We start from the raw sequence: 57,671 nt of genomic DNA on the forward strand, positions 1-57,671 counted from the left end.
TCAGCACCCAAGACTCGCTAACGGTGGCTCGCTACACCTTGCCGTATGGGATTTCCACCCACTAAACCAACCGCCCTTTTCTGGACGCGCCTACCCTTTAACTGCGCCGGACATGACGCCGCTCTGGATTTGATTATGGAATAATACATATATAATAATGACTGGAATAACCGATAAAATAATAAAAGCGTACTGCGGTCCCATCTGCGCCGAGAATTCTCCCCAAAAGGACAGCATCGCCCTTGGAACTGTATACTTGGCCGGATCAGAAATCAGCGTAAGTGAGAAAACAAGTTCGCCGTATGCATAGATAAAAGAGAAAATCGCTTCTGTAGCAATGATCGGCTTACATATTGGCAGTAAAACAGAGCGTAATAACCGAAAATCACTGCACCCATCTATGATAGCTGCCTCATCAATCTCTCTGCTGACAGAGTCCAGAAATCCGGTGAACAGAAAAATTCCCTGTGCAAGGTTAAAGCATACATAAACTAAAACAAGGTAAGCAAAATTATTTTTCAGCCCCCAGCTTGCCGCCATAGATGATATCGGAATCAATGTTGAATGGATCGGTACCATGACTCCTACCACAAATAGCATGTAAGCATGTCTCGCAAAGAAAATATGTCTTTTCCTTGAAATCGCATAGGCCGCCATCATTGCTACGATTACTTCTATTACTGTTGTTGACAATGCCACAAGCAGTGAATTCCCAATGGAACGGAAGGAATGTCCCAACTCATTCGCCACCACATAATTTTCTATTTTCCAGTGTGTCGGCAGATTCAATGCGCTTCGGTACATCTCATCATTTGTCTTAAATGACGAAATAAATACATACAGTAATGGAATAATTGTCGCAAGAAGCCAGACTCCGGCTATTGCATATAATATCAGTTTTTTCCAACTTCTTCTTTTCACCCTTATACCCCCTTTCAATATTCTTCCTGCTTAAATATCTTGTTGCAGCAGATACTTAAAACGACTCCCAGTATCAAGAGTATCATTGCGATCGCTGCACTGCGCCCCATCAGCTTAAAGGAATAGGCATTTAAATACAGCAGGATTCCAGGGGTGGAACTGGCCGCATTCGGACCTCCGCCTGTCATAGCCCAAATCATATCAAATTGCTTGATACAGCCTGTAATACATAAGATTGAATAGACCTTAAAAGAATTTTTACATAAAGGAAGCGTTATATAGCGGATTCTCTGCCATGCCGAGCAGCCGTCTATAACTGCCGCCTCATTCAATGCTTCCGGAATTGTCACCAGGCCGGAACAGAAAATCAGCATATTATAGGCAGCCGACTTCCAGCAGTTTACTAACGCGACAATCCATACATTTAGCCCCGGGGTGTTCAGCCAGTCAAAATCCATAGACTGCAGGCCCAGGTTACGAATAATCTCCATAATAGCCCCATAGTTTGGGTTAATAAGATTCTTCCACATAACAGCAACGATCGTAGTCCCCAGAATTACCGGAAGATAATAGACGGTTCTGAAAAGGTTTTTTCCCCTGATCTTGGATGTTACCAGAAGAGCCAGGCCATATGATAGCGGCATCTGTATAAAGAAGCCCACTATAAGAAATATCCCTGCGTTTCCCAGTGAACGCCAAAACGTTTTATCCGAAAATATGAATCTGTAGTTTTCTATACCAACATAAGACTTTTTAACACTAAATATCCCATTCCAGGACTGAAATGATAATATGGCATTACTGATAATAGGATATATTACAAATATAACAAGAAGCGAAATTGCCGGAAGTAAAAACACAGCAGCAATCCAGTAGTCCTTTCTTTTCATACTTTTCCTCCTCATATGAATACATTCAGCCAATGAAGCCGGAATGGATATCACAATTCAAATTCTTTATAAAGAGGACCTCCATTTCTGCCATGCAGCCACACTTTTCATGGAGGCCCTTTCTCTTCTTATTCGTAATTTGCCAGGTTATCCATAATCTCTTTGCTTACCTCTTCGGCTGATGAACCGCTTCCCAATAGCTGGAGGGCATTTCTTACAACTGTGAGTTCCGCCGTATTCGTACTCGCCTGCGCCAGTTCCGCAACATAGGCCTCTGTTTGGGACATCAGCTCATTACACTCCTCAAACATGTAATTATCAATAATGCCTTCTGATGGAATTACGGAATATGTATTCGCATACTCTTTTACCAAACCATCAACAAACTCCTGGCTTGTCAGCCATTTCACCACTTTTAAGGAAGCTTTAATCTGGTTTACTGATTTATTCATTGTACAGATAAAATAGTTCTGAGAAGCGCCTCCCATATTGGCCGTTTCATATTGAGCATCAAAGTATGGTATCTTAGTCGCATGGATTGTCTGCTTTTTAAAGCACTCGGAATCAGACAGCAATGCCCCGCCCCTGGATAAGTCGATCATGAATGCACAGTCACCTGCGCCAAAATAAGAACGTTCTGCATTTACGTCAACACTTAAAACATTTTCTCCAAAGTATCCTTTGTCCTGCATATTTTTAATCTCCTGAATCAGACTGACGATTTCAGGACTTTCATATGTAAACTTTCTTTCTGCCAGCTCATTTTCAAAATCTGGTCCATATGACTTTACCGCCATCGCACTCAAGAGATGCCCATACCGGTAATTATCAGATTCTCCTACCATAAAAGGCTGATAACCATTGTTCTTCAGCACTTCACAGCAGTTTACAAGTTCCTCCCAGCTCTTGGGGACTTCCAGATTACATTTCTCTAAATATTCCTCGTTATAGTATAAAAGAAGTTCAAATGCTGACCATGGCGCACCGTAAAGACCTTCATGCCCATATCTTCCATAATCGACCATATTCCAATTTGCTTTTACAATCCCATTGTACCAATCCGGATCAGCTTCAAAATATGGTTCAAGGTTTAATACAATGTCAGATTCTACATAGTCCAGGCAGTTGGTTCCACCATACTGCATAAAGATGTCTGGTGCGTCTCCTGATGCAAGATCTGTTGAAAGCCTGTCGAGGTAGTCATTTTCTTTCATAATAAAAATCGGTTCGATTGTAATGCCATTATCGGATTCATTCCACTCATTCACCTTATCAATAAAATACTCACTCTCCGCATCTCCGCCGTCAGCATTGATACGATGATATAATTTTACAGTTGTTTCTTCTACTTCCATTGCATCAATGTCATATCCTGCATCCGCAATATCTCCCTGCGCTTTTTCCTCTTTTTTTCCGCTTCCGCATGCGCACAGCCCGACTAATACGGAGACTGACAGAAGACAAGCTACAATACGTCTCATTCTTTTTTTCATTATATTCTCCTCCTTTTCCTTTAAAAAGTGCCCTAACTCGCAACAGTTCCGGCTATCCCGAACTGTTACCTTTACTCAGATCATCTGCATGTCTCTGTAAACATCTCTCCCTTCTCTAAAAGTATCTCCTCCCTTCCGTGAAACTCTCACCAATAAGTCTGCCAAACGTTTGAACCGATAGCTCCAGAACACCAATCTGTTATTTGATTGTTGTTAGCTGATACTTGTATTACAGGTATGAGTAAAATATAACATACACTATCATTTTTTTCAATATATTTATTTTATCAAATCTATTTTTTGGCATATTGCACAATCCATTTTTGTTAGTATTCGGTTTCTCTTTCAATTGAAATATTCATAATTCTTTTCAATGTGTGCATTCATCATTTTTACAGCCTCTTCCTCATTACGGTTTTCAAATGCTCTAATAATCTGCTGATGATAATAAATACCATTCTCAAATCCCATTTTATCAATTACAGTATCCATTGACTGCTCCAAAACATCCTGCAAAATACTATTTGTTTTTATGAAAAGAGCATTTCTGGTAATTTGGGCGATCTTAAAATGAAATTTTAAATCTGCCTTGCTAAAACCTTTGATATCAGAATTATCTTTGCAGCTCACCATTTCTGCTAAAATAATCTTTAGTTCTTCAATATCTTTTTTCGTTGCACGGTTCACAGCCAGCTTTGTGCAGCCTGTTTCAATGATCTGCCTGAATTCAAACACCTGCGCATCTGACTGGTCTCCTAAATACATAACAGGTATCAAAGCATTCATGCTATCTCCGATATCAAGATTCCTGACATATGAACCATCCCCAAGCCTTGTTTCGATCAATCCCAGTGCATTCAGCTTCTGCAAAGCTTGCCGTACAGTAATCCTGCTTACTTCAAACAGCTCCGCCAATTCATTTTCTGATGGAATTTTGCTTCCAGGCGCCCACTCTCCATCAATCAGCATCTTCTTTAGCTGTAATAATACTTGTTCACCTACATTAACCCTTTTTATCGGCTTAATCCCCATCCTGCTACCTCCCATGTTCCATAATTTTTTATTCGTCATGCATATAATAAATCCAGATTGGGTCGGGATTTTAATTGAATGCATTTGATTCTTGTATGCTGTAATACAGCTAACACTATTATTGATGATTTCACTTCAATTGTCAATCATTGAATTCAATTACTTAAAGAATACCACATCCCCGCTGTAGTCAAATGCCCCAGCAGCTTATGCAGAAGGTTCTCCTGGTAGGCCGCCATCACCGCGGCTGGGATTTCTCCGTGATACGACTCCTGCGTCCAGGCAAAGGCTTCGCACAAGGATCAGCCTTGTCGACGGACGGGGAGGCTTTCGGCTATCCCTTCATGGAGCGTCCCCATCCGTACCGCGACTAAAGCGCGTCACTAACTCCCGAATTCTTTTATTCCTCCGATAACACGAATTTCTTTTCCTCTGTCTGCACGATTTCGCCTGTCTTCCGGCCGAATTTAAGACCTCTGTCTACCGCCTCTATTAGTGCCGCCCCGCTTCGTGCATATCCCATCGTCCTGATTGTATCACGGATCAGGTCGTCTTTCGCCAGTGCCCCCTTCTCCTGTAATGTCTTACAAACAGCATTCTTCAATTCCTGTTGGCAGATGTCGGCCGGCGTGCGTTTATCATCCGCATTCACATCTATACGATAGAGATTATATGACTCCGGATTCTGTCCCTCTTTCCAATAGAATTTCATGCCGTTTTGTCTGTTTGCCTTTAAGGACATTTTTTTTATTACTTTATCGGTGGCTTCGATTGTCTGTGCACTCGCTCTGCCAATCTCAAATCCCCGAAGCGTCTTTTTGAACAGACGCTCATAAGAAATTGGCGCCTCTTTGTCCAGAATATCGTTCATTTTCTCCTCAATAAGTTTCATAGAATCCTTCGCAGCATATGCCGCTGTGGTAATTGGTGTGATCGCTACATTCGCGGACTCATATTCTATGCATTCATATCTTTCTGAATGTATACTGTCGAAAGATTCCGTCTTTTCTTCTGCTTTTACTGCAATCATCTGTGAAGGTTCGTCGGCCATTAAATCATTTTGAACAAACTTTACTTCCGCTGAAAATACAGGAGGTTCGATCTCACTCTCTTTCACATTGTCACCAGGAACAGTGTTCACCTCAGACAGAACACTTCCTGCATGTTCTTTATCTTCCTGTTTGACAGTCTCTCCCTGCAGAACCTCCTCTGTTGACTCCGCTTTGGCGTCTGCCACGTTTGCATCATTTCCCCCTTCCAGAGCATTCAGCATTTCTGCCTGGACAGCCCTTTTCTTAATGGCTGCCTCAGATTCCTCCTGCTTTCTCTTCTCGAGAAAATTCAAAAGTCTTGAAATTTCTTTTTCTCGATTCTCCCACCAGTCCATCGTCCAGATACGATAAAGTTCCCAGCCCAGCCCCTTTAAAACATTTATCTGGGCCACTTCGCGATCCTTCGTGTTGGCTGATTGCCGATAGGAGTCCCCGTCTAGCATGATGCCGATTAAGTATTCCTCATTATTATAAGGATTTACAACTGCAATATCCACCTTAAAATCGGAACGGCCAACATCTGTCTGGCACTGGTATCCCGCCTCGTTAAGCTTCTGGCAAATACGCTCCCTGATCCCCTGTTTTTTCCGTGTCTGGCTGCCCGTATTCTTTATCTGCATCCTGCCCTTTTCCGCAAACTCCAAAAAATTCTTTAAGGCCTCTACCCCTTTTGATTTTGTACGCTTTAAGTCTATCATGTCAGAGGTCAGTGTAGTGAATACAACCATTTCACATCTTGCCCTCGATACAGCAACATTCAGGCGCTTCCAGCCGCCTTCTTTGTTCAGCGGTCCGAAATTCATCGTTAGCTTTCCTTCTGCATCCGGGCCAAAGGATACAGAAAACAAAATAATGTCCCTTTCATCCCCCTGAACATTTTCCAGGTTCTTAACAAAAAGCGGTTCATCCCCCTGGCTTGCCCATATGTCGAATTTATCATCTTTGCGAAATTCCTCCTGCAAAAGATCCTCGATCAGTGTCTGTTGATTTATATTAAAGGTAACAACCCCTATCGTCAATTCACGTAAAGCAGAGTTCTCATAACGGCGTTTGATTTCCTTTACGATTGCGCGGGCCTCTGCTTCATTTACACGGCTCTTTCCCCGATCAAAGAAGCCATCCACCTTCTTCATACTTACTCTTTGCTCCCGATCATTTACGGACGGGAAAGTCAGCATATGGTTTTCATAAAACTCCTGATTGCTAAATGTAATCAAGCTCTCATGTTTGCTGCGATAATGCCATTTCAGATAGGCCTGCGGCATTCCGAGGGCAAGGCAGTCATCCAGAATACTGTCAAGATCCTCGATATCCAAATTGTCTTCGTCCACCGTGCTTCCTGCAAAGAAGCTGGTTGGCGGCATTTGATTCGGATCCCCTACGACTACAACATTTTCTCCACGCGCCATAACGCCAACTGCTTTACAAGTGGGCAGCTGGGAAGCTTCATCAAATACAACAATATCAAACAACTTCCCGTCTGCTGCTAAATACTGGGCAACAGAAATCGGACTCATAAGCATACACGGACAAAGCCGGCTTAACGCTTGGGGTATTTGTTCAAATAATGCGCGTATGGAAAGCCCTCTGCCATTACTGCTGATTGCACGTCTGAGTATATTCAGCTCCCTGCTCATCTCCACTGACTCATAGCCATCCGGCAGCTGATGGATCAGCCTATAAAACATTTCTTCCTTTGTCAATTCCATGAATTCCTGATCCAGCTTTTTAAACTGTAGAATTCTTTCATTGAATCCGGTTCCTGTAAAACCGTTTAGAACCGGTTCCTTCTGGATTAGCAACAGGGCAATCGCCTTATAGATGGATCGTAAGTATACATCCAGCACTGCCTCATGAGCAAGGCCCTCCTCATAGGCGTCACAAATAGAAGACAGCCCGGCCTGTCTGCATTCTTCTGATGATTGAAGGTAAATAATCCAGTCTTTAATAGATAAGGCATTATCCAGCAGTTTATTACAAAGTTCGATTCTGCTGTCCGGCCAATCCTCTTCCGTTTCATCAAATGTCAGCAAGAGCAGTTCTCTTGCTGCTGTCTCTGTCCTGAAAAGTATATCGAAATTTGCAATTACCTCTCCGGCCTTTTTTAGACAGTTATTTAACTGGTCACAATCTTTAAGCTGCCGAATTTGTTCCATAAACGGTGATATTGCTGCAATCTGCGCTGTTATCTCTTCCTTATACTTCCTGAATTCTGCAGGTGTACCGAATTCTTGTGCAACCCCGCCCCAATCTGAAGGCAGATTTTTTTCTAACTCTGCCACTTCCTTTACTTCCTGTTGATAGAATGAGACATCCGTAAGCAGTGCCGGTATCTTATCAGTCTCTACCCGGAAGTCTGCATATGCCTGGAGCTCCGCTGTCAAAGCTGCAAGTGCTTTCCCTTTGCCAAAGAATTTTTTATTGGCCTCTTCAAATCGTCTGCGAAAACTTTCCATATCCATCCTCAGGAAGTTTTCATTCCATTTCCCCATGAAAACTGCTGTCTTTTGACTCAAAGCATATTTTCTCTGCAGAAATTCATCCGGCGCTTCAAATACTCGTTCAATTAAGTCAGCATTTAACAGAAATGACGGGATATTTTCCACATACCGGACGCTCTTTGCACAACTTCTTATTTGTTCCATCCCGGATCGGCTGACAGGGATTGCCTGTCCCATTACTCCCGCAAAGGCTGAAGCAGCATTTTTATAATTTATCAATGCATCTTTATATGCCGACACAATTCTGGTTAGTTCTATTTTTAAACTCTGACTGTATTCGATTTGCTGCACTGCCATTAAAGGGTGTCCGTGAGGATGCCCGACAGCCCGCCCTGCGGCAACCAATCGTTCCAAAATATGTCTATGATTATCCAAGCTGCTCTGGGCTAATCCTGACACAAAAGCATCCTCAAAGTAAACTTCCTTTCCATGATCCGGAATGTATTCATAAATATCGATTAGTTCGCGCAAACTGTTTCCAAATCCCCTGCGCTTATGAAGCGCCTGCACATAAGCATCCAGATCCATTCTCATTCTGCGTATATCTTCAATTTTTTTATCATAATCAGTCCGCACGCCCTGCGCATGCAGTTCGAGTCCGCGCTTTAACTGACCCAGCACACTTTTTTTAGCCGCCTTCTGGGAATGTAATTCAAGGCAGAAATCCCCTATACCTAAGGCTGCCAGGCGTTTCTGCACCACTTCCAGTGCTGCCATTTTTTCTGCAACGAATAGAACGGTCTTTCCCTTTGTAAGCGCATTGGCTATCATGGCGGTAATCGTCTGGGATTTTCCCGTCCCCGGAGGCCCATGGAGTACAAAACTGACGCCGCCGGCAGCCATGTTGATCGCACGAAGCTGCGAAGAATCGGCTGTAACCGGCAGATAAGCTTCATCTGTATCTACGCTTTCCGGTATTGTGCAGTCCCAGTCGACAGCGCCGTTTATCAGGCTGCGCACTACTTTATTTCTTTCCAGGAACTCTGTTTTGTTATGAATATCATTCCACATTACAAACTGTGAAAAAGAAAAATTACCAATAAAACCGGACTCAATCACATCCCACATCGTTTCATCCATGATCCCATGCCGTACAGCTGCAAATATCTTATCAATGTCCAGGCCGTGTTCATCCACAGGGACAGGACTGAGGCCATTAATTACAAGGTCAAAGTTCTGCTTTAAAAATTCCAGCAGTGTAATATTTATCTGGGCATCTTCGTCTCTCATACGGAGTACATACCCTTTGCTTGCTGATTTTCTGGTGATTTCTATCGGAATTAAAATAATGGGTGCATATCGGGGAGTTGTACTCTTTTTTCCCTCAAACCAGCGCAAAAGACCTAGTGCCAGATACAGCGTACTGGCTCCATTTTCTTCCATTGACGTCTTTGCAGAACGGTACATCCTGGTTAGGCAGCCATTTAATTCCTTTTCCGAATAAATAGAATGCAGCCTTCGGTGCCGGCTTTCCAATGCGATTAAATCTGCATAAGGCCCTAATACATTGGTTGTCTCCGCGCTAAAGGTGTCCACATTGTTCAGGTCCCATTCCAATGGACGGGGAAGTACTTGAAACTCTTCGCCGTCAGCCAAGGCATCCTCCAGAACCCCCACCGATGCAGATAATAAGGGCACTACTGCTTTGGTAAGACGCATATTGATAAGCATGTTGCGCAGGCTCATGTCCAAAAGCTTCCGCTCCCACTGTTTTTGTTTTGTAACCCGCTCAATTGTCCTTGCATTGCTATATTCAAATGTATCCCCCAGGCTGCTTGGCGCACTGGTCACACCCGATTCTTCCCTTTCCGTATGTTCTACTACGTACCCCTTATCCGTTTTTATGCGGATAGGCAGTGGTCTGACTCCGCTCCTTCTGGCACGCATTATATCAATCGCAAAAACAAAATCCGGATAACTGCCAACTGCATATACAGCCATCTGAATTGCCGTATCAAAATGATTGCTCTTCCCTGCGCACATGGCTGTACACTCAACAACAAGCAGCTCATGTATCCCATTTGCCATCCGCTTCTCCAATTGGGACGGATCATCTACAATTGGATCCGCAAAGGATTCCTCTACAAGCCAGACGCCGGCAAAGATATGCCCCTTCATCAGAACCATGATTGGGTGCAGGCCCATTGCCTCCAGACAAGAGACGTAAAGCAGTGTCATATCCAGGCAAGTGCCCAGATGCTGCTCCATAACGGCTTCACAGAGACGAACACGCTGACCTACTTCTTCAAAACTGGACGGCGGTACCGCATAAGTTATATTTTTCTCCTGAATAGCAGCATACGCTGCCGCCGCCATCATTTTCACACGGTTCGGATCATGACTTTGGTACCCTTCCAAAGATGGACGGCCCGTCCACTTATCAAGCCACTTAGATGCCGACTGCAAAAGTCCTGTCACAACGGGATGGTTCGGGGTAACGAATGTGGCCAGTAAATCCGGGAAATATCTGAGCCCCGGCCATTCATCATAAGCCAATGCAATGATATCCCGGTTCTCTGATACCAGTTCATCTTCGCCCTGAAAAATACCGATATAAAGGATCCCGGAAACGCGTTCAGTCAATGATGCCAGGTATTCTCCCTTGATCAGAATTTTCAGATTGCGAATCTCCAGTTCCTCCCCTGCCTGCAAAATCTCTACTGCCTGCTGATAGGGTTCTGTCAGTTCTATATCTGTGTGTATCCTGATAACCAGGTTACCTATCTCTGCGTCCGTTGTATTTTTAATACGGATACTCCTGATAAGTTCCAGCCCATTCTGCTGTAAGGCATATGTAAAAACATCATTGATCTGAGCGGATATCTTTAAACTTTTGTTCTCTTCCATAATATATTCTCCTCAAAAGTATAATTTTTTATCAGCCTTAAAACGACCTATCGGCGGGCAGAGGTAATTCCGCCAGCTATTAGGCGCCTGCTGTCGAATGGTTCACTTCTCCCCGGTTGATTTTTTCCCTTCTATATTCTTTTGCATATACTGCAGAAGATGGGCAGACTTTTACAAAATAAAAAATCTGCCCATTAAAATTTAATTTAAACTTTTAATGTGAATATCACAATACTTTGTATATCTGCCCGCGACTCCCAGCATCAATTACTGTGATAATCAGCTTTCTATTGTCAATGGTATAGATAATCCCCCATTCCTTTTTTACAATCGGCAAGTGTATAATCTTTTCTTACTCGGACATATTCACACCTCTATTTCAAGTTGCTCCTATATTTGCAAATAGGTTTACCTATATTATATCCGACTAATAGCTGGAATTCAACCAAAAGCCAAGACAGGTCTGAACATTTATTGCACAGACCGAACGAAAGAGGCATCCTGTTCCCGCTCTGCTTCAGTCCGTTCTAAACTTGCGCTGCTAGCGCACATCACCATTCCCCGCAGGCGAATTTCAATGTGCTCGATGCGTATTAGTTCAGATCTGCCTGAACTGTTACACCCGTTTACAGAATTTCTTCCAAAATTTAATGAGGGTACTTGAAAAATTCAAGTACCCTATGTATAATTTACTTAGAAGTAATCAAAAGACTTACGCTTGTCTAATGATTTCGCTTCGGATATCTGTAGTAATTTATAGTTACCAGCTATCCTCTATTGCAGTAGAGGATAGCTATTTTTTATCATGATGATTATCTATGTAGGTTAATGCTGCAAAAATTACCAGCACTAATGTCAACACTTCGAGTGTATTCATGCTACATGTCCTCCTTCGTTTATTTCCGAAGGAAACCACCAGACTATCCTCTGACCTCTTTTCAATTATACAAAGCTATTTTACCATGCAGCCATCACTAATTCAATTGTTCTGCAGTTAACTATCAAACACTTTTTTCCTTCGAAACATCATCTCCGGTATAACCAGGCAGATCCCCGCCAATCCGGCAACCAGTACAATCCCCCATCCCACCGGATATCTGAACACATAATAGGAAAGCCTCTGCTCCATATAAATACAAATCAGCTTCAAGATCCCGCTTCCCACCGTCAACATCAGAACTGCCACAATCAGGCAATAATACAGCCCCTCCGCCGCCAGCATCCTTCGCTCCTGCCGCCGGGTCATGCCTACACTTTCCATAATCTCCAGTTCTCTTTTCCTGGACAATATTCCTGTGATCATAACATTAAAATAGTTCGTCAGCCCTGCAAATAATAACACTGCGCTGATGCTTCCAAGAATCAGCCGGTTCCCTCTGATATAATTGGCCGCCTCTGCCAGCAGGTCCGATTTGCTGATGCAGAAGATTCCTGCCTCCCCGTTCTCCTCGTCTGCTCCTGTTCCTGTCATCTTTTCCCGCCTCCGGTTCTCCCGGGATATCATATTTTGAATCGCTGTCTTTATTTTTGGCTCCTTTTTTTCATCCACATTCAATTCCATATAAAGCGTTTTTTTCTCCGTAGGCAGCTTCTCAAAGCCCTCCCTGCTGATCAGATAATAAACCATTCCCTCTGCCCCATGCCAGGTCTGCCGTATATCAGGAAATCCTTCTGCACGGTTATCCAGGTAGCCGCTTAAAGTAAACATATCCGACTGTTTTCCTCCAAGCGCCTCTTCCTCTATTACGCTGTCTCTCTCCTTTGGACTCAGCTGATTCCAAATCATCCAATCTTTTTTAGACCGCATTGTCGTAAAATACAGCGGTTCTCCCACGCTATCCTTTGCCAGCCTCTCCTGTTTCGGTGAAAGCTGATGATCATGGAGAATCATCACGCCGGTGCCATTTTCCAGGCTGTCCATATCCACCGGCAGTTGATTGTCCTCCACATACTGCCGCAGAGCGGCAATCTCCCCGTCACTCAGAATCTGGACGACATCTTCAAGCCCGCCTTCAATCATGGCATAGTTTTCACCATATCCGACGCCTTCTATTACCTGAGCGTTTTCATTAAATGAATCTCTTTTATCCAGTAAGGGCATCACGCCTTTTCTGGAAATAGTGGAAGTCATATAAGCCCCTTCCATGATGTATGACTTCTCTTGATCCACCCCGTCAAGGCTTAATAAGGCTTCTCTGACTGCTGAGGAAATGGGGGAAAACTCATCATAGGAATTGCCATATAATAAGTATAGGATATCCCCTTCTGTCAGCATCGGATCTTCACCCACATCTCTCGATTTATACTCCCTGCCGTATCCCTGTTCCTTCCCCCACTCACTGAATTCACCGGCAATCAGAAAGTCCGGACGCTGCTCGATCACATGCACATAATCACTGCCCCTAGTAATAACAACAGCCCCCAGAAAGGTTTCTATCCCAAGAAACAGGGAAAACACCGTCAGTAAAAATCTTCCCCGATGTCTGGTCAGATTCTGCCATGCCATGTACCACAGTTCCCCGGCAGCGCTTCTTTTTCGCCTCTTATGTTTTATTCGTACCCGCTTCGTTTCTGTCTTTCTCCATTTTGCCTTCTTTTGCCGGTTTCTTATCAGACCGGTATAATTCATACTCTCCACACAGGATACATTTACGATGTGGTGAATGACTCCTGCCGCTGCGCTTATGGTGAGCATCACTGTAAATACGATGGAAGCCGCCAGAAGCCCCGGCCGGAAGATCTGCAGTTCTCTCGCGCCTCCATATCCGCTTAAGTACTGGTTCCCCAGTATCTCCGGTATCACTGCCAGCAAAACAAAGGCTGACAGAAGTGTCCCTGCCAGCACCCCTGGAATTAAGATTCTCAGAATCTGCCCCAAATAAATTCTTTGCATCTGTTTTTTCGTTGTCCCGATTGTATTTAAAAGCCCCATCTGGCGGATGTCTCCTGCCATAGAGATCTGCATCACATTTTGGACCAGGAAAAACATACCGCCCAGGATAAGCAGTGCGCCAAATGCGGCCATGCCATACCCTCCTGCCAGCCGGCTGACTGCATCGTGGGCATAAGTATTGGCAGCGGTAATCTTCGCTTCAGACGCCTTTTGGGAGACATCCTGATATAAACGCTCTTCCGTCTCCTGCCAGTCCATATGATCAGACTGGCAGATCAAAATATCTGCTTCTTCCCAGATATGATACCCCCAGTCCTCCACTTTCTGCTCTGCTATATATCCCACTGCCGAATTGGACGTCTCCCCCACATAGTCTGTATACCAGCCGCTGAGACGGAATTCTTCCTGTTCCGTGCGGATCAGTCCGATACTTACCGTAAGGCCGATCCGCATCCCCATCTCCGGATGATCAATACCCAGACTTTTCAGCGACCTGGCAGAAAGCATAATCTCCTGCTTTTCCTTTGGATAGTGTCCGTGAATATCCGTATAAGCCGGTTTCCTAATCTCCTCCCACGCCGCATCATCCAGCGCCTGAATCCTGCAGATATACTGATTACCGTCAGCCGCCTCTCCCAGAGTTACACACCTTCCTGCCCGTTTCACATAACGGAGGGAACAAACCTTCTCATACTGAGACTGGTCTGCATTCTCGATGCAGACTGATGCTGCGGTTCCTGCCGCCCTTACCGCCTTCGTATATTCTGCCTGAACCTTCCCGAATGAGATTCCAAATACCATGGTCAGCGTAACAATACACAAAATAACCGTTCCCAGGAGAATCCGGTTTCTGCCCTTATTGCATTTGCCAATCTCTCTTGAAAGCATTTTAACCACCTGTTTGTTTTGATTCGGGGTAAATCCTTTTCCTGCCATAACTTACCCCTCCTGCCCACTGATTGTGCCGCTGTTTTGTATATATTCCTCCCACTCTGTCCGGCTGCAAGCTTTGCCGTCATCCTTCGCACACTCTGTCCTGCCGCAGATTCTGCCATCCTCCATCCGGATGACACGGTCTGCCATCTGCGCCACTTCTTCCTGATGGGTTACCACGATTACTGTCTGATGGTATTTTTCCGCACAGGATTTTAAAAGCCCCACCACCTCAGTACTTGTAACGGAATCCAAATTACCGGTAGGTTCATCGGCCAGCAGAATAGCCGGTTTGGTCAGAAGCGCCCGGGCGATTGCCACTCTCTGCTGCTGTCCGCCGGACAGGGTCTGGGGCAGCCGCTCTAATCTCTCATGGATTCCAAGAAGTTTTGTTACCTCTTCCAGCAATTCGTAATCAATCTCTGCTCCATCCAGCCGTAACGGGAGCACAATATTTTCATAAACACTGAGTACCGGAACCAGATTATACTGCTGAAAGACAAATCCAATATTCCTTCTGCGAAATACCGTCCGTTCCTCAATCTCCATATCCTTCAGGCTGTTTCCGCGGATCCAGACTCCGCCCTCCGTGGGGATATCCAAGCCTCCAAGCATATTCAGGAGGGTTGTCTTTCCGCTTCCCGAGGTTCCGACAATTGCCACAAATTCACCGTCTCTTACCGAAAGAGTCACTCCGTCCAGTGCGTGGACCTCATAAGTATCTGTGATATAGTATTTTTTCAGACCGGCGGCCTTCACAATTTCCATAAATTCTTTTCTCCTGCTCTGTATTTGGCAGCGTACATATCATAGCCTCAGAAGCCTGAATCCGTTTTCTGCCATATACTAGTATATGGAGTAAATCTAACAAACTTCTAACAACGCGGTTGGAAAACAAAGTTCAAGCATCAGCCCCGGGTGCATTCTCTTAGCCACCAGGAATCCGCCATGTCTGTTCACGATCTCCCTCGACAGATACAGGCCGATCCCGAATCCTTCCTGGGTGGTGACATCCTTTCCACGGTAAAATCTTTGAAAAATCTGATTCTCCTCCCCTGCCCCGATACCGATTCCATAATCTCTTACCCGGATCTTCAGGTACATTTCATTTTGTGACATGGATACTTCCACCCTGCCTCCGGCTTCACTGTACTTCACGGCATTTTCCAGAATATTAAAGACTGCCTCTCCCAGCCAGTTAGGATCATGCAGGAAAGCTGCATTTTCCAAGAAAGAGATGTCAAACTGAACCCCCTTTGTTTCTGCCTGTGGTTGGATCTGTCCCAGAGAATTTCGGAGCGTTTTCAGTATATCCTTGTCTTCTTTCTTTATCTGGATGATATGCTGCTCCAGCCTGGACATTTTGATGAAACTTTCTACAAGAAAATGTAATTTTTGCTGGCTGTTCTCAATCGCAGCCGCATATTGCAGAGACTGCCTGATATCAGAAGAACGGTTGGCGGAATCAGGATTATTACCGGCTGCTCCTGTTGAATTCTCCTCAAGATTTTCTTGCAGGAACCCAAGATATGTCTCCATGTTCATCAAAGGAGTCCGCATCTGATGCGCAATTTCTGCGATCAGTTTCTGTATCTCATCGCGGCTCCTTTCCGCTGCATCTTTTCTCCCCTGCATCAGTTCCTGGACCCGCACCAGCTGATGTTCAATCCTTGCGTACAAAGTCTCTTCTCCCGAAGCAGAGGCTTTTATTTCCCGTTCATTCAGAATCTCATCGGTCAGCCCTATCATCTTCTTCAGTTCCTGTTTCCTCTGTTTTCTCTGCAGGCAATACATACCGATGCCGCCAAGCAATCCCCCTGCCAGAACGGATATGGTCATGATAAAATACATACTATCTGCCTCCGATCCGATACCCCAGCCCAAATACATTATGAATATACTCCGGCAGTTTTGCATCCGGTTCTATCTTTTTTCTGAGCCGGTTAATTGTGACACTGACCGTATTATCCACCACAAACTGGCCATCCAGACCCCAGATCTGCTCCAGGATATTTTCTTTCGTCAGCACTTGCCCCTGATTCCTCATCAGATACTCCAACAGCTGATACTCCTTCGCGGTCAGGGCGATCTCCTGTCCCTTTAAGAAGACTTGTTTTCTGTCGGGATACAGCGCTATATCCCGGCAGGAAAGCATCTGCTCTTCGCTGCTGCGTTTGAATACCGCGTTGATTCTTTTCAAAAGCACTTTCATAGAAAATGGTTTCACCACATAATCATCCGCACCCATGTCAAACGCGGCCAGCATGTCCTGCTCTTCATCCCTCGCCGTCAAAAAAATGGCGGGAATGTCCCGTTTTTTTCGGAGCTCCTGATACAGTGTGATTCCATCCCCGTCCGGGAGTCCGATATCCACTAAGAGCAGGCCCTCCGTCTTCCCCAGCAGAGAGAGGGCCTCCTTCTTTGTATGTACACATATGGTATGATAGCCTGCATTTTGCAGGGCAATATCTAAAGCTTGATTCAATAAAAGATCGTCTTCTATAATTCCAATTGTCATTGCGCTTCTCCTAATGGTTCCTTTTCTTAAAAGTTCAGGCGTGGCTGAACTGTTCCTCTTTTTCATTTATTCTACCACGAATGGCAATAAAATGCGGAGCAGTTTCCTGCTCCGTGCTTATTTTATTTATAGTGCCCATATCGCCGTACCGCCTCATGCATCGCAGCCAGATTGTCCGGCGGTGTCCCCGGCGACAGGTTGTTTGCCTCCTTGATGATAAACTTCCGTGTGAAGGGCTTGACAGCTTCCAAAATAGTTTTCGCCGCATTGGCGACTTCCTCCGCCGTGCCGGCACGCAGTGTCTCGACATGGACACCGCCTTTAACCGTGATGTCAGGTCCCAGCTCGCGAACTACCCTGCCATGGTCAATGGGGAAGCCCGTATCGAATATGCCGGCGTTCAGTTCCCGCACCAGTGTGGGGAAGAACCGGGAAGCATCCCCGCAGAGATGGATCCAGCCCGGCTCCTCCCCTGTACACAGTTCACGCATCATCTTTTTGTGGAATGGCAGTATCAGCTCTGTATAGGTTTCCAGGGACAGCAATGCAATGCTGTCGTCGGCAAACCCGAAGGATTTTGATTTTTCCGGCTGGCCATAGCAGCGGCGCAGGGCCTTATTCCTCGCAATAACCGCCTCCGTAATATAATCCAGCAGCTCCATCATATAATCCTGATCCACATAGAGATCCATGCAGGCCTGCGTAGCGCCGATCAGGCTGCACGCGATAGTAAAGGGGCCATCTGTTCCCAACCCCGCCATCCCCGGGCTGCCCAGGGGCTTTCCTTTGTACGTATATCCTTCCTGCCGCTTATTTTTAAAGAACTCATAGTGGGACAAAAGTGTACTTACAATTCCGCCGAGAGGATCCGTCAGGGGGCGCGTATTTTTTAAAAGTTCATATTTCGTCGTTTCATCCGCGCATACTTTTGTGCCCGGTTCATTGCACCCATGGAATGCAATCTCACAGCCCAGGCAGGCTCCTTCCAGAACATTTTGAAAATCCGGGTACGGTGTTATCTCCTGCAGATTCTCAAAGCCCATGATGCGGTCGCTTATGAGTGATTCCGCACAGTATTCCTGGAACTGGCATTGAATTTCCAGCATGATCTGCGGATCCTTTAAGTATTCCTCAAACGTAATCCGGCGCGGGTTCAGCATTGGATCCGAGATGATCATCCGTGGATTCATCGCAAGCTCCATCATAACACGCTCACATTTGCCTTCTTCCGCCTGCTGCAAAAGCCTGCGGACTTCCTCATTATGCTTTTCATAATTCATGTTAACACGCTCCTTCTCTACTCTGTATACTAACAGTTTATACAGGAATCCACAGCGCGTCTTCCAAGATATGATCATCCTTTGATTCTGTACATTTTTTCGGCCGGAATCACATTTCAGGCGGGCCCCAGGCTGTTACAGGCCAGAGCCTTAGACAGTCTGTTACTGTTCACAGCCTGCGGGCGTGCACAGTAACGACGGTCTTCCATTTGGCGGCCAAATTGACATTTTTTTTATCCCATGATACAGTAAAACGGTATCCTAAAGGCATAGAAAACAGGATGGCCTTTGGGTAAAGCTGATCGGAATATCTGCTGCCGCAGGCTTTGCCGGGTAAATAAAGCATTTTATACGTTTTCCAGAATCTATCAGGAGGTGCCCCAGATGAACTCCCAGAATGTTCGAATAACCACAGATTTTTCCGGGTTGGATATCCCCAACCTTCACCTGATGTCCCGCGTCGAATACCGGGGATCTGACAATGCTCCTCTGAAGCCGCACCTGCATAAGGATTGTTTTGAACTGTGCTACCACTTCGAAGGCCGGCAGCACTATGAACTGGGGGGCCGCCTGTATGATGTGCACAGCGGCGATATCTTTATTGCCATGCCGAACGAACTGCACAGTACCGGCTTGTGGACAGAAGAAAAATCAAAATTTTACTATCTCATCTTTTCCTGTATGCCTGACACCAGAAATTTCCTTGGTCTGGACGACGCTGCATCCGATTGTATCCGCGACACGCTTTATTCAATCCAGACACGTTTATTCCGGGGAATTCCCATTTTGAAGAAGCTGATGGATGAACTCTTATCCATCAGTACAAATCCTTCCCCATTTTGCCGTGCACGGACGGTCAGTCTCCTGACTGAGCTTTTTTATCACCTGTCCAGGTTATTGCAGGCAGAGAATACCGGAACCGATACGATCCCGGAGGATATCCGGACTATTATCGACTATATGGGTGCACATCTTGACGAAAGCTGCCGTTCGGAATCCCTGGCCGGTCTGATTCACCTCTCTCCGCCCCAGTTTCAGCGGAAATTCCGGAGAAGTACCGGGTTTTCACCTTATGACTATTTACAGCGCCTGAGAATTGATAAAGCCCAGGAACTGCTTACCGGTTCTGAAATGTCAGTCACCGATATTTCGCACTCCCTCGGCTTTTCTTCCAGCCAGCACTTTGCCGGTGTATTCAAACAATATACCGGCCAGACTCCATCTGCGTTTCGTCGGAAATTAAGATAGCTGATCCCCCCTGATAATTCACTGTTTCCAGGCCGATATGTACTAGTACAGCAGTGCGTTCATCTTTCAGTAATAAGCGCCTGATATCTGCGTCAGAGTTGTGCCTGCTTTCACGACACCGCTTTGCGGCTGCATACCTTATCGCTGCGTATACAGCTCCCAAAGGGTTTTTATGATATGCGCTGTGCATATAAGTCATAATTAATCTGCCATTCACCGTCATCCTTCACTCTTATATCCTGCCAGTGAAAATTATGATCCTCGATTTTGACAAAGACCCATTTTCTCTTTTCATCCTCAATGTTCGTAAGGACTATCAAACCGTCTTCTTTTCTCGCCTCAAGCCGCATAATTTTTCCTGTATAACAATAGGCAATATCCCAGGCACACGTACCGGGATTATAGACGCGGAGCGTCGTTCCGTATTCATAATCGGGCAGGATAATAACATCCTGAATCGCCATACCATCAAGAACCCATGAAAAATGCCATTCCCCCTTAATTGAGCGGGAATTACTATTATCTATATAGTCGATTTTCCAACTGCCGATCAGCTTCCCGAAAAAATTAAATTCTTCAGGCAGCGCCGCATTTTTACATTCGCTTGTCAAAGTTTTGAGAAAGTTTTGCATTCGTTAATTCCTCCGTTAATCTTAATAATGTCTGCTACAAATTCCGCTTAAGTTCATCCACAACGGTATTCTCCACTTTCATGCTTTCCTGACACTCACTGCATTCGCTGTCATGGATAGAAATAATACCGCCGCATTTTGGACACGTATATTTCCGTTTCTGCATTTCCATAAACCTTTCCACCCCGTGTTGACGAACAACTTCACTATTCTCCATAAGGCTCGCCTGATACCTTTTGTTGTAGCTTTTTTCAAGGTTTTTGATCAGTTTGCAGGGATAATCGGAACATGCAAAGCAATAAGACAGCCCTTTCGCCTTGGCACAATCTTTTATCTTACATTTACGGCAGTGTTCAGGCTTCCCCATATCGCTGTTTAAACATCCGGCGCAAGGCTTTTTATGATAACAATGCTTATAACAAACCATACAGTTCATACCACAGGGAGCAAACATACCCGTATTCATGTTTTCTGTTGGCATTTTCATCGCACACCCCCGCTTATCTCTATTTTTTCTAGTTTCAATTCTATCACATTTCCGATGGTTTGGAAACCGTGCATATTAGTTTGCAGACCTTCGTTTTTCGGATGGATGGAGGCTGCACTGCCCTGCCAAACGAATCCATCCACTCCCCCCATTTAGAGCCTCTCCGAAGAACGCTTCTTTCCGACTGGATGAACCCATCACCGTGAAGGGACAGCAAGGAAACTCCGGAAGGGTATATGCCCAGCGGAAGTGCTAGAGTACATCTTAGAAATTCTTAGTAGAAAAAGGCAGAAAATTGGAGAGAAAACGTGCTACCGAAGCGCGTTTTCTGCTGACCCAGCGCGAGAAATCATCAGATTTCTTGCGCTGGGTCAGCTGTACTCCAATTTTCTGCCTTTTTCTACTTAGAATTTCTTAATGTACGGGTTGCACTTCCGCTGGGCATATACCCTTCCGGAGTTTCCCGGCTGTCCCTTCACGGTGCATCCCTATCCCCCGAAAGTCTTTCTTCGCCTACTATTTCTCCGGCACCGGCATATAAGTTATCCGGCTCTGCTTCAGCCCCATCCTCACATTCAGCTCCAGCATCATGACTGCAGACTGCGCAGCCTCCAGCACGCATATCTCATAGCCTGCAGCGTGCAGCCTGGCCTGTACGGTTTCCGTGACATCAACCATGGCTGTACAGCCAAGAACAATCACCTCTGCCCCATCCTCCCGGATCGCCATTAAACTTTCTGCATAAAGCGCATTACAGAGCTTTTCATGACTAGAGAGATCAAGTACCGGTATATCTATACTGCGGACACACGCGATGCGCCCATCCAGATGCGCCTTTGCGATATTGCCTTTAATCAGAGGAAGTACGTTTGGAAGCACCGTAACGATCCCGATCCGGTCGGCCAGCCCCATGGCAAGGTGCATTACCGGCTCGAAGCCGCCTACCACCGGAATATTTACGCGTTCCCTCGCGGCACGCACACCCGGATCTCCAAAACAGTTGATAAACACGCCTTCATATCCGGCCTTTTCTGCTTCGATACAGTGTTCGATGATATCCGGCGCGCACATCGCCTCATCATATTCGCATTCAATACTCGGCGTCCCTTTTGTAATCTGAACCACATCTATCTGTGTATCCGTGCTTAAATACTGGTTGATATAACGTTCCATTTCCGGTGTGATCACTCCCGCACCTGTAACCGGTATGATATCCAAAAGTTTCATCTGCTTTCTCCTCCTCTTTTCCTGGCTTTATCATGCCTGCTGATTTTAATTAGAATAAGATAATTGAGAATTTAGCCTGTCATTTTGGGCTAAGCCTGCAGTTCTCCTGCCGCCTTAATTTTCACCCGGTTTGTATTGCCCGGATAGTACGCAAGCGGCACGTCCTCCACCTCAATAATTTCGACGGTACTGCGGATTGCGCCTGCGCCGACAGCTATCTCTACCGCCTCGGCCTTTGCCTGCTCCAGCGCCTGTTCTCTCGGGATCTCATCATAGTTGATCAGCTTTTCAAAGGTGCCGCTGACTTTGGAAATCGCAGAACCAATTGCATTAGCACACCCGAAATGCTCCGGCTTTGTTACGCTTGCAGCGCCCTCTAAACGATCTGGCAGGATAATAGATCCGCCGCCCACAAGGATGACATCCATATCCGCATTGGAGATCTTCATTGAATCAATGGAGTCCTCCACAAGTCCGCGAATGACAGCCATTGCCTTTTCTGCCGTTTCCCGGCTGATACACTCCGTTTTCGTTATGTCTCCCAGTTCCACCATCCCTAAACGCACTGCAATATCCGTGGCCGTCATCACATCACCGCCGAATATAAGTGCCTTTTTCGTGATTTCAAACCCTACACTGTCCGGTCCCACTGTGATGGTTCCGTCCTGGTGTTCCCGCACGATCGAGCCTCCGCCCAGTCCGATTGAAATCACATCCGGCATACGGAAATTAGTCCGGACGCCGCCGATGGTAACCGCCACACTGGACTCCCGTGGGAATCCGTTCTGGATCACGCCGAGATCCGTTGTGGTACCGCCCACATCCACCACAATTGCATTTTGAATATGACTCAGGTAACCGGCTCCGCGAATGGAATTAGTTGGGCCGCAGGCAACCGTCAGAATCGGGTAGCGGCGGGCATATTCCATTGTCATCAGCGTTCCGTCATTCTGAGAAAGATAAACGTCGGCATGTTCAATTCCTTCTTCCGCAAGGCTGTTTGCAAAGCCTTCCGTAAACCGCTCGGCCACGCGGTAGAGGGCCGCATTGAGGATGGTTGCATTCTCACGCTCTATCAGCCCCATGGAACCAATTTCGCTGGAAATAGATACATGCACATCATCGCCCATCACCTCACGGCAAAGCTTTGCCGCCGCCAGTTCATGCTCATTGCGGACTGTGGAGAAGACGGATGAGATTGCAATAGACTTGATTCCCTGCTCCTTCATATCCACAAAAAACTGACGCGCTGCCTCCTCGTCAAACACAGCCAGTTCCTTTCCGTCGTACTCAAATCCCCCGCCTATAATCGCGCTTCCGACTGCAATCTTCTGAATGTCTTCCGCCCAGTCCACCATCGGGGGGATACCCAGCGTAGCTGGCGCACCGATACGCAGAATACCGATCGGCGCCAGTGATTTTCTCTCCACAATCGCATTCGTGCACTGCGTGGTGCCAAGCATTGCCTGTCCGATCTGGCTTCTGTCAATCCCGGATACCTCGAGGACCCTGCGCAGCGCTCCCATAATTCCTTCATAGATGTCTTCCGAAGTCGGATATTTAATTTCTGCAGCCACCTGCAGGTTTTCATCAATCAGTACGGCGTCCGTGTTGGTTCCGCCGACATCAATACCAAGCTTATACATTACTTTCTCCCTCCCCTGCATCGCTCCTCCAGCGGTATATAATCGGTATCACATCCAAAGTAACGTGGCCCTACCAGCTCCAGCCCCTCCGGTGTACGCCACATTTCAAAGCATTTCAGCCCAACTACCAAGACTCGTTTCCCGTATTTCAGGGCATCCGTCGTAACAGGGGCAAAGGTTTCCGTATCCACCAGGCAGATCAGATCCGGCGTGGTAGCAAGGATCTCCCCGTCAACCTCTGCCGTAAGATTCTCATTCTGGAACTCCACGCTGGCGCTTCTGCCGCGGTCTTCCCCGATTCCCTCCAACATCACCCTGCCGAAGTTAAAGGCGCCGCGTGTCTCACGCAGGACATCTGCGATCTTCCCCTTGAACAGCCGGAAGCCTCCGGAAAATTCCAGGAAATGCTCCTCCGGCGTTTTTCCGGTGCATTCCTTTACGGTACGGATCGCTTCCCCCAGCTGCTGGCTGCGGGTAACAATATTTCTCACCGCATATTGTTTCATCTGTTCGCCTGTCATCGGATACAGAGAGACGGATACGGAACCGCCGCAGCTCATTGTCACTGCCCGTGCAAGTTCCTCCGTCCATTTATTTGTAATGGTTTCAAAAATAACACTATTGCCTTTTTCGTCTGTCAGCGCCATCGGAGAAGCGCTGATGCCGCCAATTGTAAATGTCACCATCTGCAGCTCCGGAAAGGCTCTTCCCATGCCATCCGCATCCACCAGCGGAAGGCCGAGGCGGGCACACGCCGCGATCGGAAGCATACTGTTGACCCCTCCTGCCTCAATCGGCATGAATGCATAAATTTTCTTTCCAAAAAACCGGCTAACCATATCATGCAGCGTCTGATATTCCTTGCCGCCGATCCCCTTTTCCCCCAAAACAGTGGGTGCCCCCATCATGGCGATTGGAATTACCAGCGCATCATCCGGCACTTCCTCCGGCTCCAGCAGCGTAACAGGCCCGCACTCCTTAACGGCGCCGACAGCCACCAGCTTTCCCACATAGGGATCGCCGCCCCCGCCGGCTCCAAGCAGAGCCGCCCCAAGGGCAATGTCTTCAATTTCATTTATTCCTATCGTTCTCACAATCAACTTCTCCTTTTATTTTTTTTCCTTTGTTCTATACTGATGTGGCAGACTGTTCTGCCGCAGTACGTCCCGAGAGTTTCATAAACAGTACATACAGTACCATTGACACTACGATCCCATTAATCGGACCAATGAAAAACGGTATGTTCCAGGACGCAAGCGGCGGAAAATATGTAAAGGTTCCACCGGTAAGGCAGGCCGCAAATGCTCCTATGAGAAAGGCAAGCATGCCTTGTACACACACGCCGTCCCGGATCCGGAAGTTCTCTTTCTTTCCCTTTCCTACAATCCAGTAATCTGCGATCATAACCCCCACAAAAGCCGGTACCAGGGCGCACAAGAGTGTTAAAAATGCCTGAAACTTGTCCATGATTCCCACGGCTGCCAGAATCGTTCCTACGAATCCTGCAATTCCTGTGCAGATACGGCTGCGCTTTTCGTCAAGCCCAAGCAATATCGAGAGGGAAAGTCCGCCGGAATACGCATTTGTTACATTTGTCGTCCATGTCGCCAGAATCAGCGCCACGAGTCCAATCGCCGGAACGCCTGCTGCGGTCAGCACAACACTGATATCATACTGCCCCGTTATAATCGAAAGTGCCGCGCCAATCAGTAGAATCAAAAGCCCTGCCGGCAGTACTCCAAGAACTGAGGATTTGATAACATCCTTCCTGTTTTTTGCGAAACGGCAGTAATCCCCGGCAATAGAGCCTCCCACTGCAAAGGAACCAACCGTAAGGCTGACGCCGCTTAAAATACTTATGGACGCCATGGGCTCATAGACTGCGATTGCATGAATCCCATCGTTTCTGACGATTGCAACAATGACTCCATACAGCAGAACCACAATCAAAAGCGGCACTGCAATATAGTTCAGCCATTTCAGGCCCTTAAATCCAAAACACGCCGTTGAAACCATAATAATTCCCCATACCACAGAACACAGCCAAACCGGAAGTTCAGCCCCCGTCATAGATCCGATCATGGAGGAAAAAGATGCGCCGCAGACCGCTGCCTGAATCCCGAACCAGCCGATGCAGGCAATCGCAAGAATCGCACTGATTACATACTTTCCGCCGGTCTCTCCCAATGCACCGCCGGCCATTACCGCAGTGGGAAGTCCTGTATCGCACCCCTGCATCCCCATAAAGCTCATATAAAGGCAGACAATGCCATAGCCGATTAAGATTGTAATAATACATGTTCCAATGGACATTCCTTCTCCCAGCATACCGCCGACCATCAGGCACGCCACACAAATCATTGCACCGATCCAGACAAGCGCAATAGACTTCCAGCTCTGCCGCTGGCTTTCTGCAATCTCAAACCCTGATTTTTTCTCACTCATAATCTCACTCCTCCTGATAGAAAATACAGCCAACAAGGGGGCAAACCTGCATTGGCTGTTTCATGCAGTATATCACTACAGTGCGATAAAGTTAATTGTCACAGGGGCAAAAAAATCCCCTGCGTCCTTTGTCCAAAAGGACAAGGGACTCAGGAGATAAGAAAAAAGCCTCTCTTTTGTAACAGTTCAGGCCTTTGTGAACTGCTACTGATTTATAATCAGCGGTTTAAACGGTATACTGCCGCCGCCTGATAAAGCTTCATGCATTCCGGCATTTTGTTCGGGCGGTACCCCAGCAGATCTGCGATCCGCTGCAGCCTGTATTTGACCGTATTTTTATGAAGGTACAATATCTGTGCCGTTGTAGTTACACTGGAATTTCCGTCAAGCAGGTATACTGCCAGAGTTTTTCTCAAATCTGCTTCCTCTCCACCTGCATACAGCGGTGCGAGAAGCTCCATACAACTCTCCACTGCCGCCTCTCCCTGCTCCATCAGGCTGCGGCAATCCCTGGCAAATTCCAGTTCTCCGAAGCAGAAAAGCTGCTTTTCCGGAAAGATTACCTTCACGTCCTGCAGGTATTCCTGATGGCAGAGAAAAGCCTCACGTACTGCACCGGTATTCTGCAGATTACTGCAGCGCGCCAGTGTAGCTCCCGGTTCTTCAGAGCATACCGTCTCCAGGATATCCCTTAGCTGCTGTTCCGCAGCCTGGCAGGAAACCGGTGTATTCAAAAACAACACCATTTCTTCCCCGTATATGTCTGTCACCACCGGCCCCCGGCACTCCGCAAGAATCTTTTGCACCTTCGGCAGCTTGCTGGTAAGCAGCCTGGAGAATTCTTGACTTTCACCGTGCAGAATCCACATCTCATGAATGGATGCCACATCAATGTGGAAGAGCTCGGCAAGACGCCTCATTTTAATCGGCTCATCCTGAAGGATCGCACGCACCAACTCATGAACCGCAACATCACCATGTCGGGAGCTCCAGATATTAATGCTGATTCTGACAATATCCATTACCTGCTCCAGCAGCTTCGGTGAAATCGGTACCCCCTCTTTAATCAGAAGCAGCTCCATCTTACGGCCCGCATCCGAATCAAGCCGGTAACGATACATCCTTGCTCCCGGAAGAAAACGGCACTCCGACTCCTCCTGTTCCCGCGGAAATTCCTCCAGGCTGCCCACTCCTGCCTTGATTACCTCTTCAATGCTTCGCGGCCATGCAATCAGATTCAAAATCTCGTGTCCGGAATTCGTCAGAATTACCGAAGCTGAAATCCGGTCGCTGAGCATTTTCAGGACCGTGTTGATGGAGCGGTGGTGCTCCGGAAGCTTGGAAACCCGACCTAAAATCTCCGAAACAATCGACTCATTGTCCATGCGGTCACGGTAAATACACTCCATAACATCATTCAGCACTTCACTGTAACGCAGCATTCGCTGCCCTTCCGGCATAGTGATCAGCACAAAATCCAGCTCGTCTGCCACGTCAATCAGCCTCTGATCCACCTTTTGAAGATAGACCCCAACGTAAAACAGGATCAGCCCTACCTCACCGCCAGCTGCCAGCCGGCGCATATTGGCACACTGACATTCCACATCATCCAGGGCATTTAAAAAACCCGTAATCACAATTTCACTTCCAAAAAACTCATCTTTCGGAAACAGACAGTCGATCAGCACAGACGGGTCTGTAGACTCCAGCACGGAGATCGAGGATACAATCTTTGAAAGCCCCCTCGCACCACCGAGAACCTGCGCGCCGCGCATGGACGGAAGTGTCAGTAAATCTGCTATTGTTACGCTCATAGTTATCCCACCTATAATGACTTATTATGTTATCATTTAAACACACGCTTAAACGCACGCGTGCGTTTAAGCGTGTGTTTTCGTGCGTTTAAGTTAATAACTTATATCGTGCACCTCTGCCTTTTCCTACTAAAACAAGCTTCTTTTTGTCCACCAGCCCTTTCAATACCCGATATGCCTGGCTGTTATTTATGTTTAATAGCTCACTTACATTATCCCTTGTAACATATCCTTGCTGCTTAGCCAGCTTTATCACAAGTTCATCATGCTTCAGTTTGTCTATCCCCGTTTGTCTGACATATCCCACTGCATTATTCTGCGCTCTGTAAACCTTTGCGCTTAAGATGTAAGTTCTGGCTTTCCCATTTCCACTCGCCTCTACCAGACCGCTCTCAAACAATTTCTCTATATTTGCTTTCGTTCTCGCCTCGCTTACATGGATGGTTTCCGACAATTCACTGATTGATACACGTCTTTGATTTTGCAGCGCTGATAAAATAAGCAGTGAATTAATTGGCAGCATTCTCCCCATTCTGTTCTCTTCATTTGAAATCATCCTAGCAAATGCCAGATCTGGCTCTGCTCTTTGGATAAATAACTTAACATATCGTTCCGTTGATTCTGAATAATCCGGCAGAGGACGTCCATAGATGATAGACCCTTCAAAAATACGATCAATCCCCCTTCCTGTCCGTTCAGCCAGCCCAACTCTTTTTAGTGCATCAGCCAGCGCCGGGTTCCGCCCATGCGGCTCCACTGTAAGTAGATTATTCAAGTTAACACCATCAATAAATCCTCCCGGACTACTAATGGACATTCCTTCATCCTCAATCGCTAAACGTACCATCTGCAAAATAGAATAATCCCTGTGACAAAAGGCATTTACCAATCCTTCTCGAAAGGCTGATTCTGAAAATTCCGGAACCGGTATTCGAAACAGTCCATATTCCATTTCCCGTTCCGGATTCCATGCCTTTAAATAGTTTTCAAAAATTTCAAATGTGGCCAGTAAAGGTTTTGTAAACTGTTCATTTATTCTTACCTGTGTTCCCTCAAGCACCTGAAAACTTGATTTTGCTGTCGGTATCACCTCCTGTAGCCTTTCTTCCTTACCAATGAGTAGCATACCTGTAACTGTGGGATAAAGAATTCCATTTTCTTCTTTCACTAAACGCAGAGCTTTATCCAATTCGGTATCTGTTAATTCCAAGAGGGACTTTTCGCCTTTTCGTATCTTTATAATACTCCGCAGGCGAGCTCTTTCATTTGGGTCTAAATCGTCAATTGTTGTTCCCGAAACTACTTGTGCAGAAAAATCGAGCATACTTAGTTCCGATAATCTGGTGTTAATTTCATATGGGTACATAGGAATATTTTGCGGTGTCCCATCTAATTTTAGCCGGCGCCTTAATATCTTACCATCCGAAGATGCTACAATTGTTTTACTCATCGGAATTTCTATTTTTAAAACATCATACCCCTCTTCATGCATGAGCTCTGTTCTAACGGGAACGGATGGAACTGTTCTGTTTGCGATCAAAGCCGCCGCTCCAATCTCGTCAGTATGATGCTTGTGAACGCCTGTGATATCACCATTATCTTCAACTCCAAGAAATAACACTCCGCCTTCCGTATTCGTCATTCCGATCACTGCCTCTATTAAATCTGTATCGCTCAGTTTTTTCAAATCACTTTTAAATTCTATTGTAAGAGTCTCTTTATTTGGTATTGTTCGCATAAAAACACCTCCTAAAACGCATTATATCACACTGTATGTGTTTAATCAATTACCCAAAACACACGCGTGCGTTTATTGGTATATTTCATAACAATTCGAGCTTGCCCATATATATCTTTATTTCTACTCAATAACAATTTTCTTTAAAATAGAGACCGCATCGAGTAAAGAAATTGGATAATAAAAAACCTTATCGATGTTCATTTACAAGATCGATAAGGTCTTTCATCTTATTATACTCCTAACGCTACGATGGCGCTCTGTTCCAAAATACCAAGCATTCACTAAATTGACTCAATCATCCAGCACCTCCATCAGCCGGTCCACATCTTCTTTCGTATTATAAAAATGAACCGACACGCGGAGTCCTCTCCGGTAATTAACGCAGATATTCTTTGCTTTCAATTCTTCAAAAACTTTCTCCGCATTTTCACAACCAAGCAGCGTGATACCTGCAGCCCCGCCCTTACCCGGTGACAGCAGTGTAAGGTGCTTCCTGCTCCGGATCTGCTCCCTCAGATATCCGGTCAGCTCCTGTACTCTTTCCGTGATCTCCCGCTGATGCTCCAGAACCACCTTGACTCCCTGACGCGCCCCATATATCCCTGAAAAGTTCATATTCCCCGTCTCATACTGTCTTGCTTCTCCCGCCAGGTCAAATTTAAAGGTGCTGTAATCAAAGATATTCTTCATGCCGGCCCATCCCGTAAAGGGAACCCCCAACTCCGGCAGTGCCTCTTTATTGACGTAAACAAATGCGATTCCGTCCGGTCCCAGCAACCACTTAAAAAAACCGCTGATGACAAGATCCAGATGCACCTTCCGCACGTCCAGCGGAAGAACTCCCATCCCCTGAATTGCATCCAGTACAAAATACATATGATTGTTTCTGCAGAATTCGCTGCACATTTCCAAATCCGCCACCATACCATTGGCAGACTGTACCCAGCTGATACTCAGCGCTTTGGTTTTCTCATCGCATATTTTAAAAAGTTTCGGCTCGTCCAGCACTCCGTCCGTAATATCCAATATACGCACTTCTACCCCACGGGCTTCCAGGTTCATCCAGGGATAGACATTCGAAGGAAATTCCAGATTGGTAATCACCACATTATCGCCCGGTTCAAGCTTCAACGCTTGTGCCGCCAAATTAATTCCCATGGAGGTGTTCTGGAGAAACATGATTTCTTCCGGGCTGCTTCCGATCAATGAGGCTATATCCTGCCGCAGCAGATCTGCTTCCTTCCAGTATTCTGCAAAGGCCGGACCGTATTTGCGCCGTTTCTCGTGAAATGCCTGAACCGCCTGCCAGACTTCCTCTGGCATAAGGGACATGGCCCCTGTATCTAAATAGCATTTTTCGCAATTCGAATGGATGCTCTCTGCAATTTTATCTAAGGATTTCATCTATTCCCTCCTCTGCTGCTCTTAATATCATATCTTTTAACACCGCTGCCGCTGTTTCAATCTGACTGATCTCGATGTATTCTTCCCGGGTATGCGCCTGATCGATGGAGCCTGGCCCGAATACGAAAACGGGGATGTCCCACTTTGCCAGCTTACTTGCATCACAGCCATATGGAAGTCCCGCAATCTCCGTCTCCAGCCCATGTTTTTGCATCACTTCCTGCATCCCTGATTCCAAATGTTCCGGCAGCTGCGCTCCATAGGCTGGATCAATCAGATACGGAGCGCCAAACACAACGCGTTCCTGATCCTCTTCGTTTAAATTCTCCAGAATAATACTCTGGATTTCCCGATATACTTCCTCCCAATGCTCACCCGGTATCATTCGCCGGTCCACATGGATTGCACAGTGATCCGGCACGGCATTCACAATCCTCCCGCCCTCAATCAGAGATACTGCAATGGACGCACTCCCACATCTAGCATCCTTTCTGCAGACGATCTGCGCCTCGATCTTCTCCTGAATAATCCGGATGATCTCCGCCATCAGATAGATTGCATTCACGCCCTTCTCCGGCGTGGATGTGTGCGCGGCCACCCCCGTTGTCTCTATGCGAAAGCGGATGCTGCCCTTGCATGCAGCGGCCAGCCGCAGCTCAGTCGGTTCCCCGACAATAACTGCCGCCACCTTGTCCCGATGTTCCCAGGCCAGGAACTCATCCACGCCTCTGTGCCGGAACTCCTCATCGCAGCACAGGGCAATGCATATGTCAAAGGGCAGATTGCCATGTTTCTCTCTTAACTGTTCCAGCGCCAGGATCATCGCACACAACTGCCCCTTGGCATCGCAGCTTCCGCGCCCCCGGATTCTTCCCTGCTCTGCCCGAGCACAAAATGCCTGCTCCATCTCCTTTGCATCCACCACATCACTGTGTGTCTGCAGCAGAATGATGGGCTTGCTTCCAGGCATCTTACTGGTGCTGATAAGCAGGTTTGTTCTGCCGGGCAGAACCTCCTGTTCCGAGCAGTAATATCCCTTCTCCGCCATCAATTTCCGCACATGCCGGACATATTCTTTCTCCCCGAACACCGGATGCTCATCGATGGCATGATCCCCGGGGTTCACACTCGGGATTTCCACAAATCCTGTTAAAAGCCTTATGATTTCAGCTCTTAGTACACCTTTGCGAATCGCTTCCCTGTTCTGTTCCGCCCCTTTCTCCTGTCTGCCTGATTTATTGCCACTGCTGTTTTCCCGCTTGATTTCTTTCTTTTCTTCCATTTCCCCCACACTCAAAATGACGGCGGCATAAATGCCCTGGACATATGATAGATTGCTTTATCCACATGATCCTGTGCATGGCTCAGAATCACCATGCGGTGTCCCGGGAATAAAATATCCAGGTCAAGTCCCGCCAGCTTCTTGATATCCTTTCTGTATAAAGACAGATCGCAGCCCGGGCAGTTTAATAACCCCACTACCCCATTTGCAAATACATAATCTCCGGAAAAGAGCACCTTTCTCTTTCCGTCATCCAGCAGGTACAGCAGCATTCCTGCACTGTGCCCCCTCACTTCAATTGCCTTCAGGCAGTACTTCCCGACTCTGACTTCATCTTTGCCCTGCAGAAATGTATCCGGCTCCGGAAAGAGATACTCCCGCCCCTCGGGATAGCACCCCGTATGCCGGGAGATCTCATATGCCTCTTTGACATCCTCCGGATTTTCCTGCATATCCTTCCATTCTCTCAAAGGGGCAGCGACTTCGATCCCCAGTTTCTGCAGGTCTCTTCCTCCGCCACAATGGTCGGCATGCAGATGGGTCAGATATACCCGTTTCAGTTTGCGGATGTCGATGACCTCTCTGATATTTTGCAGAATCCGTTCTGTGTCGTAGCCCACACCGCAGTCAATCAGCGCAGCCTCCTCCCCGCCGTCAATCAGATAAACATGACAGTCATACTCATTTGAGATCCCAAATTCTGCGCTCCCAACCAAATAAATGTCTTCTGTCAGCTTCATGGTTCCATTCAGCTCCTTTCCACGATCCTGCCGCTGTCACAGGACTGAATCAATAACTGGCAAAATTCAATTCCCATCACAGCCTGCTCCACAGTTACAATCTGCCGGTCTGTTCTGCCAAGCACAAGATCAATCATGTGCTGGTCTTCATTAACAAGGGCTCCTGTAAGCCTTCCGTTCACCTCCGGCCAAAGCGTCATATCATAGCTCTCCATCTTCCCGTCAAACATGGACGAAAGCGCATTCCCCGGACAGTTCAGCCTGATCTGCCCCTTAGACGTCATGATAACCATCTCCGTATCCAGATACTGGCCGTACTCGTCCGGCAGCCGCCATTGTGTCTCCAGATTGCAGAGCACGCCGTTTTCCATCTCTGCTATCCCAAATACAATATCCGGGCTTTCAAATTCTTCCTTTGTCCGCTTTTCCATTCCGCAGACCTTCTTTACTCTGGAACCGGTCAGCCATGTTATGATATCGATATCATGCGCCAAAGCCATAAAGACCGGATGCGTCCTGGAGTGCAGAGAGAATCTCTCAACCGGTACATTCCTCTTTACACGGATCGACTGGATTTCTCCATGCTTTTTTGCATCCTGCAAGATACGGTGCGCGTTATTATAAGAAGCATCGTATCGCAGAATGTGGCCCGGCAGAATGTGAAGCTCCGTACTTTGATCCAGGGCCAGAAGTTTCTCTCCATCCTCCACGCTCAGACAGATCGGCTTTTCCAGAAGCACATGCTTCCCCGCATGGATTGCCTTCTCAGTAAAACTATAATGGGTATCTTCTCCGGTTGCAACAATCACAACATCAATATCCGCATCATCCACAAGTTCATCCACATCCGTGTACCATTTGGGGATATCATACTCCTCACATAAAGCCTTCAGCCTGCTCTGGGTTCTGCAGCTGACAGCCACAAGTTCCGCCTCCGGGATCTGCTTCAATGTCTGAATGTGCATGCCCCCAAAATCACCCACACCAACAATTCCAAACCTTACCTTCGCCATATGAAACCTCCTTATCAAAAAGGGTATCTTAATATGCTCGCATTAAGATACCCGGTATTATTATTTTTGTTCCGGCTGTGCTATTCTTTGAAAGAACTGAGCCATTCCCGTTTCTTCTTTCGTTTTTCTTTTAACCGCGTATGATACGATCACACATACGATCAATGATAAACAAGTACTTGTAGCGGTTGTTACTGCCAGCCCCTGAATACCGCCTGTTCCGGTAAATGATACGACTGCCCCGCCAATGGTTCCCGCAATCAGACCTGACAGCGCCCCTGTTGCGTTGATCTTCTTTACAAATAATCCAAGTACAACCATGACGAAGATTGGCATGTCTGTAATTGCAATTACGTTCAGGATTGCATTCAGCGCCCCGCCGATCTTGGGTACAAGCAGCGCCCAGCAGGTTCCCAAAACCGCCATGATAATGGTAACCAGCCTGGATACTTTCAGATACTTCGCAGAGGATTCATTAGGTCTCCATTTTTTGTAAAAATCTTCTGTTATCAGAGAAGATGACGCGCACAAAGCGGAGTCTGCCGTTGAAAGGCCGGCCGCAATCAGCGCCGAGAAAAAGATACCGATTAACCCTGTAGGAAGCAGTTTCATAAATATGGTAGGACCTACCATGTCAGGGCTCATAGATGCAACTGTCGCGGGGTCCAGCATGACTTTTGCCGCGATACCAGGCATAATCTCCATAATTGCCATAGGAATTGCAATCACGCCTGCCAGCAGAATTCCCCATCTTGCCACATTGACCGTCTTTGCCCCAAGTCCTCTCTGCATCACAAACTGGCTTGTAATGAAATAAGGGAATCCCAGCAATGTCATTGCGATAATATACGGCCAGCCGTTTGGATGTTCCAGGGCTGGAACTACTTCCATCATTTCCGCAGGCACTGCGTTCACAAGACCGCTCCAGCCGCCGAATTCCTTGAAAATGAAGACCATACCGATAAATAATCCGATCCACATCAGCACAAACTGAATCACGTCCGTCACAACAACAGATGTAAGACCGCCAAGATAAGTGTAGATCAATACAATTACCGCCGTACCGATGATAACAATCCAAAGCGGGATGTCAAACAGCAGGCTGAGGATTACTGCCGCCGCATAAGTCGTAACGCCCATTCTGTTCATGGTATCCGCGATAATCCATATCACGCTGATCAGGCCGCGGACCCTGCCGTCATATCTGTCTTCAAAGATCTCTGACATCGTCGTATAACGGAGCTTTCGGTAAACAGGGACGAATACGACCGCCGCCAGCACACATGCACAGGCATTCAGAGCAATCCACACAACAGATATTCCTGAGTTGTACACAACGCCCGGCTTCCCAACCATACTCCAGGTGGAGAAGTTTGTCGCCCCAAAGGTTGCCGCCAGTGCGAATGGCCCGAAGGATCTCCCGCCAAGGGCAAAGTCTTCAAATCCACTGACTTTTTTTGATACATAATAGCCGATAAACAACGTAAAGATCAGGTATAACACCATGATCGCTATATCAATAAATGAAATATTCAAGGATGCACCTCCTACTCTCCCAGCATCTTAATAACCTCATTCCGGATTACGGCGATAAAACCGCCAATGAACCAAACTGCATATCCGCCCAGCACGATCACGGTAATGATATGCCCGGACAGCCAGTTACGGAGGACGCAGCCACCGATAAACATTACCGCCCCAAGGGCCATCACCCACATGCCATACCGTTTCCTTGTAACCGGCGCGTGCTTACTTTCGAGAAAAAATATTTTCCCCCGGAACTCCATAAGCGGACCTATTATCATCAATAATGTGGAAGCAATGATAGAACCCATGATTAAAATAGTAACAAAATCCATTCAATTCCCTCCTTCCCGATCACAGCTACTTCAGTTCTGCGATCAGCTCAATTTCAACCGGTGTATTAAATGGCAGTTCGTTGGATGCAATTGCGCTTCTGCTGTGCCTGCCGTCTTCTCCGAAAACCTCGACTAACAGCCTGGATCCTCCATTGATGACTGCCGGCTGTAAGACAAATCCCTCTGCGGAATTCACAAACCCCAGTACCTTCACGATCTGTTTGATCTTACCGAGATCTCCGACGTACTGCTTTAAGACCGCGATCGCATTGATCATGCACTGTCTTGCCGCCTCCTGTCCCTGTTCCACAGTCAGCTCTCTGCCAACCTTGCCCTCATATAAGAGCTTTCCGTCTTTTTTGCAATCCTGTCCGGACACAAAAAGCAGTTTCCCTGCCTGTTTTACAGGCACATACTCTGCAATTGGCTTCACCGGCACAGGAAGTATAATGCCCAATTCTTCCAGTTTTTTCTCCGCGTCCATTTCTTTCGCCCTCCTTTATTCTGGTTTGTTTTCTCTTACCTGGTCCAAATAACTGTAAAATGTATATTTAGATATACTTAGAAAATCTGCTACCTTTTCTCCAGCTTTCGAAATTACAAATGCCCCTTTCTGATCCAGATACTCCAGTATCCTGCATTTATCCTCCTTTTCTAGTTTATTAAGCGGCTTGTCCACTTCCTGAAGTGCCTGCTGCAAAAGATAGTCTAACAGTTCGTTTACGTTATTTACGAAGATCTCTCCCTGCTCCCCGGCTGTCGTCTGATCCGTCTCGCTGTAGAGACTGTATCCGTTTCTCTCATGGAGCTGCTTCTCCATATCAATGGATACCGTAATGTCTTCGTTAATACAGATGGAGCCGATTGTGGTTCCCTCATCATCCTTGATGAAAACGGTAGAAGACTTGAGGATCCGGTCATTCTTTGTATGGGTAATATACTTATACATATCCCCGTCCTTCACCTTGCCGGATAATACCCGCAGTCCAAGATTGCTTCCGCAGTCTCCGATCTTACGGTTCGTAATGTGCCCATTACGGATATCTACGATCGTATGGTTGTAGTCTTTCGTCAAATCATGCAGTAGTATTTCTGTGTTGGTGCCAAGCTGCTGCTCCAGCATATCCAGAAGTCTTTTAAAAAAATCCCATTCGTCATATATACTTTTCATATCATCGCCTCCCAAACTATTTATTTGTATACTAACAATTTGTTTGATTTTTGTAAATAGACAATTTCACTATTTTTTTGTGTACTTTTTTGTTAATTATGTATGATTGACTTTTATATATAGCTAATTTACACTAAAAGAAACATAACTTTTTGTTTTGTTCATAACTTTTAGTTTGTTATAATATAACTTTTTGTCAGGAGGTCAAACATGAAGTATGATTTAGTCAGCGTGGGAGAAACCATGGTCTGCTTCCTTCCGGATTCCGTCAATCCATTGCGATATGTCAATGGATTTCGAAAAACGATCGCAGGGGCAGAAAGCAATGTGTGTATTGGATTATCGAAACTGAATAAGAAGACCTGCTGGATCAGCAGTCTTGGAAAGGACGAATTCGGTTCCTATATAAGAAACCAGATCCGAAGCGAAGGCGTAGATGTATCGGCTAATATTTCCGAAACTTCTTCCACCGGCATCATGTTCAAACAATTTACTTCCCACCGTGACAATGCCGTGTTTTACTACCGCAGGAATTCGGCAGCATCCGGCCTCACCCTGGAGGACATCCCCCTTGACCGCATCAAAGACACAAGGCTTTTGCATCTGACAGGCATACTTCCCGCATTAAGTGAATCCTGTCGTGAGACAGCCATGGGGCTGATTGAATTTGCGAATGCCCGCCAGATACCGGTGTCCTTTGATCCGAATATCCGGCTGAAACTCTGGGATGTATCCGCAGCCAAAGCGGCGCTGCTCCCCATGTTAAAAAAGGTGGATCTTCTCCTGCTCGGGGAAGAGGAGGCAGACGTTCTCTTCGGCGCACACGATCCGGATACCCTGCGGAAGGTACAAAAAGAAAACAACTATACCATGCTTGCCCTGAAGCGGGGTGCAAAGGGCTCTGCTGTCTTTACTCCGGATAGGGTTGAGGAGGTGGATTCCTTTCCTGTTAACAGCGTGGATAACATCGGAGCCGGAGATGCCTTTAATGCCGGATTCCTGTATGGTTATCTGGAGGAATGTTCCCCCAGGCAATGCGGTGTTCTGGGCAATGCAATGGGCGCATTTGCCGTTATGGGCCCTGGCGACACCGAAACCTTGCCTGATGCAGCATCACTGCATAACTTTATACAGCATCGTGATGAAATCTTACGGTGACGCGGACACTTGAAATGCCATGGAAAAGGAGATTATTTATGATAAGTGAAATTCTGAATCAGATCCGGAAAACAAAGATTATAGCGATTGTTAGAAATATTCCCTTCGAGTACCTGAGCGGCACCCTGCAGGCACTGTATCAGGGCGGTATCCGCAATGTAGAGATCACGTTCAATTCTCCGGATACCCTGGAAATGATCCGGTTTGCCAGGGAACACTATGGCACGGAAATGCTCATCGGAGCCGGAACCGTATTGGATGCCGAAACTGCCCGCAGTGCCATACTCGCAGGTGCGGACTTTGTTCTTGCGCCAACCCTTGATATTGACACCATCACCATGTGCAGCCGCTATTCCCGGCTTGCCGTTCCCGGAACACTGACCCCGACCGAAATACTGAGGGCCTGTGAGGCCGGAGCCCAGTTGATTAAAGTATTCCCGGTCGGGCCGATGGGGCCGCATTATATCAAAGATGTCCTCTCCCCGCTTCCTCAAGTAAATCTGTTGCCTGTCGGAGGTGTGAATCTGACTAATGCGGACGAACTCTTTGCCTGCGGGGCCTTTGCGCTTGGTGTCGGCAGTGATCTGGTGGATAGAAAGCTGATTATGAATGGGGAATATTCCAAGATTAGCTCTATTGCAGAGAAGTATATGGATATTGCGAATAAGTACGTAGAATAAACTTAGAAGACTAATAACATATCGTGAAAAAGACCTTACCGATTTCCACCGCACCATTTCCATTTGATCCTTGGCGCTGGTCTATATACATTTTTATACATTCAACAAGAGCTTCCGGCAAATATTTTGGTGCGAGAATTGGAGCTAAAGCAGCCGGAATGCCAAATGCCGTAAAAAATTAAGGGGGACTTGAATGAACAAGTCCCCCTTACCTAAATGTCCTAATCCACCTTCTGTAATTCTTCCACCACGCTGCCAGAATTTCCAAACCGGAACGCCAGATACGGAACCAGTACTCCAAGTAATATCAGAACCGGGAATACGATCAGCATCGGGGTAATCAGGAATTCATACCTCATAAACCACATTCCCTGGGACAACGCCTTAACTATGGTCAATGAGATGAAACACCCCGCTGCCAGAGAGAATGCGATGGTCAGCAGAGCATAATAGAGCCCTTCCACAATGACCAGTCTTGTCAGCTGCCTCCTTGTCATACCAATCGCCTGCATCATGGCAAATTCCCTCTGTCTTGAAATAATTCCTGTCAGAATGGAATTGACAAAGTTCAGTATCCCAATAAATCCAATGACAAATGCAAGAGAACCGCCCACCATCAGAAACATTCCTGTTATAGATGAAAATTGCTCTACATACTGCAGTTTTGAAGAATAATTCATCAGCGGTTCACGGCTCCCGGTATAGCTGTCCAGCCATGCATCCACATCTCTGTCTTTTCCCTCCTTTACGTTGAAGGAATAACTCATAAGGAACTTTTCAGATATGATTTCTTTAAAGAAATCTGCACTTACATAGTAAGTAAATTCTGTATTCAGGCGGTTCGTAAGATTCCAGTAATCATCTTTTATTACAGAAAGGACAGTGACCTCCTTTTCCTTATACTCTCCGTTTTTATCCATATAATTGAGTATAATCTTATCCCCAGGCTGGTGAAGTACTTTATCTTCAAGCACCTCGCCTTTGTCATCAACCTCTGTAGAATAGATGATGTAATCCCCCGTGGCAAGCTTTTCCCGGATAGTATTCGCATCGCTTTCGCCCTTCCACACTTTCATCTCGCCCACAACAAAGTCTTCCACTCCATAAAACATAACGGAATAATCCCCGTTCTCCATCTGTGGAATTGGTATAAAATTTTTTCCGTAGTACTCTCCCGGATTTCCATTTTCATCGACGTCATATCCTTCCGGAACCGCTATATTATCTTTCTTAACCCCCACTTTTCTATTGGCGGCATAGATGCGCCCGCCCTCTTCAAACCCGTTAATTCCCTGGCATGCCTCTATAAAGGATTCCGTAAGATTTTCCTCGTCAATCTCTTCTTCGGAGATACCATGATAAAAATCCGTGTTAAAATACTTGGCATTGGCGATTAAAAAGTCGGAATTTGTAAAGCTTCTGAGAAACAGATCCATGTCAAAAGAATTTGTGATCGTGAACACGCTGTTTAAAAGTACAACTGCCAAAGACAACGATACAATAATAATGGATGTTTTTCCCTTACTTCTTCCCAAATTAGAAAGCGCCATCCTCCAGATTTTTCCGCCGCCTGAAGAACGTTTCCCTTTCTTCTTTGCCCTCTTACCTTCCGTAAAGCGTAACGCTTCAATTGGAGAAACTTTTGCCGCCAATCTTGCAGGATGCCCGGTAGATATAAATATCGTAACCAGTGAGAATGCCGCTGCCCCTATAAAAATTACCGGGTTGACCGGCACCTGAGTCTCCCCGCGAGTTACTGTCCCGGTAGTATTCAAAATAGCAGGGAGCAGCGCTTTTCCTACGAAAAACCCGGCCAAAAGTCCGATTGGGATCCCTATGACAGAAAGCTTCAAAGCCTGCCTGCGGATAATTTTTTTAATCTGCCGTCCCGTTGTCCCGATCGTTTTGAGCAGTCCGTAATAACGAATATCTTTCATGATGGAAATACGGAAAATATTATATATGATCAGATATCCGGTAATCAGAATCAGCACAAGAGCTCCCGCTACAGCGCCTACGGTGGTGAGATCTGTGTCTGCCCCGTCAGAAACATATGCCCAGTTGGCATTGCTGGCTATATAATTGTCATCTCCCGGTTCCGTTGAAAATCCGCTTTCCGTCAGCACCCGATCCAGCTTTTTCTGGATACCCAGACTATTGGAAAATATAACATCCATACGGATAGCACCCATAGTGGAGCCGGTGTCATCCTGCCCCTTATACTCAAGCTCCTGTGCGTATTTTTCTACGTAGGCCTGGGATACCAGGGCAAATCCCACATCCAGAGCCGGATCTGATTTGATAACCCCGGACACAGTAAATGTGCGCTCTGTAATGGTTTCATCATAATTATGCAGCTGCAGGTCCAGAGTGACTTTCTGTCCGGGCTCTTTCGGAAGCCCCAAAAGCTCCATAGAAGTCTCATCCAGTAGGATTTCGTCTGCCGCTTTTGGTGCTTTTCCTTCTATGATGTCTATAAAACAGTGCGGGTAGGCTTCTTCCGGATAGTACCAGGCTTCGGCATGGCGTTTTAAAAATTCCGGATTCCGGACATAATCCGCCACAAGCCGGCATGGCATGCTCTCCTTAATCAGCGGGTGTACTTTAAGTTTCTCATACTCCTCCTGTGTAAGTTCTTTGAATACCCCGTGTGCATCGCCGCCGGACTGCCTTGCCGTCTGTCTTTGGAAGGTATATACGGTCCCAATGCCTACAGAAAACAGTGCCGAGAACAGCATTGATGTCAGGGCTATTGCAGCCACAGCTATCAGATTCCTTGTCTTATTTACTTTAAAGCTTTTATCCGACAGGCGGCGGATCACCTCTTTGTTCTTCACCTTACGCATGGCTTTCACCGCCTTTACCTCTCACCTTTCCGTCCTCAATCCGTATAATTCTGTCTGAAAGCTGGGCAATCCCCTCATTGTGTGTAATCATTACCATGGTCTGCCCGTACCGCTGGCTTGTAATCTTCATCAGGCTTAGTACGTCCTGGCTCGTGGCAGAATCCAGATTTCCCGTAGGCTCATCCGCCAGGATAATAGCTGGCTTTGATGCCAGTGCCCTTGCAATGGCAACCCTCTGCTGCTGTCCGCCGGAAAGCTGTGAAGGCAGGCTGTAGCATTTCTCATTCAGTCCCAGTGTTCTGATGACCTCTTTTACAAACGCCTTATCAACCTGGTTTCCGTCCAGTTCAATCGGAAGGACGATATTCTCATATACATTCAGTACAGGAACAAGGTTAAAACTCTGGAAAATAAATCCGATCTTTCGTCTGCGGAAAATAGTCAGCTCTTCATCCTTCAGGGCAAAAATGTCTTTTCCGTCCACGTATACCGTCCCCTCCGTTGGGCGGTCAAGTCCCCCCAGCATATGAAGAAGCGTGGATTTTCCGGAACCGCTGGTCCCTACAATCGATAAGAATTCCCCTTTCTCTACGCTAAGGTTTACCCCGTCCAGGGCCCTCACAAGGATTGCATCTTTCCCGTAATATTTTTTCAGATTCTTTGTCTTTAATACAGCCATTTGTTTTCCTCCTTCTGATGTTTCAACAATTCTGTTCCGATTCACGGCCTATGGCCCGTGCATAGTAACACAATTCTCTCATATGACTGAAAGGGCCATATCTCCTATTGATATGAAAAGATTGCACCGAAATGCAATCTCCTTTCGTATCTTCAATATTACAGGGCAATCCTAACTACATTCTGTCTGAATCCTAACAGTTGTGATAGAATTTCACAAGAATCAGACTCCCTTCCCCAGATAAATTTCAAAAACCGATCCCTTCTCTGTGCCGGGCCCTACTTTGATATATCCGTCATTTTTTCTAACGATTTCCCTGGCCAGGTAAAGGCCGATGCCGACGCCTTCCTCCTGCTGGTTGCCTGCCCCCCTATAGAAACGGCTGAATATCCTGCTTCTTTCCTCCTCCGGGATACCAGGACCTTCATCGGCTGTTCTGATGCACACATACATTGGGTATTCGATTACAGATACTGTTAATGTGCTGCCATTGGGAGAGTATTTTATCCCATTGTCCAGAATATTAAAAAGCGCTTCTTCCGTCCACTTCAAATCAAAGACCGCTTCAATGCTGTCAAAATCTGGTTCCAGGATTGTGATGGACTTTTCCTGTGCATGGGCTTTTGCATCCCTTATAGCATTCTCAACCAAAGGCCTGAGCGGTTGTTTCACCGGAACAACTTCCAGAATATCACTCTCTAGCCTGGACATCTTCACCAGTGCTTTAATCAGGAATTCCAGCTTTTCCGCCTGTACATGAAGCTGCTCTGCAATCACCTCCCCCTCCTCGGTTAGCGGCTGTTCTTTTAAAAGTTCGCTGTATAGAATGATATTAGCAAGTGGTGTTTTTGTCTGATGTGAAATATCTGAGAGAATGGACTTGATGTCCGCTCTCTCTTTGCGTGCCGCCTCAACTGACAGCTTCGAGGTGGAAAGATACTGTTTCCATCTGGATTCCAGCCTTGAAAGCTCTGTCTCGTCATAATTGACTTCCTGAAATGTACCTTCCATGGCCTCATCAAGCATCTGTTCCAAACGTTTCATCGTTTGATTCGTTTTCAATATGCCCATCATCTATTCTCCTTTTTCCCACACATACCCGATTCCATAGACAGTCCTGATCGGGCTTTCCTTCTCTTTGCGCTTCAGCTTTTTCCTCAGCCTGCCCACGGCAACCGACAGGGCGTTCTCATCAATATAATCAGATCCCTCCTGCCAGATTCCCTCATTCAATATTTCCCTTGTCAATGTCTGTCCCGGGTGCGATATAAACATGCGGAGAAGCTTCTGCTCCGTACGGCTCAGCTCGATCGGATTCCCCAAAACTTCAAACACCTGCCTGTCGAACGCGAAGGAATAACCGCCTTTTTCGTATCTGCTTCCCGTATCATTTTCCAGGCGCGCAAACAGGCGCTCCACTCTGGCCCTTAAAACCATCAGGCTGAACGGTTTCGTAATATAATCGTCGGCCCCCATCTCGATTCCCCTGACCTCATCGATCTCCATATCGTTGGCAGTGAGCATGATAACCGGAACGCTGGAAGTCGTACGCACATGCCCAAGAAAATCATATCCGCTGCCATCTGGCAGATTAATGTCCAAAAGCACCATGTCCACTTCTGCTGTCTCCCAGTATTCCATGCCTTCCTTCAAAGAAAAGGCTTGCAAAAACTTCCAGTCAGGTTTCCTTAAAGCCAGTGCCACGCCTTGGTTCAGGCCCTTGTCGTCTTCTATAATTAAGATTATTTTTCCCATAATCTGTCCTTTCATAATTCCTGTTGCGGATCAATTTTTATAACATACAAAATAGTTAACAGCAATTTCTATCTGAATCTTCCATAAAACAACATCATCAATTTTAAATCAAAAATACAACAGGTAATCTCCCAGACTACCTGTCAGTGCAATTTGATTCAATTACATATCTATCGCTGTTGACATCGGGATTCCTAAACGTGACAGCACATCTTCGGCACGTTGTTTTACACTTGGATTCACTCTTAAATTCAATGTTGCTGATTTTTCCATATGCTTTCATCTCCTTTGTTTGATTGTAACGCAATTGTTGTTACGCAACAAGCACGAACCCCATTTTTTAGTACAATAAGTTACTATTCACGGCCTATGGGCCGCGCATAGTTACGGCATCTGGCTTATTTAAAATCGCCAGTGGTGAGAAGCCAGATGCCCGCCCCCATTACTTTATTTGCTATGTACATTACAAAAATAGCAGGTAATCTTATAGACTACCTGCCATTGCTATTTTAAAAACAATCTTTTTTACTGGCCCTTTTTCTTCATTCTTTATGCACGGCATATGGGCATCCTGTGGTGCATAATACCCAAATTTCCCCTTATTAAGAATATTATAACCATAATTTTTTCTCTTTTTATAAAAAATAATATCTTCTTTAGGTGTTCTATCCTCTTCCGTTTCCAGTTCGTCCGCAAAATCCACATAGATTCGTTCTTCTCCATCAACGATATACTGCAGATCAGCGTATTTTCGATGTGCTTCCATTCTTCCGGCTCCCCGGTCTTTTGTTTCGTAACTCTGCACGATTGCAAATAGCTTGTCTCCATCTAACGCGTACCGTCCTTCCGCAATTCCTTTTTGTTGGACTTGTTCGATAAAGGATACTATCTGCTCTGCATACGGCTTTATATCTCCATAAGTCTTCAGATTTTCTAATTTATCAAAAATCATTTTTATCTATCTCCAGCTTCGTTTACTTCTTCTTTCCAAACATTTTCTTCACAGCAGGACCAAGTATCGGTGAAAAGAGAGAAATAACTGCCAAAGCTAAAAATACTGCACAGATTGGATGTGTAAAGAAAATGGAGAATTTTCCATCACTCATTGTAAGCGCTCCCCGGAAATTAGTTTCCGCAAGTGCACCTAATATGATACCGATAACAATCGCCGACATAGAGAACTCAGTCTTATTCATAAAATATCCAAGGATTCCAAATCCAACCATTACAAACACATCTATTATAGAATTGTTATATGCATACGCCCCGACAAATGTAAGTGTAAAGATGACCGGAAGAAGAATTTCTTTGGGTATATTTACAACTTTTACAAATACACGAATCATGGAAAATCCCATAATTCCCATTACAACATTCGCAAGCAGCAGTCCTATGAAAATCGCATAAACTGAGCTTGCCTGTTCTTTGAATAATAACGGCCCGGGCTGCATTCCCTGAACCATCAGCGCTCCAAGCATAATTGCTGTTGCTCCGTCTCCTGGAATTCCAAGTGTCAGCATTGGAATCATCGCTCCACCTGATACAGCATTATTTCCTGCCTCAGGTGCAACGATACCTTCCGGCTCTCCATTTCCAAAGTTGTTCTTATATTTTGACCATCTCTTTGCCTGATCGTATGATACAAAAGAAGCAATATCTCCGCCTGTTCCCGGAATGCAACCAATAAATGTTCCAAATATAGAAGAACGAAGAAGCGTAACAAATACACGTCTGATATCCGCCCATGTTGGAAATACTCTTTTAATCTTTACATCCGTCTTTGTATGCTTTTCTTTGTAACAGTCTTCAACACTTTGAAGTACCTGAGAAAACGCAAATAATCCGATCAGTATCGGAACAAATGAAATTCCTCCAAGTAAATAAGTAGAACCAAATGTAAAACGCATAGAACCACTGAGATTATCGATCCCAATTGTTGCAATAAATAATCCGATAAATCCTCCAAGCAGCCCTTTTGCTATGGAACCTGATGATACACTTGTAATGATACTGAGTCCAAATATTGCAAGTGCAAAGTATTCAGGTTTAGAAAATTTCAAAGCAACCGATGCAAGTAATGGTGAAAAGATGATCAAACAGATTGCACTGAATACTCCGCCAAACGTTGAGCCAAAAGTTGACAAGCCCAAAGCTCTTCCTGGTTGTTTTAACTTTGTGGCCATGGGATATCCATCCAGTGTTGTAGCAACAGATGCAGGTGTCCCCGGTGTCTTCAAAAGAATCGCTGAAATAGATCCGCCATATATCGCACCACAATATATTCCAAGCAACATTAGAATACCGCCTACACCCTGGAATGCAAATGTAAGAGGAAACAACAGAGCAATTCCCATATTAACAGAGAGTCCCGGCATGGCCCCGATCAGAATACCTGCCCCTGTTCCAAAAACCAAACCCAGCAGATTTGTCACTGTAAATACATTACCAAGTGCTGTCATTATATCTGCCATTCTTTCCACCTCCTATCTCATAAATATCGGGTCCGGCAGAGAAATATTCAGCAACACACCAAATAGTACATATACCGCAGCCAGCGTAATCACAGTTGTCAATACAATTTTTTTAACACTTCTTACTTCCAGCAAATACATAACCGCCGGTATAAACAGTAATGCTCCGATATAAAACCCAAGGAAATAGAGAATTACACAAAACAAAACGATAACCCCAAATAAAATATATACCCTCATATTTGCCGGAGTTGATATCGTAAATGTTTTTTCTTCCAGCATTTTTTTATTCTTCAATGTTGAGATTGCCAGTCCCACTGCGAAAATGATAATCAAAGCTCCAAGAAGCATTGGCCAGAATCCTGCTCCCGGATCGCCATCGCCAATTTGAATCTTTAATGATGATGACATCACCACAATTCCTAATCCCACTAAAAACATGATTGCAGAAATTATGTAATTTGCTTTCTTCATGTTTCCCATATTATTCTGCCTCCTATTATTTGGGAAAAGGAAATTTTTCCTTTTCCCATTGTTGTACTATTCCACTTCTATATCTTTTAACAGATCTTCATACATTGCAAAGTCATCTTCCATCATTTTCTGGCAGTCCTCACCGATAATGCACTGTGGATCAATTCCCTGCTTTTCGAAATATTCTACAAATTCATCACTTTCGCATGTCGTTTTTGCGGCATCTCTTAATTTTGTCAGAATATCTTCTGGTGTATCTTTTGGTGCAACAAGGCTTGCCCATGCACGGATAACCATATCATGTCCCATCTCTTTAAATGTCAAAACATCTGGATAAATGGTGGAGCGTTCTTCTGACATAATACCAAGAATCTTCATTTCTCCTGCGTCTACCTGAGATTTATAACTTGACGGATCAGCGATTGTTGCATCAATATGCCCGCCTGTCAGAGCTGCTGCAATATCAGCAGAACCGTTCGGATATGGTATATGTTTTAACTTAACATCAAATTCATTTTCAAAACTTACTGCTGCTACGTGCCAGATTGCTCCCATACCAGAGTTTCCCACCTCTACTGATCCAGGATTTTCTTTACAATAAGCTACAAAATCATCAACTGTATCATATGGAGAATCTGCCGGTACAATCAATGCCGCCGGCGCAGCAATCGGAGCACAGATTGCTGCGTAATCTTCCGGTGTAACCTGACATTTGTCCTGCCATGGGAACATAGAAAGTTCTACTGTAACCATTCCAAGCGTGTATCCGTCTGCCTTTGCTGCTGATGTCTCCACCATTCCTGTCACACCACCGCCATCCGGTTTGTTTGTTGCCACAAAATTAGAACCTTCCAGATTTTCTTTCATATACTGCATCAACCCTCTTGCCGCTGTGTCGGTTCCCCCGCCTGCAGCTTTCGGGATAATTACTGAAATATCTTTGCTTGGATAATCATCTGCAGAACCTTTTTCAGAACCTCCGCTGGAACATCCCACTAATGCCGATACAGCTAATACACCTGCCATGATTAATACCGCTAATTTTTTACACTTCATTTGTTTTTCCTCCTCTACTCTGATACTATTTCATTTATTCTTTTTTCTAACCGGTTAAGTGCCCGTACTTCTTCTTTGAACGTATTTGTCAGTCCTTCTTTTTCTTTTACTCTACTGTTGGTTGTGATATGAAGCCCCTCTATTTCCGAAAGATAATATTTCGCATTTACCGGATAATACTGCCTTTCAATCAGAGATGCTATTGTCAGAAAGTCGGAGACTTCTCCGGCTTTTTCCTCTGTATAATGTTCACACAGCCATGTATAAAACTGCGGATGGAAGTTAGCCATTACACCGCTGAATCCAGCGGCTCCTTCTTTCAATGATTCCAATAGGGTGGTTGTATTTGCATTATACAATTTTAGATTTGTTCCCTTTATAATCTTTAGTTTCTCTTTGATCTGATCGATATCACAGCAGGTATCTTTCAAAAAATAGAATCTCCCGGTAGACGCGCACCATGAAATTGTTTCTGGTGACATCAATCTTTTATACGGATACGGGCACTCATAAAAACCGAGTGGGATTTCGTATCCTAGGTTATCTAATATTTTTTTACAATTTTCAATCCATACTGCATCGTCTTCGCCTTCTTTTGCGAGTCGGTTTGTAATTAGTATTACCGCATCCACCCCTGTTTTTGCAATCTCATTCAGTTCTTTGATCTGATCTTCCAGATTATCTGAGACATGACCGGATGCGATAACCGGAACCCTTCCCGCTGCATACTCCACTGTTTTTGCTGCATATTTTACACGTTCTTCTAATGACAGACAGAACATTTCACTTGACTGGCATACGGCAAACATTCCTGATACTCCATTTTCAATGTACCAGTCTACCAGTTCCTTCAGGGCATCATAATCAATTTCATTTTTGTCAGTATAAGGTGTCAGCATAACTGGCCATGATCCCCCTGGAAATTCTTTTTCCATTTCGCTTCTTCCTCACTTTCCTTTTTATTTCTTTATTTTGCAAAAGGCTATATTTTCCCTTTTGTAAGTGTATGTTATATACAGAAATTCTTCATCCTGAATGATCGCCGGATAAGCGAATTCCCCATCCCCTGTACTTAGATCCTTAATCTTCTTCCAGGTTTCGCCATTGTCACTTGAGACAGCAAGTGATATAGGTGTTCTTTCTCCCCAGTTAACTCCCACTGGATTATACACAAGGAATTCTCTTCCGTCTTCTGTCTGAATCATATCAATCCCACTGTTATTATTAGGCAATTCTGTTGCATATGCTTCTGTCCATGTCTCTCCTCCGTCTTCTGAATCACTGCGGTATATTTTCCCTTCCGTGCTTCGCAGAAGCATATGAACCTGATTCGGTTTAGTTTCCCAAAGAGTGGGCTGAATCACTCCTCTTCCGTAAAATGACTGTTCACTTACCGGAATAGAACTTTTCTCTTTTGCAACAGTTCTCTCTCCTTCTTTGTATGCCAGCCGTTTTATTTCTACTTCTTGTGATTTTCTCCAGGTTTTTCCTTCATCGTCTGAATAATCAACAAATGCTTTCCATATTCCCTGTTCGGTAGATCCAGGAGCTAATATTCTCCCACTTTTCAATCGAATTGGTTTGTTTCTGACAGGTCCCCTTCCTCCGAGATCTCCTTTTACCAACTCTTTTTCTGCTCCAAAGGACTCGCCATTGTCTTCTGAAATACGATACATCGTTCTCCAGCTGCCGATTTCATTTCCGACCTTATAGAAAATTATGATTTTCTTTTCATCGATGCGAAATAAAACCGGATTCCAATGTGCTTCATTTGACTGTGCAAGAATTACAGGCTCTTCAAAATGCTTTTCATTGCCTCGTGCAATCCAAATCGCTACATCTTCCATGCCCTCTTTTGTACCGCCGAACCATGCTACAATAAATTTGTCCTGATCCAGTTTCAATATGGTTGATGCATGGCACATAGCTGTTGGACATTTTTTCATTATCAGTTTCATTGTTTCTCCTCCTTTCGTTCTGTAATGCAGAACGCTGTTCTGATATATCCCTTTTTTTAATGTGAACGTTATAAAATACGTTCACACTATTTATTCAACCATGATATTCTTCTTTTACAACCTATTCTCAATCTTTGCGACATACTTTTTTATCAGTAGTGCCCATTCTATTATCTGGTCTTCTGTAAAATTAGCAGCCAGGCCACTGACGCTAATTGCCGCATACAATTTATGAGCTTTATCAAAGATCGGCATTGCAACACACTTTACGCCAAACTCATGTTCCATGTTGTCAATCGCATACCCCCGCTGTCTTGTTACCTCAAGTTCTCTTTTAAGCTTTGACACATCCGTAATTGTATGATCTGTATAAACTGTAAGATCTTTTTCCATATATCTATTAATCTCTTCCTCAGAAAGATTCGCTAACATTGCTTTTCCGATACCGGTACAATGCATTTCAGCCCTCTCTCCCAAAATAGATCTCATCAGATTGACTGATTCTGCCGGATATGTAGCTTCCAAATATACAACTTCTCTATCATGCGGTATTGCCAGATAAACTCTTTCATCTGTGATATTAGCCAGCTCTTGCATGTATGGCATAGCTATCTTAATAATGGAAAATGTATCCCCCATAGCTCTGCTCAATGCAAACACCTGCATTCCAAGCTTATATCTCTCTGTCTCCTCATCCTTTTCCAGATACCCCATTATCTTAAGTGTTGTAAGAATGTCATATACATTACTTTTATATAATCCTAGCCTTTCACTTATTTCTGTAACTCCCCAAGTTGGTTTTACCAGGAAACAGTTCAGAACATCCAATGCTTTTTTTAGAGACTTAACTTTTATTTCATTTTCAGCCATTTATAATCCCTTCTTGCTATCGTTCTGTATATCAGAACTTTGTTATAAATTTATCTTAATAAAAGGATAGCATACTTATTTTGTAATGACAATAGGATATAATCCATATATTTTTCAATGCTTTTTTGTTCATAATGTATAGAAACTTATAATAACCTGTCACTCAGCCAGCTCCTCTTATTTCAAAAAAACATCTCCCGCTTTATCTCCGCTGTGCCCCAGCTCGATTCCGCTGCCGCTTCATCTCGCTGATGGGCTTTCGCCCTATAAGTCTAAAGTCAAAAACAGCCGCAGAAGAACATAAATGCTCTTCTGCGGCTGTTTCAGCCTTTATCCTTGCACGGCTCACTGCCTGCCTACTCGAACTCAATCGTAGCCGGCGGCTTAGGAGACATATCGTAGCAAACCCGATTCACATTCTCCACCTCGCCCAATATCCTCTCGGTTATCTTCTCCAGCACATCCCAGTCTACCTTCTCAATCGTAGCCGTCATAGCATCAATCGTATTAATAGCCCTCAGTATAACCATATACTCAAAGCATCTCTCATGGTTCTTCATCCCCACAGATTTAAAATCCGGTACAACCGTAAAATACTGCCAAACCTTCTTATCCAGTCCGGCCTTCTCAAACTCTTCCCTCAGAATAGCATCCGACTCCCTGACAGCCTCCAGCCGTTCCCTCGTAATAGCACCCAGGCACCTCACGCCAAGTCCCGGCCCCGGGAATGGCTGGCGGTATACCATACTCTCCGGCAGTCCCAGTTCAATGCCGCATGCGCGCACTTCATCTTTAAACAACTGTTTCAGAGGCTCAACAAGCGCAAACTGCAGATCCTCCGGCAGACCGCCCACATTGTGATGAGATTTTACCATCTTAGCAGTCTTGGTACCGCTCTCAATAATATCCGGGTAGATTGTGCCCTGTCCCAGGAACTCAATCCCATCCAGTTTCCGTGCTTCTTCCTCAAATACGCGGATAAATTCCCCGCCAATAATCTTTCTCTTCGTCTCCGGATCTGCGACTCCTGCCAGCTTATCCAGGAACCGGTCCGTTGCATCCACATAGATCAGGTTCGCATGAAGCTGATTTTGGAAGACTTCCACAACACTCTCAGACTCATTTTTCCGCATCAGTCCATGGTTTACATGCACGCATACCAGCTGCTGCCCGATCGCTTTGATCAAAAGCGCCGCTACTACAGAAGAGTCAACACCGCCTGAAAGCGCAAGGAGAACTTTCTTATCCCCGACCTGGCGCTTCACAAGCTCCACCTGATCCTCAATAAAGTTCTTCATATTCCAATTTGCCTCTGCTTTGCACTGGTCGAAGATAAATTCCTTCATGGTCTCGTCATCCGGAAGCTGCTCATACTGCTTCTCACATTTTGCGGTCGGATGGTCTACGGAAATCACCGGATATCCGCACTCGTATAATGCCGGACTGACGTCAACTGCCTGTCCGTCGACAACGCGGTTCTCACCGCCGTTTAATATAATTCCTTTTACATTGTCCAGTGCATTCAGCTCGTCCGCGGTGATGTCGTGAGGGTGAATCTCACTGTATACGCCAAGGCTGCGGATTTGACGGGCAAGCACGGTATTGTTGGTACTTCCCAGATCCAGAATAACAATCATGTCCTGTTTCATTTGTTTTCCTCTCTTTCTTATACATTATTCCGCAGTTTAACTGCGGACCCGCCCGCAGGGCATGTGTTACGGGGTGCCCTTTGGGTATACTTTAATCTGCAGCTATGCTGCAGACCCGCCCGAAGGGCATGCATTACGGGATGCCCTTGGGTATACCATGAACCCAAAACTGATTCCCCATGTATTTAGGTTCATAATATATTCGTACATTTTTTCTTTCTGATTTTTCGATGAGCCATGCGCACAAACTATGATTCAGTGTCCGCTCTGTATGCGCATCCCGCTCATATCTTAGAAGGCCAAAGATTTATCCAACGGCCCCATACTTTTTTATTATAACTGAACCCGTCTTTAATTTCCATCTAAGAAATAGAAATAACACATATTTTTCTCTCTGCATATAATAATTAAAATTGTATTTTGTCAGGAGTTTCACAATGGAATATCCCCAATACGATTATGCGGTCATTGGAGGCGATATGCGGCAGGTATATCTGGCGGAAGAACTGGCCCACCATCAGAACCGTGTATGCTGCTATGCCCTCATGGCTGCGCCCGACGAGCGCAGGTGCTCCGATGCCTCCGTTGTAAACGCAGTTTCCGATCTTCGGGAGGCCTGTGCCGGTTCCCGCTGCGTCATTGGTCCCATTCCGCTCAGTAAAAACGGGCGTGATATCAGCCAGAATGCACCGGAAGGCTGCCTGCATCTGGATGCACTGCTCTCCTCTCTGAACTCCGGCTGCCATTTCTTTTCCGGCTGTATTCCGGAATCTTTTAAAAATGCGGCGCTGGAAAAGGGCGTTTCTGTTCATGATCTGATGGAACACAGTTCCCTAGCTTACTACAACACGATAGCCACAGCAGAGGGCGCTTTGTGCGAGGCGATTTCCAGAAGCCCGCAGAATCTCCGCCAGAGCAGTTGTGCGGTCCTTGGATATGGAAAATGCGGCCGTACACTTGTCCAATATTTAAAAGCCCTGTGCTGCCGCGTCTTTGTCTTTTCTATTGATGAACAGGAATGCGCACAGGCTGCTGTTGCCGCCGATACTTCGATGCCCCTGGATGCTCTTTTAAAACACATCGGGAACTTTGATTTTATTTTCAACACAGTTCCCGCTTTGATTGTAACGGCGGAAGTACTGGAAAATGTAAAAAGTTCCGCCACGATCATAGATATTGCGTCTGCCCCCGGCGGAGTCGACTTTGCAGAGGCGCAGAGGCTGGGAATCACAGCCGCTCTGTGCCTGGGACTGCCCGGGAAATATGCCCCTTCCTCCTCAGCGAAGGCGGTAAAGGAAACCATCGAATCTCTGCTCTCTCAGGAGCATACGGCTCAAATTCATAAGGAGTGATTAAATATGTCTTTAGAAGGAAAAACCATTGGAGTGGCCCTGACGGGCTCCTTCTGTACCTATGAAAAAGCATTTGAAGGAATCCAAAATCTTGTAGACGAAGGAGCTCTGGTCCAAACTATTTTCTCAGACGCTTCCGGCACCATTGACAGCCGCTTTGGCAGTGCGGAAACGTTTCTGAAAAAAGCCGAGGACATCACGGGTGTCCGCCCCATGATGACCATATCCGAAGCAGAGCCGATCGGTCCCGGCAGTCTGCTGGATATCCTCGTGCTCTTCCCCTGCACCGGCAACACGATTGCCAAGCTGGCGAACGGCATCACCGATACACCAGCCCTGATGGCGGCAAAGGCCCACCTCAGAAATAACAAACCGCTTCTCATCTCCATTTCTACCAACGATGCCCTTGGCATGAATATGAAAAATATCGGCCTGTTACTAAACGCCAAAAATATCTATTTCATCCCATTTGGCCAGGATAATCCACAGAAAAAGCCCAACTCCATGATTGCACACACCGAGCTTCTGATTCCTGCACTGGAAGCCGCTTTGGAAGGACGGCAGTATCAGCCTGTCATCCTTTAAGCCTAAGGCGCCTCGTCATAATTCTGAAAAGACTGGAAGAAGATATGACATTTATATGAAAAAGGAGAAGAAAAAATGTGTGGAATTGCCGGATTTTTTAACCCTTACATGGATTACAAAACGAATGAACCAAAGTGGCAGCATATTCTGGAGGATATGAACCGCGCGCAGAAACGCAGGGGGCCCGATGATGAGGGTACTTATCTGAGCTCTCTGTGCGGGCTGGCACATGTAAGGCTCGAGATCATCGACCTGGCAACGGGGCATCAGCCCATGATCCGCAGGTCACAGAACCGTGAATGTGCGATTGTATTTAACGGTGAAATTTACAATATGGCGGAGCTGAAAGCGGAACTGATCCTGGAGGGAGCTGATTTCTGCACGTCCAGCGACACAGAAGTCATTCTGACAGGGTATATGCTCCATGGAAAAGATTATATCAAAAAACTGAACGGTATCTTCGCTATTGCATTGTGGGATTCGGTTCCCGGTGAACTCTGTCTGTTCCGTGACAGGCTGGGCATCAAACCGCTATTTTACACCATGGCCGGGGAAACCCTTGTATTTTCCTCGGAAATCAAAGGGCTGTTTGCCTATCCCGGAGTGACCCCGGTATTGGATCGCGCCGGGCTCTGTGAAATCTTTGCCCTGGGGCCTGCCAAAACATACGGCAAGGGCGTTTTCAAAGACATCCTGGAAGTTCTGCCGGGCCAGTGCATCACATTTGACCGGACCTCTTGTACGGAGGATTTCTATTGGATGCTGGAGAGCCGTCCCCATGAAGATTCCATGGAAAAAACGATCGAGAAGACCGCGTGGCTTGTGGAGGATGCGGTCAAAAAACAGATGCTTTCCGACATCCCAATCAGCACCTTCCTGTCCGGCGGCGTAGACAGCAGCCTTGTGACCGCTATTTGTGCCAGGGAGCTGAAAAAACAGGGGAAAGTATTAAATACCTTTTCCTTTGACTTTGTGGATAATAACCGCTACTTTCGTTCCAATTCCTTCCAACCCAGCCAGGACCGGCCCTACGTTGATAAAATGGTGGAATATGCCGGTTCGAACCACCGGTACCTGGAATGCTCCAATCAGGATCAGCTGGACTGCCTGTATAAAGCTGTAGATGCAAGGGATCTTCCCTGTATGGCGGATGTGGAATCCTCCATGCTGTACTTCTGTTCCCAGGTGAAGGACTACAACAAAGTCACCCTGACCGGTGAATGCGCGGACGAAATCTTCGGCGGCTATCCCTGGTTCCACAGCCGGGAAGCCTTTGAAACCGCTGCCTTCCCCTGGTCCCGGAGCATGGAGCCAAGACAGACACTTTTGGATGACTGCCTGATCCGGGATTTGCGCATGGAAGAATATGCCCGGGAAGCCTACGAGAAAACAATCCAAGAAACACCACGCCTCCCCGGGGACACCCCTGAAGAAAAAAGACGCCGCGAGATCGCCTGGCTCAATCTGCGGTGGTTCATGGTAACACTGCTCGACCGGATGGACCGCACCAGCATGTACAGCGGTCTGGAGGCAAGGGTTCCCCTGGCGGATTACAGGATCGTAGAGTATATTTTCAATGTACCCTGGCAGATGAAATGCCCCGACGGCATTGTAAAAGGTCTGCTCCGGCACGCAGGAGAAGGGCTTCTCCCCAGCGAAATCCTCTGGAGGAAAAAGAGCCCCTACCCGAAAACATACGACCCCGCATACGAAAAAATGCTTGGCGGCCAGCTGAAAGAAGTCCTGACCGATCCCAATGCGCCAATCCACAGCCTGCTGGATACCAAGAAAGTCCACGCATTTGTAAACAGCCCGTCCGACTATGGGAAGCCCTGGTACGGGCAGCTCATGGCCGGTCCGCAGATGCTGGCCTACATGCTCCAGGTCAACTATTGGCTCGCACATTATAAAATTCGATTCTAAAAAGATGTAGACACACAGGGAAATAAAAGCGCATAATTAAGACAGGAGACGTTTGCCGTTGTCCCCTGTCTTTTATGCCGAAATTCACGTACGCCTCCCCGCCAAACAGGCGGTTCACTCTCATTCTTCCCTGACAAACATAAGTACAAATCCCCCCGCCAGCAGCGCCCCGGCTATCCATATAGACTGCAGCCCAATAGCCCTGCTCATAACCGCCCCGACCGCGGCCCCAACCGCAAAGATCAATATCACAAAATAATAATGCAGACTTTTCTTTTTCAGCGCCTTATCCTTTGTAATATGATATTTACAAAGCATTTCCGTGGCACTTCTCATATTGCCGATGCACATTGTAGTAGCACAGGGAATCCCCCTAAATTTACGAAAACTGTTCACCTGCATGGCACAGGCAAAAGACATCAGCACATTAGCCAATACATCAAAAGTATGAGGCAGAAGCCCCACCACGGCAAGCAAAACCACTTCCACAACAAGGACAATCTGCCGCCAGTGTATTCTCTGATAATCTTTATATAAATGATGCACCCATTCCGTCACATACACCCCGCCGACAAATGCAGCCAGAGGCATCAGATAATGCAGCGCCGTCCCCCAGTTCCCCTGAGCCAGGTTCTGCCCAAGCAATACAATATTCCCTGTCTGGGCATTGGCAAACACCCTGCCCCTGCAGTTATAGGAATACGCATCCTGAAATCCCCCCGCCAGCGTAAGTAACACCGCCAGAGACATCGATTCCGACATCTGCTGCTTTGCTTTTAATTTCATCATCTGTCTGACCTCCCAATGCTACAAAAATATTTCACCCATAATTATACGACTAATTTCCCCAAAGTAAAGGGATTTAGTGGACGCGCTTTAGTCGCGGCCACGGATGGGGGGACGCTTAATGACAGGGATACCGGGGAGGGACCGGGGCTGTATATGCCGGTGCGATATGCACCCGTGCTGCTAACTGCCCCTAGGACAACCGCTGCCGGATAGACGGGTACACTGAACACATCACGGGAAATCTGATGATTTCCCGCGCTGGGTTCAGTAAAAATTTGATTTGGTGATCAAATTTTTCCCCGCCTATCCGGCAGCGGTTGTCCAAGGGGCAGTAAGCGCACTCTAGCATTTCGCACC

At 46.0% G+C, this 57,671-nt stretch carries 45 protein-coding genes and 1 pseudogene; 6 read left to right on the top strand and 40 right to left on the bottom strand.

The features are described 5' to 3' along the window. Positions 1-90 precede the first annotated feature (90 nt). The 10 genes from ARB69_RS10215 to ARB69_RS10260 form a co-directional block, all read right to left on the bottom strand. Positions 91-921, bottom strand: coding sequence for a carbohydrate ABC transporter permease (locus ARB69_RS10215; RefSeq protein WP_055153035.1), 831 nt, complete (start codon positions 919-921; stop codon positions 91-93). Between the two features lie 14 nt (positions 922-935). Then, positions 936-1,811, bottom strand: coding sequence for a carbohydrate ABC transporter permease (locus ARB69_RS10220; protein WP_050640500.1), 876 nt, complete (start codon positions 1,809-1,811; stop codon positions 936-938). A 128-nt stretch (positions 1,812-1,939) separates the two neighbouring features. After that, the gene (locus ARB69_RS10225) at positions 1,940-3,304 is read right to left on the bottom strand and encodes an ABC transporter substrate-binding protein (RefSeq protein WP_050640501.1); all 1,365 of its coding nucleotides are present in this window, start codon (positions 3,302-3,304) and stop codon (positions 1,940-1,942) included. Positions 3,305-3,649: 345 nt separating this feature from the next. Then, entirely contained in the window at positions 3,650-4,336 is a 687-nt protein-coding gene (locus ARB69_RS10230; protein WP_050640502.1) for a FadR/GntR family transcriptional regulator, read from the bottom strand. 400 nt (positions 4,337-4,736) lie between these two features. Continuing rightward, on the bottom strand, positions 4,737-10,736 hold the full coding sequence (locus ARB69_RS10235) for a DUF4011 domain-containing protein (RefSeq protein ID WP_055152930.1): 6,000 nt from the start codon (positions 10,734-10,736) through the stop codon (positions 4,737-4,739). A 994-nt stretch (positions 10,737-11,730) separates the two neighbouring features. Continuing rightward, positions 11,731-14,565, bottom strand: coding sequence for an ABC transporter permease (locus ARB69_RS10240; protein ID WP_055152931.1), 2,835 nt, complete (start codon positions 14,563-14,565; stop codon positions 11,731-11,733). 3 nt (positions 14,566-14,568) lie between these two features. Continuing rightward, the gene (locus ARB69_RS10245; RefSeq protein ID WP_055152933.1) at positions 14,569-15,330 is read right to left on the bottom strand and encodes an ABC transporter ATP-binding protein; all 762 of its coding nucleotides are present in this window, start codon (positions 15,328-15,330) and stop codon (positions 14,569-14,571) included. A 96-nt stretch (positions 15,331-15,426) separates the two neighbouring features. Then, positions 15,427-16,413: a sensor histidine kinase gene (locus ARB69_RS10250; protein WP_242857575.1), complete on the bottom strand. Its 987-nt coding sequence runs from the start codon at positions 16,411-16,413 to the stop codon at positions 15,427-15,429. Position 16,414: 1 nt separating this feature from the next. After that, positions 16,415-17,080, bottom strand: a complete 666-nt coding sequence (locus ARB69_RS10255) for a response regulator transcription factor (protein ID WP_055152935.1) — start codon at positions 17,078-17,080, stop codon at positions 16,415-16,417. 122 nt (positions 17,081-17,202) lie between these two features. Beyond that, positions 17,203-18,360: a uroporphyrinogen decarboxylase family protein gene (locus ARB69_RS10260; RefSeq protein ID WP_055152937.1), complete on the bottom strand. Its 1,158-nt coding sequence runs from the start codon at positions 18,358-18,360 to the stop codon at positions 17,203-17,205. A gap of 384 nt (positions 18,361-18,744) precedes the next feature. Here ARB69_RS10260 and ARB69_RS10265 point away from each other — a divergent pair, with 384 nt between their 5' ends. Then, positions 18,745-19,608 carry an AraC family transcriptional regulator gene (locus tag ARB69_RS10265; protein WP_050640508.1) on the top strand — a complete coding sequence of 288 codons (864 nt, stop codon included), beginning with the start codon at positions 18,745-18,747 and terminating at the stop codon, positions 19,606-19,608. A 170-nt stretch (positions 19,609-19,778) separates the two neighbouring features. Here the strand turns inward: ARB69_RS10265 and ARB69_RS10270 are convergent, their stop codons facing one another. The 16 genes from ARB69_RS10270 to ARB69_RS10345 form a co-directional block, all read right to left on the bottom strand. Continuing rightward, positions 19,779-20,240: a hypothetical protein gene (locus tag ARB69_RS10270; RefSeq protein ID WP_050640509.1), complete on the bottom strand. Its 462-nt coding sequence runs from the start codon at positions 20,238-20,240 to the stop codon at positions 19,779-19,781. Positions 20,241-20,274: 34 nt separating this feature from the next. Next, complete coding sequence (locus tag ARB69_RS10275) at positions 20,275-20,727, bottom strand: DUF3795 domain-containing protein (protein ID WP_050640510.1); 453 nt, start codon at positions 20,725-20,727, stop codon at positions 20,275-20,277. Between the two features lie 516 nt (positions 20,728-21,243). Beyond that, on the bottom strand, positions 21,244-21,954 hold the full coding sequence (locus tag ARB69_RS10280; protein ID WP_055152939.1) for an aspartate/glutamate racemase family protein: 711 nt from the start codon (positions 21,952-21,954) through the stop codon (positions 21,244-21,246). Positions 21,955-22,043: 89 nt separating this feature from the next. Further along, on the bottom strand, positions 22,044-23,600 hold the full coding sequence (locus ARB69_RS10285; protein WP_055152941.1) for a hydantoinase/oxoprolinase family protein: 1,557 nt from the start codon (positions 23,598-23,600) through the stop codon (positions 22,044-22,046). Continuing rightward, positions 23,600-24,694 carry a DUF917 domain-containing protein gene (locus tag ARB69_RS10290; RefSeq protein ID WP_055152943.1) on the bottom strand — a complete coding sequence of 365 codons (1,095 nt, stop codon included), beginning with the start codon at positions 24,692-24,694 and terminating at the stop codon, positions 23,600-23,602. Before ARB69_RS10290 ends, ARB69_RS10285 begins: the two co-directional genes overlap by 1 nt. A 34-nt stretch (positions 24,695-24,728) precedes the next feature. Beyond that, positions 24,729-26,045 carry a cytosine permease gene (locus ARB69_RS10295; protein WP_055152945.1) on the bottom strand — a complete coding sequence of 439 codons (1,317 nt, stop codon included), beginning with the start codon at positions 26,043-26,045 and terminating at the stop codon, positions 24,729-24,731. Positions 26,046-26,263: 218 nt separating this feature from the next. Beyond that, positions 26,264-27,859, bottom strand: a complete 1,596-nt coding sequence (locus ARB69_RS10300; RefSeq protein WP_055152947.1) for a PucR family transcriptional regulator — start codon at positions 27,857-27,859, stop codon at positions 26,264-26,266. Between the two features lie 88 nt (positions 27,860-27,947). Next, entirely contained in the window at positions 27,948-29,597 is a 1,650-nt protein-coding gene (locus ARB69_RS10305) for an RNA-binding domain-containing protein (RefSeq protein WP_050640516.1), read from the bottom strand. Positions 29,598-29,891: 294 nt separating this feature from the next. Then, the gene (locus tag ARB69_RS10310) at positions 29,892-31,004 is read right to left on the bottom strand and encodes an aminotransferase class V-fold PLP-dependent enzyme (RefSeq protein WP_055152949.1); all 1,113 of its coding nucleotides are present in this window, start codon (positions 31,002-31,004) and stop codon (positions 29,892-29,894) included. Beyond that, positions 30,988-32,286: a M20 family metallopeptidase gene (locus ARB69_RS10315; protein WP_055152951.1), complete on the bottom strand. Its 1,299-nt coding sequence runs from the start codon at positions 32,284-32,286 to the stop codon at positions 30,988-30,990. The genes ARB69_RS10310 and ARB69_RS10315 overlap by 17 nt, the downstream gene beginning before the upstream one ends. 11 nt (positions 32,287-32,297) lie before the next feature. Continuing rightward, positions 32,298-33,026 (bottom strand): MBL fold metallo-hydrolase, encoded by a 729-nt coding sequence (locus tag ARB69_RS10320; protein WP_050640519.1) that lies wholly within the window; start codon positions 33,024-33,026, stop codon positions 32,298-32,300. 8 nt (positions 33,027-33,034) lie between these two features. After that, a complete protein-coding gene (locus ARB69_RS10325) occupies positions 33,035-34,039 on the bottom strand; it encodes a Gfo/Idh/MocA family protein (protein WP_055152953.1) in 1,005 nt (334 codons plus the stop codon). 60 nt (positions 34,040-34,099) lie between these two features. Next, positions 34,100-35,575, bottom strand: a complete 1,476-nt coding sequence (locus ARB69_RS10330; RefSeq protein WP_055152955.1) for an SLC5 family protein — start codon at positions 35,573-35,575, stop codon at positions 34,100-34,102. An 11-nt stretch (positions 35,576-35,586) separates the two neighbouring features. Beyond that, positions 35,587-35,898 carry a hypothetical protein gene (locus ARB69_RS10335; protein ID WP_050640522.1) on the bottom strand — a complete coding sequence of 104 codons (312 nt, stop codon included), beginning with the start codon at positions 35,896-35,898 and terminating at the stop codon, positions 35,587-35,589. 25 nt (positions 35,899-35,923) lie between these two features. Continuing rightward, positions 35,924-36,382 carry a RidA family protein gene (locus ARB69_RS10340; RefSeq protein ID WP_055152957.1) on the bottom strand — a complete coding sequence of 153 codons (459 nt, stop codon included), beginning with the start codon at positions 36,380-36,382 and terminating at the stop codon, positions 35,924-35,926. 15 nt (positions 36,383-36,397) lie between these two features. Further along, positions 36,398-37,069, bottom strand: a complete 672-nt coding sequence (locus tag ARB69_RS10345; protein ID WP_050640524.1) for a helix-turn-helix transcriptional regulator — start codon at positions 37,067-37,069, stop codon at positions 36,398-36,400. Positions 37,070-37,279: 210 nt separating this feature from the next. Between ARB69_RS10345 and ARB69_RS10350 the strand changes: the two genes are divergently transcribed. Together ARB69_RS10350 and ARB69_RS10355 are read left to right on the top strand one after the other, a co-directional pair. Further along, positions 37,280-38,227, top strand: coding sequence for a sugar kinase (locus ARB69_RS10350; protein ID WP_055152960.1), 948 nt, complete (start codon positions 37,280-37,282; stop codon positions 38,225-38,227). 38 nt (positions 38,228-38,265) lie between these two features. After that, on the top strand, positions 38,266-38,907 hold the full coding sequence (locus ARB69_RS10355; protein WP_050640526.1) for a bifunctional 4-hydroxy-2-oxoglutarate aldolase/2-dehydro-3-deoxy-phosphogluconate aldolase: 642 nt from the start codon (positions 38,266-38,268) through the stop codon (positions 38,905-38,907). A gap of 221 nt (positions 38,908-39,128) precedes the next feature. Here ARB69_RS10355 and ARB69_RS10360 read toward each other — a convergent pair whose 3' ends face one another. From ARB69_RS10360 to guaA, 13 genes and pseudogenes are all read right to left on the bottom strand, one after another. Then, entirely contained in the window at positions 39,129-41,753 is a 2,625-nt protein-coding gene (locus ARB69_RS10360; protein ID WP_050640527.1) for an FtsX-like permease family protein, read from the bottom strand. After that, entirely contained in the window at positions 41,746-42,432 is a 687-nt protein-coding gene (locus tag ARB69_RS10365) for an ABC transporter ATP-binding protein (RefSeq protein WP_050640528.1), read from the bottom strand. The genes ARB69_RS10360 and ARB69_RS10365 overlap by 8 nt, the downstream gene beginning before the upstream one ends. Before the next feature lie 222 nt (positions 42,433-42,654). After that, positions 42,655-43,506, bottom strand: coding sequence for a HAMP domain-containing sensor histidine kinase (locus ARB69_RS10370; protein ID WP_330377612.1), 852 nt, complete (start codon positions 43,504-43,506; stop codon positions 42,655-42,657). Next, positions 43,507-44,187: a response regulator transcription factor gene (locus ARB69_RS10375; protein WP_050640868.1), complete on the bottom strand. Its 681-nt coding sequence runs from the start codon at positions 44,185-44,187 to the stop codon at positions 43,507-43,509. Positions 44,188-44,352: 165 nt separating this feature from the next. Beyond that, positions 44,353-44,460, bottom strand: a pseudogene (locus ARB69_RS10380) (type II toxin-antitoxin system antitoxin, RelB/DinJ family); the annotation flags it as partial. Between the two features lie 211 nt (positions 44,461-44,671). Then, positions 44,672-45,139, bottom strand: coding sequence for a YhcH/YjgK/YiaL family protein (locus ARB69_RS10385; RefSeq protein WP_055152962.1), 468 nt, complete (start codon positions 45,137-45,139; stop codon positions 44,672-44,674). Between the two features lie 22 nt (positions 45,140-45,161). Continuing rightward, positions 45,162-46,658, bottom strand: a complete 1,497-nt coding sequence (locus ARB69_RS10390) for a tripartite tricarboxylate transporter permease (protein WP_050640530.1) — start codon at positions 46,656-46,658, stop codon at positions 45,162-45,164. A gap of 12 nt (positions 46,659-46,670) precedes the next feature. Next, positions 46,671-47,141, bottom strand: coding sequence for a tripartite tricarboxylate transporter TctB family protein (locus ARB69_RS10395; protein ID WP_050640531.1), 471 nt, complete (start codon positions 47,139-47,141; stop codon positions 46,671-46,673). Positions 47,142-47,198: 57 nt separating this feature from the next. Beyond that, positions 47,199-48,188 carry a Bug family tripartite tricarboxylate transporter substrate binding protein gene (locus ARB69_RS10400; protein WP_055152964.1) on the bottom strand — a complete coding sequence of 330 codons (990 nt, stop codon included), beginning with the start codon at positions 48,186-48,188 and terminating at the stop codon, positions 47,199-47,201. 14 nt (positions 48,189-48,202) lie between these two features. Continuing rightward, positions 48,203-49,123 carry a dihydrodipicolinate synthase family protein gene (locus ARB69_RS10405; RefSeq protein WP_055152966.1) on the bottom strand — a complete coding sequence of 307 codons (921 nt, stop codon included), beginning with the start codon at positions 49,121-49,123 and terminating at the stop codon, positions 48,203-48,205. A 24-nt stretch (positions 49,124-49,147) separates the two neighbouring features. Further along, on the bottom strand, positions 49,148-50,146 hold the full coding sequence (locus ARB69_RS10410; protein ID WP_055152968.1) for a sialidase family protein: 999 nt from the start codon (positions 50,144-50,146) through the stop codon (positions 49,148-49,150). 114 nt (positions 50,147-50,260) lie between these two features. Beyond that, entirely contained in the window at positions 50,261-51,016 is a 756-nt protein-coding gene (locus tag ARB69_RS10415) for an IclR family transcriptional regulator (RefSeq protein WP_055152970.1), read from the bottom strand. Between the two features lie 356 nt (positions 51,017-51,372). Next, entirely contained in the window at positions 51,373-52,665 is a 1,293-nt protein-coding gene (guaA, locus tag ARB69_RS10420) for a glutamine-hydrolyzing GMP synthase (protein WP_055152972.1), read from the bottom strand. 437 nt (positions 52,666-53,102) lie between these two features. Here guaA and dpsA point away from each other — a divergent pair, with 437 nt between their 5' ends. The 3 genes from dpsA to asnB all read left to right on the top strand — a co-directional run bounded on the left by dpsA (position 53,103) and on the right by asnB (position 56,525). Further along, entirely contained in the window at positions 53,103-54,017 is a 915-nt protein-coding gene (gene dpsA / locus ARB69_RS10425; RefSeq protein ID WP_055152974.1) for a dipicolinate synthase subunit DpsA, read from the top strand. Positions 54,018-54,023: 6 nt separating this feature from the next. Beyond that, the gene (locus ARB69_RS10430; protein ID WP_050640538.1) at positions 54,024-54,602 is read left to right on the top strand and encodes a dipicolinate synthase subunit B; all 579 of its coding nucleotides are present in this window, start codon (positions 54,024-54,026) and stop codon (positions 54,600-54,602) included. A 75-nt stretch (positions 54,603-54,677) separates the two neighbouring features. Further along, positions 54,678-56,525, top strand: a complete 1,848-nt coding sequence (gene asnB, locus ARB69_RS10435) for an asparagine synthase (glutamine-hydrolyzing) (RefSeq protein WP_055152976.1) — start codon at positions 54,678-54,680, stop codon at positions 56,523-56,525. Positions 56,526-56,645: 120 nt separating this feature from the next. On the opposite strand, the gene ARB69_RS10440 is transcribed toward asnB, so the two are convergent. Beyond that, on the bottom strand, positions 56,646-57,314 hold the full coding sequence (locus ARB69_RS10440; protein WP_050640540.1) for a YoaK family protein: 669 nt from the start codon (positions 57,312-57,314) through the stop codon (positions 56,646-56,648). Positions 57,315-57,671: the final 357 nt, after the last annotated feature.

This window comes from Faecalicatena contorta, assembly GCF_001404335.1.
In the GTDB taxonomy this organism is placed as follows: domain Bacteria; phylum Bacillota; class Clostridia; order Lachnospirales; family Lachnospiraceae; genus Faecalicatena; species Faecalicatena contortus_B.

What these genes read in the sequence shown, in the direction of transcription:
- ARB69_RS10220 (WP_050640500.1), bottom strand. Translation starts at nt 1,811, where the DNA reads ATGAAAAGAAAGGACTACTGGATTGCTGCTGTGTTTTTACTTCCGGCA.
- ARB69_RS10225 (WP_050640501.1), bottom strand. Translation starts at nt 3,304, where the DNA reads ATGAAAAAAAGAATGAGACGTATTGTAGCTTGTCTTCTGTCAGTCTCC.
- ARB69_RS10230 (WP_050640502.1), bottom strand. Translation starts at nt 4,336, where the DNA reads ATGGGGATTAAGCCGATAAAAAGGGTTAATGTAGGTGAACAAGTATTA.
- ARB69_RS10235 (WP_055152930.1), bottom strand. Translation starts at nt 10,736, where the DNA reads ATGGAAGAGAACAAAAGTTTAAAGATATCCGCTCAGATCAATGATGTT.
- ARB69_RS10240 (WP_055152931.1), bottom strand. Translation starts at nt 14,565, where the DNA reads ATGGCAGGAAAAGGATTTACCCCGAATCAAAACAAACAGGTGGTTAAA.
- ARB69_RS10245 (WP_055152933.1), bottom strand. Translation starts at nt 15,330, where the DNA reads ATGGAAATTGTGAAGGCCGCCGGTCTGAAAAAATACTATATCACAGAT.
- ARB69_RS10250 (WP_242857575.1), bottom strand. Translation starts at nt 16,413, where the DNA reads ATGTATTTTATCATGACCATATCCGTTCTGGCAGGGGGATTGCTTGGC.
- ARB69_RS10255 (WP_055152935.1), bottom strand. Translation starts at nt 17,080, where the DNA reads ATGACAATTGGAATTATAGAAGACGATCTTTTATTGAATCAAGCTTTA.
- ARB69_RS10260 (WP_055152937.1), bottom strand. Translation starts at nt 18,360, where the DNA reads ATGAATTATGAAAAGCATAATGAGGAAGTCCGCAGGCTTTTGCAGCAG.
- ARB69_RS10265 (WP_050640508.1), top strand. Translation starts at nt 18,745, where the DNA reads ATGAACTCCCAGAATGTTCGAATAACCACAGATTTTTCCGGGTTGGAT.
- ARB69_RS10270 (WP_050640509.1), bottom strand. Translation starts at nt 20,240, where the DNA reads ATGCAAAACTTTCTCAAAACTTTGACAAGCGAATGTAAAAATGCGGCG.
- ARB69_RS10275 (WP_050640510.1), bottom strand. Translation starts at nt 20,727, where the DNA reads ATGAAAATGCCAACAGAAAACATGAATACGGGTATGTTTGCTCCCTGT.
- ARB69_RS10280 (WP_055152939.1), bottom strand. Translation starts at nt 21,954, where the DNA reads ATGAAACTTTTGGATATCATACCGGTTACAGGTGCGGGAGTGATCACA.
- ARB69_RS10285 (WP_055152941.1), bottom strand. Translation starts at nt 23,600, where the DNA reads ATGTATAAGCTTGGTATTGATGTCGGCGGAACCAACACGGACGCCGTA.
- ARB69_RS10295 (WP_055152945.1), bottom strand. Translation starts at nt 26,045, where the DNA reads ATGAGTGAGAAAAAATCAGGGTTTGAGATTGCAGAAAGCCAGCGGCAG.
- ARB69_RS10300 (WP_055152947.1), bottom strand. Translation starts at nt 27,859, where the DNA reads ATGAGCGTAACAATAGCAGATTTACTGACACTTCCGTCCATGCGCGGC.
- ARB69_RS10305 (WP_050640516.1), bottom strand. Translation starts at nt 29,597, where the DNA reads ATGCGAACAATACCAAATAAAGAGACTCTTACAATAGAATTTAAAAGT.
- ARB69_RS10310 (WP_055152949.1), bottom strand. Translation starts at nt 31,004, where the DNA reads ATGAAATCCTTAGATAAAATTGCAGAGAGCATCCATTCGAATTGCGAA.
- ARB69_RS10315 (WP_055152951.1), bottom strand. Translation starts at nt 32,286, where the DNA reads ATGGAAGAAAAGAAAGAAATCAAGCGGGAAAACAGCAGTGGCAATAAA.
- ARB69_RS10320 (WP_050640519.1), bottom strand. Translation starts at nt 33,026, where the DNA reads ATGAAGCTGACAGAAGACATTTATTTGGTTGGGAGCGCAGAATTTGGG.
- ARB69_RS10325 (WP_055152953.1), bottom strand. Translation starts at nt 34,039, where the DNA reads ATGGCGAAGGTAAGGTTTGGAATTGTTGGTGTGGGTGATTTTGGGGGC.
- ARB69_RS10335 (WP_050640522.1), bottom strand. Translation starts at nt 35,898, where the DNA reads ATGGATTTTGTTACTATTTTAATCATGGGTTCTATCATTGCTTCCACA.
- ARB69_RS10340 (WP_055152957.1), bottom strand. Translation starts at nt 36,382, where the DNA reads ATGGACGCGGAGAAAAAACTGGAAGAATTGGGCATTATACTTCCTGTG.
- ARB69_RS10345 (WP_050640524.1), bottom strand. Translation starts at nt 37,069, where the DNA reads ATGAAAAGTATATATGACGAATGGGATTTTTTTAAAAGACTTCTGGAT.
- ARB69_RS10350 (WP_055152960.1), top strand. Translation starts at nt 37,280, where the DNA reads ATGAAGTATGATTTAGTCAGCGTGGGAGAAACCATGGTCTGCTTCCTT.
- ARB69_RS10355 (WP_050640526.1), top strand. Translation starts at nt 38,266, where the DNA reads ATGATAAGTGAAATTCTGAATCAGATCCGGAAAACAAAGATTATAGCG.
- ARB69_RS10360 (WP_050640527.1), bottom strand. Translation starts at nt 41,753, where the DNA reads ATGCGTAAGGTGAAGAACAAAGAGGTGATCCGCCGCCTGTCGGATAAA.
- ARB69_RS10365 (WP_050640528.1), bottom strand. Translation starts at nt 42,432, where the DNA reads ATGGCTGTATTAAAGACAAAGAATCTGAAAAAATATTACGGGAAAGAT.
- ARB69_RS10370 (WP_330377612.1), bottom strand. Translation starts at nt 43,506, where the DNA reads ATGATGGGCATATTGAAAACGAATCAAACGATGAAACGTTTGGAACAG.
- ARB69_RS10375 (WP_050640868.1), bottom strand. Translation starts at nt 44,187, where the DNA reads ATGGGAAAAATAATCTTAATTATAGAAGACGACAAGGGCCTGAACCAA.
- ARB69_RS10385 (WP_055152962.1), bottom strand. Translation starts at nt 45,139, where the DNA reads ATGATTTTTGATAAATTAGAAAATCTGAAGACTTATGGAGATATAAAG.
- ARB69_RS10390 (WP_050640530.1), bottom strand. Translation starts at nt 46,658, where the DNA reads ATGGCAGATATAATGACAGCACTTGGTAATGTATTTACAGTGACAAAT.
- ARB69_RS10395 (WP_050640531.1), bottom strand. Translation starts at nt 47,141, where the DNA reads ATGGGAAACATGAAGAAAGCAAATTACATAATTTCTGCAATCATGTTT.
- ARB69_RS10400 (WP_055152964.1), bottom strand. Translation starts at nt 48,188, where the DNA reads ATGAAGTGTAAAAAATTAGCGGTATTAATCATGGCAGGTGTATTAGCT.
- ARB69_RS10405 (WP_055152966.1), bottom strand. Translation starts at nt 49,123, where the DNA reads ATGGAAAAAGAATTTCCAGGGGGATCATGGCCAGTTATGCTGACACCT.
- ARB69_RS10410 (WP_055152968.1), bottom strand. Translation starts at nt 50,146, where the DNA reads ATGAAACTGATAATGAAAAAATGTCCAACAGCTATGTGCCATGCATCA.
- ARB69_RS10415 (WP_055152970.1), bottom strand. Translation starts at nt 51,016, where the DNA reads ATGGCTGAAAATGAAATAAAAGTTAAGTCTCTAAAAAAAGCATTGGAT.
- guaA (WP_055152972.1), bottom strand. Translation starts at nt 52,665, where the DNA reads ATGAAACAGGACATGATTGTTATTCTGGATCTGGGAAGTACCAACAAT.
- dpsA (WP_055152974.1), top strand. Translation starts at nt 53,103, where the DNA reads ATGGAATATCCCCAATACGATTATGCGGTCATTGGAGGCGATATGCGG.
- ARB69_RS10430 (WP_050640538.1), top strand. Translation starts at nt 54,024, where the DNA reads ATGTCTTTAGAAGGAAAAACCATTGGAGTGGCCCTGACGGGCTCCTTC.
- asnB (WP_055152976.1), top strand. Translation starts at nt 54,678, where the DNA reads ATGTGTGGAATTGCCGGATTTTTTAACCCTTACATGGATTACAAAACG.
- ARB69_RS10440 (WP_050640540.1), bottom strand. Translation starts at nt 57,314, where the DNA reads ATGATGAAATTAAAAGCAAAGCAGCAGATGTCGGAATCGATGTCTCTG.